Origin of the sequence: Paraburkholderia sp. GAS38, assembly GCF_050434965.1 — a bacterium.
Taxonomy (GTDB): domain Bacteria; phylum Pseudomonadota; class Gammaproteobacteria; order Burkholderiales; family Burkholderiaceae; genus Paraburkholderia; species Paraburkholderia phenazinium_A.
Genome location: NZ_JBNDJO010000021.1, coordinates 57,672 through 108,916, shown reverse-complemented (window position 1 = coordinate 108,916; position 51,245 = coordinate 57,672). Strand labels below are relative to the sequence as shown.

The 51,245-nt window shown below is 63.2% G+C and carries 47 protein-coding genes and 3 pseudogenes (1 of these 50 only partly in view); 18 read left to right on the top strand and 32 right to left on the bottom strand.

Annotated elements, in window-relative coordinates:
• From P3T42_RS34740 to P3T42_RS34730, 3 genes and pseudogenes are all read left to right on the top strand, one after another.
• Positions 1-300 (top strand): annotated as a pseudogene (locus tag P3T42_RS34740) (hopanoid biosynthesis associated radical SAM protein HpnJ); the annotation flags it as partial.
• 43 nt (positions 301-343) lie between these two features.
• Complete coding sequence (gene hpnI, locus P3T42_RS34735) at positions 344-1,579, top strand: bacteriohopanetetrol glucosamine biosynthesis glycosyltransferase HpnI (protein ID WP_171991562.1); 1,236 nt, start codon at positions 344-346, stop codon at positions 1,577-1,579.
• Positions 1,580-1,713: 134 nt separating this feature from the next.
• Positions 1,714-2,742, top strand: coding sequence for a lysylphosphatidylglycerol synthase domain-containing protein (locus tag P3T42_RS34730; protein WP_429308548.1), 1,029 nt, complete (start codon positions 1,714-1,716; stop codon positions 2,740-2,742).
• Positions 2,743-2,764: 22 nt separating this feature from the next.
• On the opposite strand, the gene P3T42_RS34725 is transcribed toward P3T42_RS34730, so the two are convergent.
• From P3T42_RS34725 to P3T42_RS34710, 4 genes are all read right to left on the bottom strand, one after another.
• Positions 2,765-4,099 carry a type II toxin-antitoxin system HipA family toxin gene (locus P3T42_RS34725; protein WP_429308547.1) on the bottom strand — a complete coding sequence of 445 codons (1,335 nt, stop codon included), beginning with the start codon at positions 4,097-4,099 and terminating at the stop codon, positions 2,765-2,767.
• A 2-nt stretch (positions 4,100-4,101) separates the two neighbouring features.
• Positions 4,102-4,608 (bottom strand): helix-turn-helix transcriptional regulator, encoded by a 507-nt coding sequence (locus P3T42_RS34720; RefSeq protein WP_429308546.1) that lies wholly within the window; start codon positions 4,606-4,608, stop codon positions 4,102-4,104.
• 169 nt (positions 4,609-4,777) lie between these two features.
• The gene (locus tag P3T42_RS34715; protein ID WP_429308545.1) at positions 4,778-5,656 is read right to left on the bottom strand and encodes a sterol desaturase family protein; all 879 of its coding nucleotides are present in this window, start codon (positions 5,654-5,656) and stop codon (positions 4,778-4,780) included.
• Between the two features lie 177 nt (positions 5,657-5,833).
• Positions 5,834-6,784, bottom strand: a complete 951-nt coding sequence (locus P3T42_RS34710) for an AEC family transporter (protein ID WP_429308544.1) — start codon at positions 6,782-6,784, stop codon at positions 5,834-5,836.
• A gap of 107 nt (positions 6,785-6,891) precedes the next feature.
• Here P3T42_RS34710 and P3T42_RS34705 point away from each other — a divergent pair, with 107 nt between their 5' ends.
• Both P3T42_RS34705 and P3T42_RS34700 read left to right on the top strand, forming a co-directional pair.
• Complete coding sequence (locus P3T42_RS34705) at positions 6,892-7,758, top strand: LysR family transcriptional regulator (RefSeq protein ID WP_429308543.1); 867 nt, start codon at positions 6,892-6,894, stop codon at positions 7,756-7,758.
• A gap of 137 nt (positions 7,759-7,895) precedes the next feature.
• Entirely contained in the window at positions 7,896-8,390 is a 495-nt protein-coding gene (locus P3T42_RS34700; RefSeq protein ID WP_429308542.1) for a GNAT family N-acetyltransferase, read from the top strand.
• 112 nt (positions 8,391-8,502) lie between these two features.
• Here the strand turns inward: P3T42_RS34700 and P3T42_RS34695 are convergent, their stop codons facing one another.
• The gene (locus P3T42_RS34695; RefSeq protein ID WP_429308549.1) at positions 8,503-9,237 is read right to left on the bottom strand and encodes a GNAT family N-acetyltransferase; all 735 of its coding nucleotides are present in this window, start codon (positions 9,235-9,237) and stop codon (positions 8,503-8,505) included.
• Positions 9,238-9,426: 189 nt separating this feature from the next.
• On the opposite strand from P3T42_RS34695, the gene P3T42_RS34690 reads away from it, so the two are divergent.
• Positions 9,427-10,923 (top strand): PLP-dependent aminotransferase family protein, encoded by a 1,497-nt coding sequence (locus P3T42_RS34690; RefSeq protein WP_429308541.1) that lies wholly within the window; start codon positions 9,427-9,429, stop codon positions 10,921-10,923.
• Between the two features lie 207 nt (positions 10,924-11,130).
• A complete protein-coding gene (locus P3T42_RS34685) occupies positions 11,131-11,451 on the top strand; it encodes a hypothetical protein (RefSeq protein ID WP_171991669.1) in 321 nt (106 codons plus the stop codon).
• Between the two features lie 78 nt (positions 11,452-11,529).
• Here P3T42_RS34685 and P3T42_RS34680 read toward each other — a convergent pair whose 3' ends face one another.
• Positions 11,530-12,246, bottom strand: a complete 717-nt coding sequence (locus P3T42_RS34680; RefSeq protein WP_429308540.1) for an ArsR/SmtB family transcription factor — start codon at positions 12,244-12,246, stop codon at positions 11,530-11,532.
• A 239-nt stretch (positions 12,247-12,485) separates the two neighbouring features.
• Here P3T42_RS34680 and P3T42_RS34675 point away from each other — a divergent pair, with 239 nt between their 5' ends.
• Together P3T42_RS34675 and thrS are read left to right on the top strand one after the other, a co-directional pair.
• Positions 12,486-13,088 (top strand): flavin reductase family protein, encoded by a 603-nt coding sequence (locus P3T42_RS34675; protein ID WP_074297615.1) that lies wholly within the window; start codon positions 12,486-12,488, stop codon positions 13,086-13,088.
• A gap of 221 nt (positions 13,089-13,309) precedes the next feature.
• Positions 13,310-14,566: a threonine--tRNA ligase gene (thrS, locus tag P3T42_RS34670; RefSeq protein WP_429308539.1), complete on the top strand. Its 1,257-nt coding sequence runs from the start codon at positions 13,310-13,312 to the stop codon at positions 14,564-14,566.
• On the opposite strand, the gene P3T42_RS34665 is transcribed toward thrS, so the two are convergent.
• From P3T42_RS34665 to P3T42_RS34620, 10 genes are all read right to left on the bottom strand, one after another.
• A complete protein-coding gene (locus P3T42_RS34665; RefSeq protein ID WP_074296884.1) occupies positions 14,556-15,389 on the bottom strand; it encodes an AraC family transcriptional regulator in 834 nt (277 codons plus the stop codon). The genes thrS and P3T42_RS34665 overlap by 11 nt on opposite strands.
• 119 nt (positions 15,390-15,508) lie before the next feature.
• Positions 15,509-17,020, bottom strand: a complete 1,512-nt coding sequence (locus P3T42_RS34660; RefSeq protein ID WP_074296882.1) for an MFS transporter — start codon at positions 17,018-17,020, stop codon at positions 15,509-15,511.
• A 125-nt stretch (positions 17,021-17,145) separates the two neighbouring features.
• On the bottom strand, positions 17,146-17,817 hold the full coding sequence (locus tag P3T42_RS34655) for a glutathione S-transferase family protein (RefSeq protein ID WP_074296880.1): 672 nt from the start codon (positions 17,815-17,817) through the stop codon (positions 17,146-17,148).
• A 110-nt stretch (positions 17,818-17,927) separates the two neighbouring features.
• Entirely contained in the window at positions 17,928-18,773 is an 846-nt protein-coding gene (locus P3T42_RS34650; RefSeq protein ID WP_429308538.1) for a metal-dependent hydrolase, read from the bottom strand.
• On the bottom strand, positions 18,760-19,884 hold the full coding sequence (locus P3T42_RS34645) for a sterol desaturase family protein (protein ID WP_429308537.1): 1,125 nt from the start codon (positions 19,882-19,884) through the stop codon (positions 18,760-18,762). The genes P3T42_RS34650 and P3T42_RS34645 overlap by 14 nt, the downstream gene beginning before the upstream one ends.
• Positions 19,881-20,543: a phosphatase PAP2 family protein gene (locus tag P3T42_RS34640; RefSeq protein WP_429308536.1), complete on the bottom strand. Its 663-nt coding sequence runs from the start codon at positions 20,541-20,543 to the stop codon at positions 19,881-19,883. The genes P3T42_RS34645 and P3T42_RS34640 overlap by 4 nt, the downstream gene beginning before the upstream one ends.
• Positions 20,543-21,829, bottom strand: coding sequence for a F390 synthetase-related protein (locus P3T42_RS34635; RefSeq protein WP_429308535.1), 1,287 nt, complete (start codon positions 21,827-21,829; stop codon positions 20,543-20,545). Before P3T42_RS34635 ends, P3T42_RS34640 begins: the two co-directional genes overlap by 1 nt.
• A complete protein-coding gene (locus P3T42_RS34630) occupies positions 21,829-22,635 on the bottom strand; it encodes an MBL fold metallo-hydrolase (protein WP_429308534.1) in 807 nt (268 codons plus the stop codon). Before P3T42_RS34630 ends, P3T42_RS34635 begins: the two co-directional genes overlap by 1 nt.
• Positions 22,613-23,626: an NAD-dependent epimerase/dehydratase family protein gene (locus P3T42_RS34625; RefSeq protein ID WP_429308533.1), complete on the bottom strand. Its 1,014-nt coding sequence runs from the start codon at positions 23,624-23,626 to the stop codon at positions 22,613-22,615. The genes P3T42_RS34630 and P3T42_RS34625 overlap by 23 nt, the downstream gene beginning before the upstream one ends.
• Positions 23,623-24,711 carry a fatty acid desaturase family protein gene (locus tag P3T42_RS34620; RefSeq protein ID WP_429308532.1) on the bottom strand — a complete coding sequence of 363 codons (1,089 nt, stop codon included), beginning with the start codon at positions 24,709-24,711 and terminating at the stop codon, positions 23,623-23,625. The genes P3T42_RS34625 and P3T42_RS34620 overlap by 4 nt, the downstream gene beginning before the upstream one ends.
• Positions 24,712-25,159: 448 nt before the next feature.
• On the opposite strand from P3T42_RS34620, the gene P3T42_RS34615 reads away from it, so the two are divergent.
• On the top strand, positions 25,160-25,537 hold the full coding sequence (locus P3T42_RS34615) for a lysozyme inhibitor LprI family protein (protein WP_074296864.1): 378 nt from the start codon (positions 25,160-25,162) through the stop codon (positions 25,535-25,537).
• Positions 25,538-25,587: 50 nt separating this feature from the next.
• Here the strand turns inward: P3T42_RS34615 and P3T42_RS34610 are convergent, their stop codons facing one another.
• The 10 genes and pseudogenes from P3T42_RS34610 to P3T42_RS34565 form a co-directional block, all read right to left on the bottom strand.
• Positions 25,588-27,225 carry an AMP-binding protein gene (locus P3T42_RS34610; protein ID WP_429308531.1) on the bottom strand — a complete coding sequence of 546 codons (1,638 nt, stop codon included), beginning with the start codon at positions 27,223-27,225 and terminating at the stop codon, positions 25,588-25,590.
• A gap of 17 nt (positions 27,226-27,242) precedes the next feature.
• On the bottom strand, positions 27,243-27,647 hold the full coding sequence (locus P3T42_RS34605; protein WP_074296861.1) for a RidA family protein: 405 nt from the start codon (positions 27,645-27,647) through the stop codon (positions 27,243-27,245).
• A complete protein-coding gene (locus tag P3T42_RS34600) occupies positions 27,644-28,087 on the bottom strand; it encodes an acyl-CoA thioesterase (protein WP_074296859.1) in 444 nt (147 codons plus the stop codon). The genes P3T42_RS34605 and P3T42_RS34600 overlap by 4 nt, the downstream gene beginning before the upstream one ends.
• Positions 28,084-29,292, bottom strand: a complete 1,209-nt coding sequence (locus P3T42_RS34595; RefSeq protein WP_429308530.1) for an acyl-CoA dehydrogenase family protein — start codon at positions 29,290-29,292, stop codon at positions 28,084-28,086. Before P3T42_RS34595 ends, P3T42_RS34600 begins: the two co-directional genes overlap by 4 nt.
• Position 29,293: 1 nt before the next feature.
• Complete coding sequence (locus tag P3T42_RS34590; RefSeq protein WP_429308529.1) at positions 29,294-30,145, bottom strand: enoyl-CoA hydratase family protein; 852 nt, start codon at positions 30,143-30,145, stop codon at positions 29,294-29,296.
• A gap of 26 nt (positions 30,146-30,171) precedes the next feature.
• Complete coding sequence (locus P3T42_RS34585) at positions 30,172-30,729, bottom strand: MarR family winged helix-turn-helix transcriptional regulator (RefSeq protein WP_429308528.1); 558 nt, start codon at positions 30,727-30,729, stop codon at positions 30,172-30,174.
• The gene (locus P3T42_RS34580) at positions 30,726-31,517 is read right to left on the bottom strand and encodes an SDR family NAD(P)-dependent oxidoreductase (protein WP_429308527.1); all 792 of its coding nucleotides are present in this window, start codon (positions 31,515-31,517) and stop codon (positions 30,726-30,728) included. The genes P3T42_RS34585 and P3T42_RS34580 overlap by 4 nt, the downstream gene beginning before the upstream one ends.
• Positions 31,514-33,889: a bifunctional salicylyl-CoA 5-hydroxylase/oxidoreductase gene (locus tag P3T42_RS34575; protein WP_429308526.1), complete on the bottom strand. Its 2,376-nt coding sequence runs from the start codon at positions 33,887-33,889 to the stop codon at positions 31,514-31,516. The genes P3T42_RS34580 and P3T42_RS34575 overlap by 4 nt, the downstream gene beginning before the upstream one ends.
• 47 nt (positions 33,890-33,936) lie before the next feature.
• Positions 33,937-34,258 (bottom strand): annotated as a pseudogene (locus tag P3T42_RS34570) (helix-turn-helix domain-containing protein); the annotation flags it as partial.
• 136 nt (positions 34,259-34,394) lie between these two features.
• The gene (locus P3T42_RS34565; protein WP_429308525.1) at positions 34,395-35,573 is read right to left on the bottom strand and encodes a LacI family DNA-binding transcriptional regulator; all 1,179 of its coding nucleotides are present in this window, start codon (positions 35,571-35,573) and stop codon (positions 34,395-34,397) included.
• Between the two features lie 116 nt (positions 35,574-35,689).
• Between P3T42_RS34565 and P3T42_RS34560 the strand changes: the two genes are divergently transcribed.
• The 7 genes from P3T42_RS34560 (at position 35,690) to P3T42_RS34530 (ending at position 43,103) form a co-directional block, all read left to right on the top strand.
• The gene (locus P3T42_RS34560; RefSeq protein ID WP_074296840.1) at positions 35,690-36,682 is read left to right on the top strand and encodes a substrate-binding domain-containing protein; all 993 of its coding nucleotides are present in this window, start codon (positions 35,690-35,692) and stop codon (positions 36,680-36,682) included.
• A 131-nt stretch (positions 36,683-36,813) separates the two neighbouring features.
• On the top strand, positions 36,814-38,385 hold the full coding sequence (locus P3T42_RS34555) for a sugar ABC transporter ATP-binding protein (protein WP_074296838.1): 1,572 nt from the start codon (positions 36,814-36,816) through the stop codon (positions 38,383-38,385).
• Positions 38,378-39,391 carry an ABC transporter permease gene (locus P3T42_RS34550; RefSeq protein WP_429308524.1) on the top strand — a complete coding sequence of 338 codons (1,014 nt, stop codon included), beginning with the start codon at positions 38,378-38,380 and terminating at the stop codon, positions 39,389-39,391. Before P3T42_RS34555 ends, P3T42_RS34550 begins: the two co-directional genes overlap by 8 nt.
• Positions 39,388-40,419, top strand: coding sequence for an ABC transporter permease (locus P3T42_RS34545; RefSeq protein ID WP_074296836.1), 1,032 nt, complete (start codon positions 39,388-39,390; stop codon positions 40,417-40,419). The genes P3T42_RS34550 and P3T42_RS34545 overlap by 4 nt, the downstream gene beginning before the upstream one ends.
• Entirely contained in the window at positions 40,416-41,291 is an 876-nt protein-coding gene (locus tag P3T42_RS34540) for a sugar phosphate isomerase/epimerase family protein (protein WP_429308523.1), read from the top strand. Before P3T42_RS34545 ends, P3T42_RS34540 begins: the two co-directional genes overlap by 4 nt.
• A 161-nt stretch (positions 41,292-41,452) precedes the next feature.
• Positions 41,453-42,073 (top strand): nucleoside/nucleotide kinase family protein, encoded by a 621-nt coding sequence (locus tag P3T42_RS34535; RefSeq protein ID WP_074296833.1) that lies wholly within the window; start codon positions 41,453-41,455, stop codon positions 42,071-42,073.
• A 64-nt stretch (positions 42,074-42,137) separates the two neighbouring features.
• Positions 42,138-43,103: a hypothetical protein gene (locus P3T42_RS34530; RefSeq protein WP_429308522.1), complete on the top strand. Its 966-nt coding sequence runs from the start codon at positions 42,138-42,140 to the stop codon at positions 43,101-43,103.
• 120 nt (positions 43,104-43,223) lie between these two features.
• Here P3T42_RS34530 and P3T42_RS34525 read toward each other — a convergent pair whose 3' ends face one another.
• From P3T42_RS34525 to P3T42_RS34500, 6 genes and pseudogenes are all read right to left on the bottom strand, one after another.
• Positions 43,224-43,577, bottom strand: a complete 354-nt coding sequence (locus tag P3T42_RS34525) for a copper-binding protein (RefSeq protein WP_429308521.1) — start codon at positions 43,575-43,577, stop codon at positions 43,224-43,226.
• The gene (locus tag P3T42_RS34520; protein WP_429308520.1) at positions 43,574-46,792 is read right to left on the bottom strand and encodes an efflux RND transporter permease subunit; all 3,219 of its coding nucleotides are present in this window, start codon (positions 46,790-46,792) and stop codon (positions 43,574-43,576) included. The genes P3T42_RS34525 and P3T42_RS34520 overlap by 4 nt, the downstream gene beginning before the upstream one ends.
• A 5-nt stretch (positions 46,793-46,797) precedes the next feature.
• Positions 46,798-48,072 (bottom strand): annotated as a pseudogene (locus P3T42_RS34515) (efflux RND transporter periplasmic adaptor subunit); the annotation flags it as partial.
• A gap of 10 nt (positions 48,073-48,082) precedes the next feature.
• The gene (locus P3T42_RS34510; protein WP_429308519.1) at positions 48,083-49,384 is read right to left on the bottom strand and encodes a TolC family protein; all 1,302 of its coding nucleotides are present in this window, start codon (positions 49,382-49,384) and stop codon (positions 48,083-48,085) included.
• Between the two features lie 112 nt (positions 49,385-49,496).
• A complete protein-coding gene (locus P3T42_RS34505) occupies positions 49,497-49,862 on the bottom strand; it encodes a hypothetical protein (RefSeq protein ID WP_429308518.1) in 366 nt (121 codons plus the stop codon).
• Positions 49,863-49,881: 19 nt separating this feature from the next.
• Positions 49,882-50,265, bottom strand: a complete 384-nt coding sequence (locus tag P3T42_RS34500; RefSeq protein ID WP_429308517.1) for a MerR family DNA-binding transcriptional regulator — start codon at positions 50,263-50,265, stop codon at positions 49,882-49,884.
• A gap of 125 nt (positions 50,266-50,390) precedes the next feature.
• Between P3T42_RS34500 and P3T42_RS34495 the strand changes: the two genes are divergently transcribed.
• Positions 50,391-51,245 carry the 5' portion of an ABC transporter substrate-binding protein gene (locus P3T42_RS34495; RefSeq protein WP_429308516.1) on the top strand. Its footprint extends 120 nt past the window's final position, so 855 of the gene's 975 nt are visible here — the first part of the coding sequence; its start codon is at positions 50,391-50,393; its stop codon lies beyond the right edge, outside the window.

Here is a 51,245-nt window from a genome sequence, read left to right as displayed (position 1 = left end):
GCGGCGCCGTATCCGGGCACGACGCTCTACAACCAGGCGGTGGAGAACGGCTGGCTGCAGGAGAACAAGGTGATCAACCTGGTGAGCAAGGAAGGCGTGCAGCTAGCGGCGATCGGTTATCCGCATCTGTCGCGCGAAGAGATCTATCACCACGTCGAGAGTTTCTACAAGCGCTTCTATTTCCGGCCTTCGAAGATCTGGGAGATCGTGCGCGAGATGCTGATGAGCTGGGACATGATGAAGCGGCGTCTGCGCGAAGGCGTGGAGTTCTTCCGCTTCCTGCGCGCTCACGAAGCGTAACGGGCATGTGTCCCTTCCGCCGTGTCGCGTGGACGGACCCGTCATGAAGCGCCTCGCCTGGCTCGCGTGCCCGATTGCCGTGCTGCTGGCGATCGGGCTGATCGAACTCGAAGGATCCCTGCGCGCGCTGCATCTGTTGCGCCTCGCGCTGGCGGTGCTGTGCGGCATGGGGGCGATGTTCGGCATTGCATACACGGTACTGGCCGGCGCGCTGATCGGGCGTTTCTTCGCGCGTCCCCCCTCGGAGCCCAGCAGCTATCCGCCGGTCACGATCGTCAAGCCGCTGCACGGCGACGAGTGGACCCTGCTCAGCAACCTGGCGAGCTTTTGCCAGCAGGACTATCCGGGCCCGCTGCAATTCCTGTTCGGCGTGCACGACTCGGAAGATCCGGCATTGCACACGGTTGAACAGTTGCGTCTGCTGCATCCTGATGCGCATATCACGGTGGTGGCCGATGCACGTCTGTATGGACCCAACCGCAAGATGAGCAACATCCTCAACATGTTGCCCGAGGCGCAGCATGACGTGCTGGTGTTCGCGGACAGCGACGTGAGCGTGGGGCCGGATTATCTGCGCAACGTGATCGGCGAGTTGCAGAAGCCCGGCGTGGGTCTCGTCACCTGTGTCTATCGCGGCCAGCCCGATCCGGGGTTCTGGCCGCGGCTGTCGGCCAAGGCGACCAATTACCAGTTTCTGCCGGGCGTCGTGACGGGGCTGGCGCTGGGGATGGCGCGGCCGTGCTTTGGGCAGACCATTGCGATGCGGCGCGAAACGCTCGAGAAGATCGGCGGCTTCGCGCAGTTCGTGCATCACCTGGCGGAGGATCATGCGATCGGCGAAGCGGTGCGCATGATTGGCGAGAAGGTGGTGATACCGCCGTTCACGGTGTCGCATGCCTGCGTCGAGACCAGCGCCACCAAGCTGATTGCGCACGAATTGCGCTGGAGCCGGACTATCCGCACGATCGATCCGGTCGGCCATTTTGGCTCGGCACTGATTCATCCGCTGGCCTTTGCCTTGCTGACGATCGTGTTGTCCGGCGGTGCGGCATGGGCGTGGCCGCTCGTGGCGGTGGCGCTGCTCGCGCGGCTGGCGCTGAAAGTACAATCGGATCGCGCGTTGCGGCAAGTGCGTCGCGACCTGTGGTTGTTGCCGTTCTGGGATATCGTGTCGTTTTTGATCTTCGTGGCGAGCTTCTGTTCGACACGAGTGATCTGGCGAGGCGTGAGCTTCAAGGTGGACGGCAATGGTTTGCTGTCGCCAGTTCAGGACGAGTAAGGGGTTATGCGGATTTTCTTTGCAGGCTGCGCGGGTGGGTTTCAGCGGACCTCCCGGCAACGTGGCGTATTCGTAGTACCAGTCACCGCGGTCAATGCGGTGATGCTGGGGGCGTGCAATAAGGTGGCAGCGTGATGAAGCATGTCGGTCGTCTCGCCGCGTTGCTTGGCTTGATTGCGTCGCTCTGGCTGGTGGTGCACGACAACCCGGGCGCGGTGCTCGGGCTCATGCGTGCCGCAGGCGCGGGGCTGGTGCTGGCGGGGCTCGCCCACGTACTGCCGATGCTCGCCAACGCGCGCGACTGGCAAAGCCTGATACGCGGCGCGAACCGGCCCAGCCTGGCGGGCATGTTGCAACTGGTCTGGATTCGCGAATCGGTCAACAGCATGTTGCCGGTGGCGCGCATCGGCGGCGAGGTGGTGTCGTTTCGCCTCATGCGGCGTCGCGGTCTGCGCGGCTCGACCGCGGCGGCGAGTCTGGTGGTCGATATGCAGCTCACGCTGATCAGCCAGTTGATGTTCACGCTGGTCGGCATCGGCTTTCTGTTTGCTCACGCGGCGTCGGGCACGCTACGTCTCGCTGCCGATCTGGCCTGGGGCATCGTGGCGCTCACGCCGTTGCTGGTGCTGTTCGCGCTGGTGCAGCACGCGAGCCCGTTCGAACGCATCACGCGCATGCTGAACCATGCGACGAGCGGGAAGCTGGCCGCGTTGGTGGGCCAGTCGGCACAGATCGATCAGTCGATCAAACTGATCTGGCGCCGCCGTGGCGTGGTGCTGCGCTATCTGTTCTTCTGGCAGCCGCTGCAGTGCGTGCTAACCGCGCTGGAGATCTGGCTGGCGCTGTACTTTCTCGGTGCACGCGTGAGTTTTACCGAGGCGGTGGTGATCGAGTCGCTGATTCAGGCGGTCAGTAGTGCGGCGTTTTTTGTGCCGGGCGGGCTGGGGGTGCAGGAGGGCGGCTTCATCCTGATCGGCGGCGCGCTGGGGCTCGATCCGGCGACGTGCCTTGCGCTTGCAGGGGCGCGGCGGATTCGCGATCTGCTGATCTTTGTGCCGGGGCTGTTGGCGTGGCAGATCGCGGAGTCGTCGGGGAAGGTGGGGGCGAGGGCGTTGGCGGCGGTGAGCAGCGGTGGCGTGGAGGGTGGGGAGTCGCGGGGTTGAAATCACGGGGCGTGATCCCCGCTTACTTCGACAGGGCCAGTTTGCTGCTCAGCCGCTGCATGCCGTTGAAAATGGCCTCCGCAATATCCATGGGGAAGTCTTTTGGCAGGAGGCCCGCAACCTCGTCGATGACATCTGAGGTCTGCGCAGTCAGTTCGCCGATCATCTCTTCGGTCTCTGCAGCAGAAAATCCGACGCGTTGCCCTTGGGCAATCCAGTGACGGCGCTGGATCTGGTTGATCAGATAGTGGACGTTCTTGCCACGCACCGCCATGGCCAGTTTCGCCTTTTGCACGGCAATGTGATTGGCGCCCCTGCCTATGATCGGATGAGCGGACAATACATCATAGAGCGGCGTGGATTCGTAACGGTTGGCCGGCAGGTGGGCGATGCTGAAGTTTTTTGCATGACCATCCGTGGCCGCCAGCAGCCAGAAGATCATTTGCGTCATGAAGAAGTGACGCCTGTCCGTGGCCTTGCGCTCAGACCGTTCGAGCACGTGCATGATGGCTTCAATGCCTGGGCCGCCGTCAGACTCGTACTTTTGAAGTGCAGGTGTGCCGGTTGCCTGACACATATCCTCTTGCGGCAGCCGCAAAATCCAGCTTGCGTCGCTTGATAACCTGCGGTCGAAGCGTTCGACAATGAGTACCTTCTGATCCTCGAACCTGGCGATTTCGCATTGGGCGATGGGCAGGCCATAGGCTGCGACGATTTTCGAGCAGAGCCACTCGTTTTCCACCGAGGTGCGCATGTCGGCCCGCATGTTGCCTACCAGGCCCAACGGCAACTTGAAGATATGCGTGGTTGGCGTGCTGCCCTCAGGCAGCAGCCATCGGTTACCGCTTCGGAGAAGGGCCGTTTTTTCCTGCGCGCCGGCGATGGACAGGCGCAGATCATCCACAGGTTCATGCTGGCCCAACTGGATTGCCGAGGTTGTGTCCCGCAGCAGGCGGGCGATCTCACCCTGCTTGAGTTCGCGTCCGCGGATGCTCCTGAGATCGACCGGCGCCTCGTCCAGCGGGAGCATCTGGATGGCGCCCACGCAGTCTCGGCCCAGTTTCGCGAGAAGCTGGAAAGGCTCGGTGCTACCGGTTTTGTAGCGTGTGGCAATGCGGCGGCGGATCGCCTCGCTGTCAGGAAGAAGATTGTCGAAATAATCCGCTACGACCTGGCCGCTATAAGGCTGGTTGCCCGGTGTGAAGGGCAGCGATAGGGAGAGGGGGCGCCCTTGGGGATCGTCGATCCAGTCGTCCCGATACACGAGCCGCTCGCCGCTGCGAGTGGTTTCCCAATAGCCGACCGGCAGACCATTCATCCACAGATCAAGCCGATTCATTTGCGTGCGGCGCGGCATGTTTACCAATTCTCCCTTTTCTTGTTGCTCCCTCCCGTCGTTCTGGCGCTTCGTCGGACAGTAGGCTCATTGTTGTTGCTGCTTTCCCGGGTTGTTTCAGCCCGTTTTGGGGCGCTGCTGGCACGCAATGAGGTTTCCTGCGGACTTTTCGTCTTGCCAGGCGTGACGCGTTTTGCGTGAGCGGCCGGCAAGGTCTTTGCCTTAGCACCCTTATTTTTTCGGGCTGCGACGGACATGCTTGCCGGAGGAGGCGGAGCAGTCTTGCGCGGAACGCCGCCTTTCTGTGGACGCGCAGCGGTGTAAGCCAGCGTCAGATCGACATCCAGTGCACGCAAGACCCTAAAGAGCCGCTCTACGCTGACTGCGGCCGGATTGGCCTCAAGCTGGGCGTAAGTCTGCTGCGTCACACCGAGGCGACTGGCCATCATGGCTTGCGTGAGCCCAGCAGCTTTGCGGAATCCCTGCAGAATGGGCCGTAGCTGATTAAGCGTCTTGATCGGATAATCCACCGTAGGTCTCCGGTCCGTATTCAAGCACAATACAGGTTATAGACTGTAAATGCAAATAACAGCCTATAGGCTGTATTTCGCAAATACAGGCTATAAGCTGTACGCCTTGCCGGCAGGCATGCTCGGCAAGGACAATTTCAGTGCAGCGGAACACCCGTGCAAGCACGCCTTAGTGCGTCACCCCCCGCCGCAAATCCTCCGTCGTTTCCCCTGCACCGTCCGGCCTCCAACCCGGCGGACGCAGCACATATCCGATCGCGGTCCACGGACGCTTCGACGATGCGATGTCGCGAGCGAGGCTCACCCAATGTTCGAACTGCACGACAAAGGGATTGTGCGAACGTGTCGGCGTTGTGAGGCCATAGCGGCAGGGCAGATCGTCGCGCTCGGCGACGTAGGTGCCGAACAGGCGATCGAAGATAATCAGCACACCGCCGTAATTCGCATCCAGATACTCTGCGTTCGATGCGTGATGCACGCGATGAGCCGATGGCGTGTTGAACACATATTCCAGCCAGCCTAGTTTCGGCATCCATGTGTTGTGCAGCCAGAACTGATACAGCAGATTGATCATCAACGTCGCCAGCACGACTTCGGGGCGGATGCCGAGCCAGACGAGCGGCGTGAAGAACATCGCGGTACCGGTCAGCTTTCCGGTCCAGCCAAGACGGTATGCCGAGGAGAGCGTCAGTTGATTCGGCGAATGGTGAACCGCATGGGTTGCCCAGAAGAAACGGATGCGGTGAGACGCGCGGTGATACCAGTAATAGAAGAACTCTTGCCCGACGAACAGCAACAACACCATCAACGCGCTGTTGATAGTGGCCGTATAGATGCGATGGTCCCATGCAAACGCGAAGATCGGCGCAGCCAGCGATAAGGGCAGGAGCGCAAGCAGCTTGCGGCCGACCAGGTCGGTCAACGACAGCATCACTTCATGCCAGTCGAAATGCGCGGTTTTTTTGCGGCTGAGGACCCATGCTTCGATCATCGACGCGCTGACGACAATCGCTGTAGCAAAGAGCGAAATTTTTCCTGGGGAGATCATTGTGTGCCTGTTCCGACTCGTGAGGGGACGAATCGTCTGCGGCACCGATCGCCGCCGCGTCCCATGAAACCAGTCTAGGGACGGGCACGGTTAAAAGATATGTGCGAGATATGTCGCGCAGTGTCACGGCGCGAGCGAGCGTGAACGTGCCGCACCACCGCACCGCCACGCCGTCGTTCAGGCGCCGTGCCGCATAAACAATAACAGCAGCGAGAGCGTGACGAGCGAACCCAGGGTGGACAGAAGAATAGTCCGCGATGTGATGTGCGCTTCGCGCCGATAAAACTCCGCAAGCATGAACGGACCGGTGCCGGTGGGCAGGGCAGCCAGCACGACGGCCATTTCGACCAGCATGGGCGACAGCGCAAACACACGTGCGGCGAGCCACCAGGTCAAGGCCGGTTGCAGCAGCAACTTGGTGGCGGTAAGCAGCAGTGAAGCGCCGTTTTTCGTCGCCTTGGCTTGACCCTCGCGCTTTTCTGCGAGGAACAGACCGAGGCTCACCAGCGCGCATGGGCTTGCGGCGCCGCCCAGCAGTTTCAGAAACGTCTCCGCGCTTTGCGGCAACGTGACGTGAACGCTGGCGACCAGCACGCCGACGATGGGCGAAACAATCAGCGGATTGCGCGCCAGCGAACCCACCACCTTCAACGCCAGCCGGTGAGGCGCGCGCTCGGTCTGCAGACCCACCTCGATCAGGACAATCGCGATTGCAAACAGCACGCAGGCGACGAGGATCGTAGCGATCGTGGTCGGCGTCAGGCTGACGGGTCCAAACGCGATCAGGCACAGCGGAAAGCCGATGTAGCCGGTGTTCGGATACGAGCCCGCAATCGCATCGACGCTGGCGTCGGCCAGGGTCCGGCCGCCCAGCAGACGCACGGCGAGAATCAGCAAGAATATCCCGGCGCAGGCCAGCGCGAAGGTCGCGACAAACGCCGGCTGATACAACTGACGCCAGGTGGCGTGGGCCATGATGTCGAACAGCAGCGCGGGCAGCGCGAGCCAGACGACGAAGCGGTTCAGTTCCGACGCGGCCGTAGGCCCCAGCAGGCCGCGCTTGCGGCACACGAAACCCGCGAAAATCAGGCCGAATACGGGGAGCAGAATCTCGAGGGTCGATAACATCAGTGAGGCAGGCCAACAGGCTGAGAAAAGACGATTCGCCAGAGTAGTGGTTCGCGTTGATACAATCAAATACCGTTTCGAGTGCCCAACAATACCTTTTTTGCATCGTGATCGACGTCAAACCGCTACGCTACTTCGTGACGCTGGCCGAGACCCGCCATTTCGGCCGGGCCGCGGCGCGGCTCAACCTGTCGCAACCGCCGTTGAGTCGCCAACTGGTGGCGCTGGAGGCGAGTCTCGGCGTCACGCTGATCGAGCGCAGTCCGCGCAGCGTCACGCTGACGGCGGCCGGCGAGCGGTTCTACGTCGACGCCAAGGCGATTCTCAGCGCAATCGAACAGGCCGCGCGTAATGCCCAGGCGGCCGCGCACGGCGACACGGGGACGCTGGCGATCGGCTTCACGATGTGTGCCGCGTACAGCGTGGTGCCCAGTTACGCGCGGACTTTCGGTTCGGCATATCCGGAAGTGGCGCTCAATCTGCGCGAGGTGGTGTCGAACGATCTTGCTGCGCAGGTGCTGGCCGGCCAGATCGACGCGGCAATCATGTTTCCGGGCGCGCCGAACAGGAGCCTCGCCATGCGCACGATTGTCAGCGAGCCGCTGTGTGTGGCGCTGTCGCGGACTCATCCACGAGCGCGGGCGCGGCAACTGAAGATTGCGCAACTGGCGGGGGAGTCGTTTGTGCTGGCGTCGGAGGAAGCGGCGCCCACCTTGCGCGCCACCATCCTCGAGCATTGCCGCTCGGGGGGCTTCGAGCCGGATATCCGTTTCGAGGTGCAACTGCAGCAGACGGTACTCAGTCTGGTCGACGAGGGTGTCGGTGTTGCGCTCGTGCCGGCTTCGATGCGCAAGGCGCAGCTTGCAGGCGTGGTGTTCCGGCCGCTGGCCGATGCACCGACGATCGAGCAGGTGCTGGTGTGGTCGCCGGTGAATCGCAATCCGTGTTTGGAGCGGTTTTTGGAGCTGGCGTAGAGCGAGTGCGAAGTTCGGTACTTGCATGGCATTGCCTAACGCATTGCCCAAAATCTGCGATCATCCCAACCACCTTCAACCCCATTTCCCGCACCATGGCCCAGTCCAGCACGTTCCTCGAAACTGATCGTCTGACCATGCGTCCTCATGTCATCGAGGATTTCGACGACAGCTTTGCGATGTGGTCCGATCCGGAGGTGATTCGCTTTATCGGCGGCCAGCCGTCTACCCGCGAAGAGGTTTGGGCGCGTCTGTTGCGCTACGTCGGGCATTGGGCGCTGCTGGACTTCGGCTATTGGGTGGTGCGTGAAAAGGAGAGCGGCCGCTTTGTCGGCGAAGTGGGCTTCGCCAATTTCCGGCGTCAGATCGAGCCGCCGCTCGACGACATGCCCGAGATCGGCTGGGCGCTGACGCCCGCGGCCCACGGGCGCGGCTACGCAACCGAGGCGGTGCGCGCGGCGCTACGCTGGGCCGATGCAGAATGGCCCGCCACCCACACTGCTTGCATCATTGCGCCGGAGAACACAGCGTCCCTGCGGGTAGCGCAAAAGTGCGGTTACGTAGAGTGGGTTCGCGGCGTCTACAAGGGCAAGCCGACTATCCAGTTTCGCCGCGCCGCCGCGCCGGCCTGACACGAGTACGAGGCGCGGTAGCCCCGGTCCGGTTGACGGACAGCAGGCCGCACTAAGTAACCAGGCGCCAGATAGCCGGCGTTCGGAAGCAAGCGCAAAGCCAGCGGCGATTTCAGCCGCCAGCCTTCGCCTTCGCTTCGACCTCCGCCGCCAGCGCTTGCCGTTGCGCGATCAGATCGCCCAACCGCTCGCGCTGATTGCCCTGCGCGTCGAAATTGCGCTCGTCGAGCCACTGCGCGAAGCCGTCGCGCACCGCAGGGTATTCGCTGTCGATGACCGAAAACCATGCGGTATCCCGGTTACGTCCACGTGTGACGATCGCCTGGCGAAAGATCCCTTCGAACTTGAAGCCATACCGCAGCGCAGCCGCCCGTGACGGCCCATTGAGGGAGTCGCATTTCCATTCGAAGCGCCGGTAGCCCAGATCCTCGAACACGTATTTCATCAGCAGCCCCATTGCATCAGTCGCGATGCGGGTCCTTTTCAGACGCGGCGAATAGGTCACGTGACCCACTTCGATCACGCCATTAGGCGCATCGATGCGCATCAAGGCCAGCGTGCCGACGGCCTTGCCCGTAGCCAGGTCGATCACCGCGTGGTGCATCGGATCGGTTAGCGTTGCCGCTTTGGTCAGATGTTCCCGATACGCTTCGAGGCTCTCGAACGGCCCTACCGCCAGATAGGTCCAGTCGCGACCGTCCTCGGCGGTGCGATAGGCCTCGTACAGGTCTTCGACATGGCGCTCGACGTCCACCCGCTCGATCCGGCAATAGCGCCCGACGAGCGGCTCGCGCCCCGGCAGTTGTGCGCCTTTCCAGTCCGGCACCGGTAAGCCGATCGGCTGCATGTATTCGTTGAGACGTTGTGCCACGTTCCTCTCCTTGCTTGCTTGCTTGTTTGTTGCCCGATGACCCGCTGAAGGGCCGCGCAACGGCGTTGATCAGCTCTTGCCTGAGTTGCATTCAACAGAGACGATACGGCAAACGTGGTATGTTAAAAAGATCCAGAGAACCACCATTTGATAGGTCCAGCGACGATGATCGAGATCATAGGGCCGTTGTCTCACGGCGCGCTCACGCCGGCCGGCAAGCCGGTGCCGCTGCAGAAGCAACTGATCGAGCGTCTGCAGCAGGCGATTCTGGCCGGCCGTCTGCCGGCGGGCGCGTTGTTGCCGTCGTCGCGGCTGCTCGCGGCGGAGCTCGGCGTGTCGCGCAACACGGTGGTCATCGCCTACGACCATTTGCTTGCCGAAGGCTATGTGCTGGCCGACCGCAGGGGCACCCGGGTGAGCTCGCTCTCGAGCGCCGCGTCCCACGCCGACACGCATCAGGACCCGGCGCCGGCCGAGATCGCGTACGCGGCGCGGCTCATGCGCTTCGCCGCCACTCGCACGCAGTTCGATATGACCTCGGTGATGACACCGGGCAGCCCGGCGCTGGAACGCTTTCCGCTGAGCGCCTGGCGCCGCTCGCTGGAACGGGCCATGGAGCAAGGCTTGCCTCAGTTGCTTGGCTACGGCGAGCCGGCGGGCGAGCCGGCTTTGCGCGACGCCATCGCCGCGCATCTGCGGATGGCGCGCGGGGTACGCTGCGACGGCTCTCAGGTGGTGATTACCGAGGGTGCCCAGGAGGCGCTAAACCTGTGTGTGAGCCTGCTCACCAACCCCGGCGATACCGCGTGGGTCGAAGATCCGGGTTATCGCGGCGCCAAAGCCGCTTTCAACCTGGGCGATCTGAAGACCGTGCCGATGCGGGTCGATCATGAGGGCATGGTCGTGCCGCCGGATGCCTGGCGTGTCAGCCCGCCCAAGCTGATCTATACGTCGCCCGCGCACCAGTATCCCACTGGCGCGGTACTCTCCGTGGCGCGGCGGCTCGATCTCATTGCGCAGGCGCGACGCATCGGCGCCTGGTTGATCGAGGATGACTACGACGGCGAGTTTCGTCACACGGGCGAGCCGATTGCCAGCATGCAGGGGCTCGTGCCCGATGCTCCGGTGCTGTATGTGGGGTCGTTCAGCAAGACGATGTTTCCGGCGCTGCGCATCGGCTTTGTGGTGCTGCCGCGCAGCATGGCGGAGCCTACGCGCATCGCGCTGCAAGAGATGCTGCGCGGCGGCCACCGGCTCGAGCAAACGGCGTTGGCAAACTTTATCGAAGCGGGCGAATTTGGCCGTCACCTTGGGCGCATGCGGCGGCTCTATCGCGAGCGGCAGCAGGCGTTGCGCGAGGCGCTGGCCGGATACTTCGAAGCGGCACAGATTCTCGGCGGCAATTGCGGCATGCATCTGACGCTTCGCTTGCCGCCGCGTATTTCGGACCGCACGGTCGTCGATCTGGCGCAGCAGCAGCGGCTCAATCCGCGTGCGCTCTCCAGCTTCGCGCTGCAACCGTGCGATGAGGACAACGGCCTCGTGATCGGCTACGGCAACACGCCTGCCGAGCAGATTGCGGATGCGGTCGGCGCGCTCGCGCAGTGTGTGAGCAAAGTGGCGGGTGGCGCGCGCCGCATGCTGCATCGACATACCGTGTAAGTCTTACTCTCGCTGCAACAGAGGGTGACGGCTCCTTACCTCGTCACACGCGCATCGCGCGCGTCGATGCAACAGCCGGCCACCGATGCCCTTCGCCCGCGCTGAATACGCGCGGGCCTTCGCGTCATGTTGACGGCGCTCAGCCTCAGCGTCGGGCATGAAGAATGCCTTCTGTTCACTCGTGACGATCTTTCGACCAGAGAGGACATGATGGACATTCGACCGACCGCGTGGTTTCCGCTGGACCGTTACGCCCCTGTCCGTGACGGCTGGTATGAAGTTCAGCTTGTGAGCGGCGAGACCGCGTTTGCGAAGTTCGGTGATAAAGAGTGGAGTGAAAAGCCGCTGCTGGTGTTCACGCATTGGCGAGGGCTCTCTGCCGATCCGGCCCGCTCCGGCGAGAGCGAAACCTTCAGCGCCGAAGCGACCGCGGCCGAAGGCGTTCGTGCGGCGTGGAATGCGTTTTTCCCAGGGCTCGGCGAAGAGCAGCACAAACCGTTGGATGTGGCGCATAGCGAGAAGAGCTAGCGCGGATGCGCGGGCAAGGGCTGCCGCGCGCGACTCGCCAATTTGCGCAGCAAGACCACCGCCGCACGGCGGCGCGTCTCAGGCATCGTGGGTGAGTTCTCCCAACCTGCCTTCGATGCCCAATTGTTCTTTCAACCACACCCAGCCGTGCGGCGTCACCTGCACCGCGCGTGTGGCCTTGACCCGCCGCAGCCAGCCGTTGGTGCACAGCAGGCTCATCCATTGCACACCGAGCGGTCCCGCCAGATGATGCTGCCGCTCCGACCAGTCCAGACACTGGCGCGCAAGGCCGCGCCGGGTGGGCTGCAACGCCGGCACATTCAGGCCCATCCTGCCGAACCATTCGATCCCCTCTGACGTGACCTCGAATTGCTTGTCCGCCGCTGCAACGATCACCCCACGCCGCTCCAGCGCCTGGGTCATCGCCACGCCGAGTTGCCCGGCCAGATGGTCGTAGCAGCAGCGCGCAAAGCGCAGTTTCTGCGCGTCGCCGCTGAGCGGCCTGGTACGAGGGCGGCTCAATGGCGTGATCGAGGCGAGGTTTTCCAGCAGCAATGCTACGTGCGACCCGCCTAACCGGTAATAGCGGTGACGGCCCTGCGCTTCCACTTCGACGAGGCCACCGGCCAGCAGCTTCGCCAGATGTGTACTGGCCGTCTGGGCAGTCACGCCGGCCGCGTAGGCGAGCTCGCCGGCGGGTAGTGCGTGTCCGTCGACCAGCGCCATCAGCATGCTGGCGCGGGCCGGATCGGAGATCAGGAAGGCGGTGGATGCGATATTCGGGTGAGGGCACATGGTCGGTTCTCCTGCGATGCTCCCATCATAGGCGTTCACGCGGTCTGTATGCTTCGATGCGCGTCGAAACGTGGCGGCCGCTCGAAGAGGCAGGTGTTACACGGAATGCGCAGCCGCCCGGCGGCCTGAACGCGGCTCGCACGACCCGGTCGCGGCCTGGCTAGAATGCCATGTGGCGTGGCCGGGATGCCTGGGCAGACCGCACGAATCGATACACCGTCGGCACGATGAAGGAACGTATGAAAGGCACCAGAGAAGCAGTGGAATTGTCGCGGGCGACCCAGTTACTGAATCACGGTCCGGTCACCGTCATCACCAGTGCGCATGCAGGGCGCACGAACGTCATGGCGGCTTCGTGGGCGATGCCGCTGGATTTCAACCCACCCAAGGTCGTGGTGGTGGTCGACAGCCGCACGCTCACGCGGCAACTGATCGAAGCCAGCGGCGTGTTCGGCCTGCAATTGCCGAGCCGCGCATTCGCGAGGCAAACGCTTGCGGTCGGTACGACGCCGGGCGCCGATCTCGACAAGTTCGCTGCCTTCGGCCTGGAGACGTTTGCAGGGCAGCGCATCGATGTGCCGATGCTGGCCGGTTGCATCACGTGGCTCGAATGCAAGGTGATTCCCGACGATAGCCAGCGCCACGATCTGATCATCGGCGAAGTGGTGGCCGCGTATGCGGATAGCCGGGTCTATTCGAAGAACCGCTGGCACTTCGGCGACGACCCGGAATTGCGTACCTGTCATTACGTGGCCGGTGGGACGTTTTTTGCCACCGGTGAAGCGTTTGAGGTTGAGCCGGCGTTGAAGGGTGGCGAGGAAATTCCCGCAGGCATCGATTGACGTAGCGTCATCAAATCGTTTAATGTCGATCCATGGACCTCTATTCGCTTTCCTTCGCGGCTGTCACCACCACGACGACCACCCTCATGGGCGGGTCGTCTGGAGGTTGCGCGCGCTAAAGCAAGAAGCTGCTGCAAACCCCCAAGGGCCCCGCCGGAGACGGACGGGGCCCTTGGCGTTTACGGCCCTCCGTCGTTGGCTCATATCAAACGGAGCGTACTGTGAACGACATCGATCATCGTGTTTTAGGTAACAAGCTGGACCTTTTCCACCAGCAGGAGGAAGGTCCCGGCATGGTTTTCTGGCATCCGCGCGGCTGGGAGCTGTATCGCGTGCTGGAAGACTATATTCGCCAGCGGATGCGGCGCGCGGGCTTCCGCGAAATCCGCACGCCGCAACTGCTCGCCCGCTCCATCTGGGAGCGCAGCGGTCATTGGGAGAAATTTGGCGCCCACATGTATTCGTTGTCCGAAGGACAGGGTTCGGGCGGCGCGAGCGAAGCGCGCGATGCGGATGGTGCGTCCGAGGCCCGCGCGCTGTGTCTCAAGCCCATGAGCTGCCCCTGCCACGTGCAGGTGTTCAATCAGCGCGTGCGTTCGTACCGCGAGTTGCCGGTGCGTTATAGCGAGTTCGGCGCCTGTCATCGCGATGAGCCTTCCGGTTCGCTAGAGGGCCTCAAGCGCACGCGCGCGTTCGTGCAGGACGATGCGCATGTCTTTTGCACGGAGGCGCAGATCGAGCTCGAAGTCGGACGCTTTTGCGATCTGCTGCGTAACGTCTACGCCGACCTCGGCTTTCCCGCTTTCTCCGTCGCCCTGGCGACGCGCCCCGCGTTGCGGGCAGGCGCCGACGAGGTTTGGGATCGTGCCGAAGCGGCGTTGGCCCAAGCCGCGCTGGCGGCCGGACTGCAGTTCGACGTGCGCGAGGGCGAGGGTGCGTTCTACGGTCCCAAGCTGGAATTTCATCTGCTCGATAGCCGGGGACGTAGTTGGCAGTGCGGCACGATTCAGCTCGATTTCGTCTTGCCCGAGCGGCTTGACGCGCTCTACGTCAACGAGCGCAACGAGCGCGAGCGGCCAGTGATGATCCATCACGCTGTGCTGGGCAGCATGGAGCGTTTCATCGCCATGCTGCTCGAGCATCACGAAGGCTGGCTACCGTTGTGGCTCGCGCCGGAGCAGGTTGCCGTGGCGACGATCAACGACGCCAGCGCGGCGTATGCCGCGCAGGTGGTGCAGGCGCTTGAAGACGCAGGCGTCAGGGTCGTGCTCGACGATCGCCCGGAGCGGCTGGAGAAGAAAATCGTCGATGCGCGCGAGAAGCAGGTGCCTGTCTTCGTCGCGGTCGGGCCGCGCGATGAACGCGACCAGACGATCAGCATCCGCGAACGGAACGGGCACCAGGTTGTGCTGGCGCTTGCCGAGGGCGTCGAGCGGTTGCGGATCGCCGCGCTCCGTCAAGGCGCCATCACGTCTTGAGCGGCAGCCAGATCTCGAAGCCGCCCATGCCTGTGACGGGGTCGAACTGCTCGCTGTAGCGCTCGAAGTTCGGCGCGTCGGCGGGCGTATGCCCCGATTCCGGCAGCCATTGATTCCAGATGGTGTTCCAACTGCGCCGAATCACGGCGATATGCTCATGGTGCGCGAAGACGGCATAGCGCTGCTCGGGCACCCGCACATGGCTCAACCCGGCAGGCAGGCTGGAGAAGTCGCTGACTTCGACACCGCATAGATAGTCGAAATTGCCGCTGTCGTCGGCGTTATAGCAGATGCCGTAGGCGACGTTGCCGATCTGTCCGGGCACTTTGCCGAAGTATTCGTTAAAGCGCTGCCACTGGGCGGGAATGGCCGCGCTGGTATCGCAGGTGTAGCGTTCGGCGAGGCCCGCGACGAGCAGCGGCTTGCCGTTCTCGAAGCGAGGCGGCGGAAGGTTGGTAAGAACGGTTTCATCCATTTTGATCGGCTCCACGAGGGGGATGTTGTCGAGATGTCCCTGCGCGCGCAACGCCTCGGGCGTGAGCCCGAACTGCTCGCGAAACGCGCGCGTGAATGCCTCATGAGAGCCGTATCCCGCTTCCATGGCTACTGCCAGAATATCGGGTGCACCGCCTGCCAGACGCCGCGCCGCTTCGGTCAGGCGTCGTGCCCGCACGTAACGCATCACCGAGCGGCCCGTTGCCGCTTCGAAGGCACGCGACAGGTGGTAGCGCGAAACGCAGCCGCCGCTCGCGATGTCGTCGAGTGTCAACTCGCGCGAATAGTGGCTTTCGATAAACCAGAGCGCTTTTTTGACGGGGTTCATACCAGCTCTCGTGTCAGCATGAAGCCAGCATAGCGAGTGGCGCGGTAGCTGATTTGATCGGGCTTGCGCATTTTGGATCGGCGCGGCGACCTACCCTTCGCCGTGGGCCTCTGCAGGAGTTAGCCGTTTTCGGTGGTGGTGTCGCGGCTGGCATGTGGCCTGTGCGTGACACCCGTGTTGTCGGCAGTGGCGTCTGCTTGTGCATCCGCGTCAGCCTCGCCGGCCGCCGTCGTGTGGGTGCGTAGCAGCAACGCCCCGAACAGCGCCGCAACCGCGGCAAAAATCGCACCGGTCAGAAACGCGACGTGATATCCGCCGTTCAGCGCCGCCGCAGGCGCCTCGCTCGCCTGCAGCGCAGTGGTGCGCGCCGCGGCAAGGCTTGCGAGTACCGCGAGACCCACCGCGCCGCCCATCATGAACGAGGTATTGACGATGCCCGAGGCGAGGCCGGACTCGCTCGCTTCGACGTCGCTCATCGCGGCCAGCAGAACCGGGTTGAACGCAATCCCCGCGCCGAGTCCGAGCAGGGTCATGCCGGGCAGCACATCAATGACAAAGCTGCCGTCAGCCGGCGCCCGCGCAAACCATGCGAGCCCCGCGGCAGCCAGCAGCAAGCCGACGCCGAGCGGCAGGCGCAGACCGAAGCGCATCACGAGGCGAGCGGACAACCCAAGCGAGAACAACGCCATGATCAGGTTGGCCGGCAGAAAAGCGAGCCCGACCTGCATGGGCCGATAACCCAGCACGCGCTGCAGATAGAGGGCGGAGATAAAGAACCACGCGAACATCGCCGCCGCCCACAACACGCCGACCACATTCGCGACCGCAACGTTGCGCAGCCTGAAAAGGCCCAGCGGCATCAGCGGGTGCTGCACGCGCGCTTCGATGCGCAGGAACAGCACGAGCAGCGCCAGCGCGGCGACGAGCATGCCGAGGGTGGGCAGCGAGGTCCAGCCCGCCTCGTTGCCGTTCACGATGGCATAGACCGCGAGCATCAGCGAGGCGGTCACCGTCGCGGCACCGGCGACGTCGAGCCGCTCGCCGCGTGTGTGGCCTCGGCCATCGGGCAGCAGCGCGACACACAGCGCGTAAACGGCAATGCCGATAGGCAGGTTGACCAGAAAGATCCAGTGCCAGCTCAACAGGTTGGTGAGCAGACCGCCCATCAACACGCCGATGCTGCCGCCGCCCGCACACACGAAGCCGTACACGCCCATGGCCTTGGCGCGCTCGCCCGGCTCGGTGAACAGGTTCATGATCAGCGACAGCGAGACCGCCGACACCACCGCGCCGCCAAACCCCTGCACGGCGCGCGCGCAGACCAGCAGCACCTGGGAATTCGCCATGCCGCAGGCCAGCGAAGCCAGCGTGAAGAGCGTAATGCCGCCCAGAAACAGCTTGCGATGGCCGTACAGGTCGCCGAGCCTGCCGCCGAGCAGCAGGCAGCCGCCGAAGGTCAGCATATAGGCGTTCACGACCCATACCAGCGAGGTTTCGGAGAAGCCGAGATCTGCGGCGATGGACGGCAGCGCGACGTTTACGATCGTCGAGTCGAGGACGATCATCAGCACGCCCAGGCACAGGACGATCAGGGCGAGCCAGCGTTTGCGCCCGTCGATGTTGTGAGTCATGCGGCAGGTCTCCGGTGTGGATTAGCGTCGGAAACCAAGATGTTACGCCTCTCGAACCTGAGGCGAGCATGGGCGATCCAGGCGGCGTGCGGCGCCCCTCGTGTTGCCCTATGGGTCAGCAATACTCAGCCCAACAGTTCGTACTTGCCGCCGCGTTCCAGCGCGCGCTGATACGCGGGACGCGCATGGATGCGTTCGAGAAAGCCGTTGATGGCAGCGATATGGCTGACGACCCCGCCGCGCGCCGTGGCGGCTTCGAGCGGGAAGCTCATTTGGACGTCCGCGGCGCTGAATTCGTTGCCGACGAACCAGCCGGTGGGCGTCAACGCGTCGTTGATATAGCCCAGGTGCAGCTTGATCTGCGGATCCACGAAGCTCGATTGCAGCGTCGAAGCAATTTTGCGTGCAATTGGCCTGGCGAAGAACGGCATCGGCGCGCTGGCGATTCGCAACGCCACCAGCTTGAGCAGCAACGGCGGCATTACCGACCCTTCCGCGTAGTGCAGCCAGTACGTATAGCGCAGACGCTCGGGTGTCCCGACAGCGGGCGCGAAGCGTCCCTGGCCGTAGCGGTCCACCAGATATTCGATGATGGCGCCCGATTCGGCGATGGTCAGGCCGTCGTCCGTGATTACCGGCGATTTGCCGAGCGGATGGATGGCGCGCAATTCGGGCGGCGCCAGCATGGTTTTGGCGTCGCGCTCATAGCGCTTGATCTCGTACGGCACACCGAGTTCTTCAAGCAGCCACAGGACGCGCTGCGAGCGTGAGTTGTTCAGATGATGGACGGTGAGCATGGGTATGAGATCCGGGCCTGTGGAGTGTCACATCATAGCCGGCTTGGGTAGTGCTAAATATAGAGTGAAGCACCGCCTCACAAACCGGGCGAGGCCTGGCCCGGTCGAATCTACAGCCTCGCGCGGCCTTCGTCCCACGGCACGTCATATTCCCGGTAAGCCTCGCGCACGAGCTCGCGGTTGTCGTGTTGCCATGGGTGAAAACCCGGCGAGAACCAGGCGAGCCAGTGCGGCACGATGCGCACGAGCGCGCCAGGCGAGACGAAGTGATAGCGCAGCAAGCGTCCCCAGCCGCGCCAGTCCGTGAGGCGGCGATCGTGTTTGACGAGGCTGAACGTAAAACCCCAGGCCAGCAGCGTAAAGATGGCTGTGACCCACAGCATGGCCGCGCAACGCAATGCGTAGCGCTTCACCGGATGGCGGATGACGTGCGCGAAGACATCGAACGCGACGCCTTTGTGTTCGGTTTCTTCCACCGCGTGCCACCCCCAGATGCGGCGCATGCGCGGATCCGCGCCCTTCATGCAGGCACGCTGCCGGAGCATCTGGTCGGCGAGCATGGCGGTGAAGTGTTCGAGACACACCGTGATGGCGAGCCGCACGCTATCCGGCAGATAGCGGCGCGCAAACTCCTGTTGTCCGGCAACCTGGCGCTCGAGCGCGGCAACCGGCGCGCCCTGCGCCGCGAGCCTCGCGTTATAGCGTTGATGTTCGCGTCGATGGATCGCTTCCTGGCCGACAAACCCGGCGACGTCCTCGGCGAGCGGCGTCCCAGGCGCGATCTGGTCGCGATACAGGGACACGCTCTCGATGAACGCGCGTTCCCCTTCCGGGAACATGATCGACATGGCGTCGTAATGGCGCGTGATGTGGCACTCGCCGTCCAGCCAGTGAACGGGAATGACGTCCTTCATGTTGAAATCGAGGTCGCGGCGGCGAATATCAGGTTTGGACATAGCTCGACGCTTTTTCCTGCACACGCAGCGTGACGATAGCGGCCACGATGCTGTGCACGAGCAGCGCGCCTAGCAAACTCAGCCCGAGAGGATCGCGCAGGCCGAAATACAGCGGCATGATGGCGAGCGAGAGCGCGGCGATGACAACCCAGCTCGCCACACCCCAGAGGCGGCCATCCGACATGCCACCCAATGCAAGCGTTGCGGCGAAGATCAGGGCGAAGAAGGTGGGCTGCCCAAATTCCGGCCAGGTGCCGTTGCGATGCACGTAGTAGGTGACGACGCCGAACAGGATCACGCCGCCGCTTGCGATCACCGTGTCGGGCACGGTAAGGCGGCGCACGCCGGTGAGCCGCGGCACGCGTAAGCCCGCATAGCGCAGCAGCGGCACCGTGTTCGCCCAGAATGGATTGGTCGAATGTGTGGGCGTAGCGATGCCGTACTGGATCGGCACGCCAGGCAGTTCGCGCTGAAACGTGCCGAACAGCTTGTCCCAGATGAGGAAGGTGCCGCCGAAATTGCGGTCGCGATACTCGGCGTTGTGCCCATGGTGAACCCGGTGATTCGCGGGGGTGACCAGAAACCGGTCCAGCAGTCCGGAGCGGCCGACGATACCGTTGTGGTTATAGAACTGCACGGTGTAGTGAAGCGTCGACACGGCAATGAAGATGTCCAGCGGCACGCCGGCCAAAGCGAGCGGTATCGTCGTAAACGGCAGCGTGGTCAGCGACGAATACCAGGAGTTGCGGATGCCGAGCGAGAGATTGAAGTGCTCGCCCTCGTGGTGGACCACATGAACGCTCCATAGCACCCCGAACGAATGATGCAGGCGATGCATCCAGTAGAACCCGAGATCCCACGCGAGGATCGCGAAGATCCACACGGCGGCGGGATGCCAGCGATCGAGCCAATGCAGGTTGACGTGCGCCAGGATCCACGCAAAGACCGCGACTTCGATGCCCCGGAAGAACCACATCAGGATATGCCCGGAATCCAGATTCAGGATCACGTCCCGCCACGGAATCGCCAGGCCGCGCCGGACACGCGAGTACCCCAGCTCCAGTAGCACGCAAGCGAGCGTGATCAGCAGGGGGAGGGCCATTGCATTCATGATTCGCTTTCCAGTTCTGTTTCGAACGCGGCTTTGGCATTCGAGGACGCAGCCGGGGATGTCGCTCGCCGATCGCGCAGGCGGCTCAGATGGGCGACCAGCCAGCCGCTGGCGCAGCCGAGCAGCATGCCTGCGCCGAGGTCGATCGCCAGATGGCGGCGCGTCTGGATGACCGACCAGCCGATCCCGAAGCCCCACAGCACCGCCAGCACGCTTGCAACCGGCCTGCGCCGGCTGCAGAGGGCGGCGACGCACAGCAAGGTCAGCGCGCCATGCAGCGACGGAAAACAGTTCTGCGCGGAATCCGAGGCGATCAGCCCGTCAAGCAACGATGCCCCTGCGGCGCCGGACGGGATCGGCGGGTAATGGAGCGTAGTGGGCCACAGCACGAAGATCACCGCGGATACCACCGCACACAGTTGCATTGCACGGGCGAGGCGAGGCACGCGGGCCGCATCCGTGGTCAGGAAGGCGAGCGGCACTAGCAGGAAAAACGACAGATAGAGCCACACGCCCGCCGGATTGAATGGAATCAGGCGGTCGAGTGCGGTTTCGGGCAGCAGGATCGGCGTACCGGAGAGCACGCGGCCGGTCGTGTAGGCCACGCCCACCGCCCCCCACCCCAGCAACATGAAGCGCAAGCGCGCGAGTACAGGCATCAGTGTGCCTCCCGAAGCCGGGTGATGCGCCGGCGTTTGGCGCTGAAATCGGTGGGCGGCAAGGCGGCGTGCAGGTCCCATTCCAGGCTTGCAGTCGCCACGCCCAGGCGTTGCAGATAGGCGCTCAGATCGGCCTCATATTGCGTGAGCGGCGCACCTGGCGCGTCGACGTAAAGTGCGAGCGACGCCGGCCCGGTTTGAACCAGCCGATAGTCCGCCGTGCGCGGCAGCGTTTGCGCAATGGCTCGGGACAGGCCGTCGGCGAACACCTCCACCGGCGCGCCGTTTGCGCCGGGCAGGCGCAGCAGGTCGTCGCAGCGTCCTTCGATCCGCTCCAGTGCCATCTCATGGCTATGGCAGGGGCAAGGCGTCGAACGCCGCAAGAGGATGTCGTCTAAACGGTAACGCACAATGGGTTGCGTCACGCGAGTGAAATCCGTGATGACCGGCACAAAGCGTTCGCCGTCGAGCCATTGAGGTTCGACGTGGATATGCGCTTCGTTCAGGTGCAGCGTGCCGTATTCGCAGGTGGCCGCGAGAAAGCCCTCCGTGGCCTGATAGACCTCGCCGACTGTCCCGAGCGAGGCGCCGATCAGTACCTTATCGAGCGGGTCCAGCACTTCGGCGCCGGAGATGACCTTGTGCGGTTTGATCGTCAGGTATCCTGCGGTTCTAGCCAGCGCCAGACTGCGCAGTACCTGTGCCGGACCCACGACGATGGTCGGATCGTAGCGGTTCAGGCGCTCGAAATGCGCGTCGAACGGCTCGAACAGGTCGAAGAACTCAAACGAAAGCCACGGATTGCGCACCGACGAATACAGGTTGTTGTTGGCGCGCAGAAACAGCGCGACCCGCTCGCCGTGAAAGAGTCCGCGCGGCAGGAGTTTGGCGAGCAGGACACCCGCCCACTTCGCCTGCTCGGCCGGACTCACGACGAACACACCGCGCGAACCGGAGGTGCCCGAAGACAGGCCCACGCTATAGCCGTTCACGGTAGCCTCGAAGTCGCGCGAGTGTTCGGCCTGCATCGCACAGGCGAGCACTTCGTCGAGCTTGAGTCCGGCCGTATTGATGCGGTCGAAATGCTCCATCATGACCGCCTTGTTCATTAACGGCCACGTTTGCAGCGGTTGCGACAGATGCGGTGCGAACCACGGACTGCGCGTCAGGTGCCGGCGGATAAACTGCTTTAGCCTGCGCTGCTGATGTTGTTCGAGCGCCTCGCGGGTCGCGAAGCGCAAGCGGCGTGTCTGCCAATACGACCAGAGCGTCTCTGCAAGGCGCATTACAACGCCCCTTCGTGCGTGAGGCAGATCTTCACTTCGCCGCGCGTATGCAGCGCATTCAGGTCGCGCAAGGTTTGATGGTATTCGGCGGGACTGTCCATGATGGCGTGTGCGATGACGGACGGTCCCACCAGTTGCTGATAGCTTTTCGGCGACCAGGCCGCATCGGATGCGAGCAGTACCCAACCGTCAGCGGTACTGACGAAGGCGCCGAGATGACCGGCGGCGTGTCCAGGCAATTCGACCAGAATCACTTCCGTGCACGCGCCTGGCAGCCCGAAGCCCTGGCGGAACGGTTCAAGCTCGGAAGGCAGGGCAACCCGCTCGAAGCTTTCGACAAACACAGTGGACGACTCGAAGTCCGGTGGAATCAGGCCCGGTACGAAACCCTTGCGCAATGCGCCGATGCCGCGCAGACCACGCGTCGCTTCCCAACCGGCGCCCGAGAGGTAAGTGGGTACGCCTTGCAGATCGCGCAAGCCGGCAATATGGTCGCCATGGAAGTGCGACAGGATCACGGCGGTGAGATCGTGCGGCTGCATGCCGCGCGCTTTTAGCTGACTGACCACGGCCTCTTTCGCGTCGAAGTAAACCGGCGTCACGCGCCGGTATAGAGAGAAGAGGCCGCTCTTCGTATGGTCGTGGAAGTGCTGCGCATACCCGGTATCCCACAGCCAGCGTCCGCGGGACGTTTCGATCAGATACGCCCGCGCCGGAAACCGGCAGCTCGCGAAACCCGCGCCCTTTAGCGCCATGCACGCCATGTGCGTGCAGTAGCCGGCTTCAAAGACCGTAATCGTCGCCATGTGCCCTGATCCAGTTGACGGTCTCTTCGATGCTCTGCTGCAGCGTCCAGCGCGGTTGATAGCCGAGCACCTGCTGCGCTTTGCGCGTGCTGAGCGTCATGTCGAAACTCAATGCGCCGACGCTATAGCGCGTCAGCAGCGGTTCGCGTCCGCTGATCGCGGCCCAGCGCTGCATCGCGCGGGCGGCGAGGTCGAGGACGGGATACGGCACGTCCTTGATCCGGTAGGCGATGCCGAGCCGCGTCAGCAGGACGTCGAGTACGTCGCGCAGGCAAGTGGGCTCGTTACCGGTGATGTTGAAGGCTTCGCCGGAGCGCACATCGGGGCTGGTGGTGGCCAGTTGCATCGCATGGATCACGTTGCCCACATAGGTCAGATCGACCTTGGCCGTGCCTGCGCGCGGCAGCGGCAAGCGACCGCCGCGCTCGCGCAACAGCCGCAGGATGCGCGGCAGCAGTACCCGGTCGTGCGGACCGAAAATGGCGCGCGGCCGCAGCATCACGAAGGTGGTATCCGGATGCGTGGCGGCGACCGCGCGGATGACGTCCTCGGCCTGCGCCTTGGTGCTCGCGTAGTGGTTCACATAGCTGGCCGGGCGAAACGTTTCTTCGATATCGAGCCGGTGGTTGAAATCGAAATAGAGCGCGGGAGTCGAGATATGGATGAAGCGGCGCACCCCGTTCGCGACTGCGGCATGCGCGAGGCGCGAGGTGGCGAGCACATTGGCTGCGTGAAAGTCGGACCATGCGCCCCATGGCGACGACAGCGCCGCGCAATGCCACACCGTATCGACACCTTGCAGCAGAGACTCCAGATCGGCGCTGGTGGCGCCGGCGAGGTCGAGCGGCACGAACGCCATGCCGAGCGCCTGCAGCGCCTCGCCGGCCGCGCGATTACGGCCGGTGGTGCGTACGCTGCGGCGCTGCTGCGCAAGAAACGCGGCGGCGTTGCGGCCCAGCCCGCTAGTGGCGCCGGTGACGAGGGTGGTCATGCCGACAGACTCCGGGGCGCCTGCCCCATCTTTCTCAGGAAACGCTGCTGGCTCGAAAGCAGTTCAGCGTAACCGATCGCCCGATAGGGCAGACCGTGTTGCCGCGCCAGGCGCTCGACGATCGACGCAATCGCACGATAGTGCCGGTGCCCATGCCCCGGAAACAGATGATGCGTGAGATGGTGATTGAGACCGCCCAGCCAGGCGCCGATGAAAGTGGGGCGCGTGATCCAGTCGCAGCAGGTCAGGAAGGCGTGCTCGTCGCGCGTGTGCGGCAAGCGGCCGTCGGCGGGCAGCAGATAAAACTCCGTCTCGGCCCAATGCGTGCCGAGGATCAGCATCAACAGGATGGATGAGGCGAGCATTTGACCCGCCAGATACGCGGCGAAGACCGTCCCGTAGCCGACCGTGGGACCGAGCAGCACGAGCGGCAACACCAGGAACACGCCAAAGTGAACCAGCTTCGACGCGATGAACAGCGCCCAGCCGCGCGCGCCGGGCAGCAGTCCGTCCTGCGCCAGCGGTGTGGTGCCGAGGCGGTCCGACCAGTCGTAGATCCAGTTGATATAGGGCAGCGAGAGCGCGGCGATTGCCGGCCAGTACAGATGCTGAAAGCGGAAATGCGGGTGCCATGCCTGAAACGGCGTTTGCCGCAGAAACACGTTGGCCTCGGTATCGAGGTCGTGATGCTCGATGTTCGGATAGACATGGTGATACCGGACATGCCGTGCTTGCCAGTAGGCCGGCTCGATGCCGAGTGGCAGCGTGACCGCGCGCATGACGAACGTGTTCAGCCATTTGGACTTCGACAGGGCGCCGTGCGATGCGTCATGCATGGAATTGACCGACAGCATCACGGCCGCGAGAAACATGCCGACGTAGGACGCGAAGAACGTTGCGGGGCCGTGGGCACGGAAGCACAGCACAAACAGCACACAGGCGATCGCCAGCAGGCTCCCCGCCTTCAGCCAGGTCGCCGCATTGCCGAACCGGTGGTCCTGCCTGCTCGCGAGATACGCGGCGACTTCCCGGCGAAGCTCGGTCGAGAAAGGCGAATGGCTGGACGGTAAATAGTGCGGGCGCATGGAGTCAGGCCTGGTTCGGCAAACGGACGCGAATCAATGGTGTGTCCCGAATGAAAAGGGTAACGCCGGGTTTAAGCATCCCATGTACGGCGCCGGAGGTTGCAGTCGTCACAATCATTGGCGACAGTGGTTCTATCACACGTGCCATGCATCAGTAAATAAGTTGTTTTGAAGTTCGTCTTAAAAACTGTCAGGCGGTGACAAAATCCGATTTTACGGTTTGTGGCGGGTTCACATAAAGCGGAAAAGCGTTTACCTTTCGTGCTCACAAACTGGCCAGCAGGGCTGGGCGTTCTGTCGCGCACCGCCTGATGCATAGACGATTTTTGGCGATTGCGGCCGGGATTGCGTTTGGAATGGATGTCCGCCGAAAGCCGTAAAACCGCCTGTGTCTGCATGACGCTTTTCGATAGTAAAACTTCTCTTCACTTGAAAGGATGCATTTAGCATGAAAAAAATCGCCTTACCTTTACTGCTGGCTGCGTTTTCGATGACGGCTTATGCGGCCGGTTGCGGCAAGCCCCGTAATGCGTTTGACCAGGTTTATTGCGCGAGCACCGAGTTCTCCCAGCTCGATCGCGATCTGAATCAGGAATATGACCGTGTGAAGAAGGCATTGCAACCGGCCGAGCAGGCGACGCTCAAGCACGGGCAACTCGCATGGCTCAGTCAGCGCGATGCGAAATGCAGTTTTGAAAAAGAGGACGGCTATTACGTCAATCTGGAATGCGCGACCGACATGACGCAGCAGCGCGTTGCATTCCTGCGCGAGCGTGAGCGCGAATGCAGCAGCACCGGCTGCGTTGATGCGAAGCTCGGCGACTGAGTTTTGCGCGTCGCGGCGGTGTTCAAATCGCCGCGACGTTTCTCCCGACGCTACAGGCTCCGTAACGCAAACCGCTTGAGCTTGCCGGTTTCGGTGCGCGGCAACGCGTCGACGAAGGTGATCAGACGTGGGTATTTGTACGGCGCCACGTTGTTCTTCACGAACTCCTGCAACTGCGCGACCATGCTGTCGTCAGCCGTGAAGCCCGGATTAAGGACGATAAACGCCTTGACGACCTGGCCACGCGTTTCGTCAGGCGCACCCACTACGCCGCATTCCGCTACCGCATCGTGCTGCAGCAGCACGCTTTCCACTTCCGGGCCGGAGATGTTATAGCCCGCGGAGACGATCATGTCGTCGGCGCGTGCCTGGTAGAACACGTAACCGTCCTCGTCGAGATAGACGGAGTCGCCGGGCAGGTTCCAGCCGTCGCGCACGAACTTCGTCTGGCGGTCGTCAGCCAGATAGCGGCAACCGGTCGGCCCGCGCACGGCGAGCTTGCCGATGGTGCCGGGCGGCACCGGCTGCATGGCGTCGTCGACGGCCTGCACGATATAACCCGGCACCGCGCGGCCGATGGCATGCGGCCGGATATCCGCGCCCGCCGCCGAAATGAAAATATGGATCAGCTCGGTCCCGCCGATACCGTCGATCATCTCGATGCCGCTCGCTTCGCGCCACAGATGCCGCGTCGAATCGGGCAGCGCTTCGCCGGCCGAAACGGTCTTCCGCAGGCTCGAAATATCGAAGCGCGGCACGAGCGGCGCCATCTGCCGGTAGAAGGTGGGCGCGGTGAACATGATGGTGGCGTGAAAGCGCTCCACCGTCTGCAGCAAGCTCTCGGGCGTGAGCCGCTCGATCAGCACGGTGGAGGCGCCCACCCGCAGCGGAAAGCACAAGACGCCGCCGAGGCCGAAAGTGAACGCGAGTGGTGGCGTGCCGCAGAACACATCGCTGGCGCTGGGTTTGAGTACATGCCGCGGGAACAGGTCGCACATCATCAGCACGTCGCGATGAAAATGCATGCAGCCCTTCGGCAAGCCGGTTGTGCCGCTGGTGAAGGCGATCAGGCAGACGTCGTCGGCGGCGGTATCGCAGGCGGTGAAGTGGTCGGGTTTGCTGGTGGCGAGGGTTTCGAGAGCGTCCGCGCCGTCGTCATGGAACAGGCAGGTCTGTTGCAGCCCCGCGCAAAAATATTCGTCCTGCGGATCGCGGCAGCGGGCGAGTTCGTCGGTCAGGCGTGCGTCGCAGAGGGCGGCGCCGATCTGCGCCTTGTCGATGATCTGCTTGAGTTCCTTTGCGCGCAGCAGGGGCATCGTCGGCACCAGCACGAGCCCCGCTTTCAGCGCGGCCAGCGCGGCCACCGCCATCTGCAAGGTATTCGGCCCACGCAGCAACACGCGGTTGCCGGGCTTTAGACCCAACTCATCGACCAGCACATGCGCGCTGCGATTCACCAACGCAAGTAACTCGCCATACGTGGTGGCGCGGGCTTCGCCGTTCACCTCGGACCAGATGGCCGGGCGGTCGCGGTGCCCCGCCTCGATGGTCCGGTCCAGTAACTCGGTCGCGCAGTTAAAGCGCGCCGGATAGGCGATGTCGGGATTGTCGAGCAGAAACACCGGCCATTGATCTTGCGGCGGCAGATGGTCGCGGGCGAAGGTGTCGACGTGCGCAGACGGTTCCATGACGCTCTCCCGAACGGTTAGTGGGCTTCGTGGGGGATCACTGCAGTGGCCTCGATTTCGACCTTGGCCTCGTCTTCGATCAGCGCGACCACTTGAACCGCGCTCATCGCAATGTCGTAGTCGCCGATCAGTTCGCGAAACGCGCGGCCGATGTCCTTGAGCGCGGCGAGGTATTCGCGCTTATCCGTCACATACCAGGTCAAACGCACGAGGTGGGCCGGTTTGCCGCCGGCTTCATGCAGAACCGCGACGATGTTCTGCAAGGCCTGAATCGCCTGGGCGGCGAAGTCGCTCGACTGGAAGCGCGCCTCGGCGTCCCAGCCGATCTGGCCGGCGATGAACACCTGGGTGCCGACGGCCGCAACGCCGTTCGCATAGCCGCGCGGCTTGACCCAGCCGGCAGGGAGGAGAGGTTTTTTCATGAGCGTGGCTCGTCGGTGAGGGCAGGCGGTGGGGCGAAGCGCGCGAGGGCGCTCGCGATGTCGTCGGGAATATCGATGGACTGGCCGGTTTCGAGCGACGTCGTCACCAGCACCTGATGCGCACGGAAGCGCACTTCGTTCTGGCAATGACCGACGATGCCGAGGCGAATCGAACGCCGGCCGATTGCGTTCACGCTCAGCGTGAGCGTGAGGGTTTCGCCCATGCGGCTTGGCCGCGAAAACTCGCAGTCGAGCTTGACGATCGGCAAGCCGATACGGCGTTCGCCGATCATGTGCGCGTAGTCGACGTGCAGGCACTCGGTGAACCAGTCTTCGACCAGCGCGTTGGTCAGCACCAGGTACTGCGGAAAGAACACGATGCCGGCCGGGTCGCAATGCGCGAAGCGGATGCGCACCGGCATGTCGAACGTCGCGCTCATGACGTGCTGTCCTGTTGCGCGGCGGCGTGGGCCTTCAACAGATCACGGCCTACGATCAGTTGCTGCACTTCGGTTGCACCTTCGTAGATGCGCAGCGCGCGAATCTCGCGGTAGAGCATTTCGACGGCCGTGCCGCTTTGCACGCCCATGCCGCCCCAAAGCTGAACGGCTGCATCGATCACTTGCTGCGCGCCTTCGCTGGCATGCCACTTCGCCATCGCGGCTTCGCGCGTGACGTTCTCGCCCTGATCGCGCAACCAGGCTGCGCGATAGACGAGCAGGGCGCTGCTGTCGATGGTGAGCGCCATCTGCGCGAGCTTTGCCTGGGTCAACTGAAAATCGCCCAGCGTCTGGCCGAACATCTTGCGCGATGCGGCACGTTTAAGGCCCTCTGCCATGGCATGCCGCGCAAAACCGAGCGATGCCGCCGCTACCGAGGTGCGAAAAATATCGAGCGTGCGCATGGCCAGTTTGAAGCCTTCGCCGGGGGCACCGAGCATCTGGCTGCGCGGCACGCGTGCGCCGGCAAAATGCAGGCGCGCGAGCGGATGCGGTGCGATGACGTCGATGCGCTCGGCGATTTCAAGGCCCGGCGTATCGGCGTCGACGATGAACGCGCTGATGCCACGCGCGCCGGGTGCTTCGCCGGTTCTGGCGAACACCACGTAGAAGTCGGCGATGCCGCCGTTGGAGATCCACGTCTTGTCGCCGTCGAGGACATAGGCGTCGCCGTCGGCGCGGGCAGAGAGTGCCATGGCCGCAACGTCCGAGCCTGCTTCCGGTTCGGATAGCGCGAAGGCCGCAATGACCGTGCCGTTCGCCACACGCGGCAGGTAGCGGTGCTTCTGTTCGTGCGTGCCGCCCAGCGAGATGGCGCCGGAGCCGAGCCCCTGCATGGCGAGCGCAAAGTCGGCGAGGCCCGAGTGTTTCGCGAGCGTTTCGCGCAGCAGGCAGACGGCGCGCGTATCGATGGTGTCGCCGTGCCCGCCGTACGCGGTGCCGCCGACGCCGTATTTCAGCCAACCCGCTGCGCCGAGTTCGCGCACCAGATGGCGGCAGGTGGCATCGACGTCCTCGCCGTGGCTCGCGTCAGCCAGATGCGTGCCGCACCAGGCTTCGACGCCTGCCGCGAGTTCGCGATGGCGGTCTTCGAAGAACGGCCACGCCAGTGCGCTATGAAGATCGATCTTGCCGGAAGCGCTCACGTCAGTCTCCTTCGAACACCGGACGCGTTTTCGCCGCAAACGCGCGATACGCGCGTTCGAAATCGTGCGTGCTCATGCAGATGGCCTGCGCTTGCGCCTCGGATTCGATGGCTTCGTCGATGCTCATGCTCCATTCCTGGTGCAGCATCTTCTTCGTGATGCCGTGTGCGAAGGTCGGTCCGGCGACGAGTTCGGCGGCCAGCCTGGTGGCTTCGTCGAGCACGGCATCGGGCTCGCACAGACGGTTATAGAAGCCCCAGGCGTAGCCCTCTTCGCCGCTCGCCGAGCGGCCGGTGAAGAGCAGTTCGGACGCGCGTCCCTGGCCGATGATGCGCGGCAGGATCGAGCACGCGCCCATGTCGCAACCGGCCAGGCCGACGCGCGAGAACAGGAACGCGAGCTTGCTGCGCGCGGTGCCCAGGCGCAGGTCGGACGCCATCGCCAGAATGGCGCCTGCGCCTGCGCAGACCCCATCGACGGCGGCAATCACCGGCTGCGGGCAATGCCGCATGGCCTTCACCAGATCGCCGGTCATGCGGGTGAACAGCAGCAATTCGGGCATCGGCAGGTCGATCAGCGGCGCGATGATGTCGTGGACGTCGCCGCCCGAGCAGAAGTTGCCGCCGGCACCGTGGATCACCACGGCTTTCACATCGGTTGCGTACGCAAGCTGTCGAAACAGGTCGCGCAACTCGGCATACGATTCGAAGGTCAGCGGGTTCTTGCGTTCGGGGCGATTCAGCGTGACGGTCGCGACCTTGGCGCTGACCGACCAGCCGAAGTGCTTCGCCTCATAGCCCGCTAGCGTGACGCGATTGCCGGCCAGCAGGGCGTCGACGTGGGATGGTGTCATGGATATCTCCTCCAGTTCGGTGCCGCTCAACCCTTGAGGTTGTCGAGCAGATGTTTCTTGAGCTTGCCCAGACGCTGATGCGTGCGCGACTTCTCGTCGAGGCTCAGGCCGCCGAACATTTCGACGACCCACTGTTCGTGCGCTACCGCCATCCGGTCGAACTGCGCGCGGCCGTCGGTTGTCAGACGCACGCTGATCGAGCGGCGATCGTTCGGATCCGCATCGCGCACGACGAGGCCTTCCTTTTCGAGCTGATCGGTAATGCCGGTTACGTTGCCGCCCGTCACCATCAGACGGCGCGAGAGCTCGGTCATCTTGAGCCCCTCGGGATGGCGTTCGAGCTGAGCCATCAGGTCGAAGCGCGGCAGCGTCGTGTCGAATTCGTTGCGCAACCGCTTGCGCAATTCGGCTTGCACGAGGTTGGTGGTGGTGAGCATGCGCAGCCATAGACGCAGGCCCATATGGCTGTCGGCGCCGGTGCTCATTTCCATGTCGACCACGTTCTCGGCCGGTTTGGCGACGCCTTTGCGCGGCGCTTTCGCTTCTGTTGAGGCGGGTTTTTTAGCGCTGGTTGCACGAGTCATGTGACTTCTCCCCCGGAGACGGAAATGGATTGGCCGGTGATCGCGGCAGAGCCGGGCATGCACAGCCACAGCGCGGCATTGGCGACTTCTTCCGGCGTGACAAAACGCTGTTGCGGGTTGTTGCGCAGCAGGATGCGGCGTGCTTCCTCTTCGCTGCGCGAGGTTTTGCTGGTGATCTGGTCGAGCGAGGCGCGCAGCAGTTCGGTCTCGGTGTAGCCGGGACAGACTGCGTTGACGGTCACGCCTTTGGTCGCGACTTCGAGCGCAAGCGCACGGGTCAGGCCGATCACGCCGTGTTTGGCCGCGCAATATGCTGCGACGTAGGCATAACCTGTCTGCCCCGCGGTGCTCGCGACGTTGACGATGCGACCGTAACCGCGTTCGAGCATGCCAGGCAGCACGGCGCGCGTGCATAGAAACACGCCGGTCAGGTTGACGTCGAGCATGCGTTGCCAGAGGGCGATATCGGTCTGCGCGAACGGGGCCGCTTGCGCCTGGCCGGCGTTATTGATCAGGATGTCTACCGGACCAGCCTGTTCGAAGGCAGCGACCACGGCAGCCTCCTGTGTGACGTCTACAGCGATGCAGGCGATGTCGCCTGCTGTGCCTGAAAGGCTTAGCGCGTTTAACGCATCGCGCTGCGCAGCAAGACGTGCCGCGTCGCGACCCATCAACGTGACGCGTGCGCCGGCACGCACCAGCGCTTCGGCGGTGGCCGCGCCGATCCCACTGCCGCCACCGGTGACGACGGCATGTTTCCCGGCCAGCCCGGAGGTCTCTGTGTTCACACGGTTCCTTCTGCGCGTTGTGCGCGTTCTTGCGGCGAGAGCCCCGCGTTCGCTGCGACCTGCGCGCGTTCGCGTTCGAGGTTGCGTTCCAGTTGCGATTTCGCCGCCGCGTATTGCTTTGGCCACATCACATCGAAGTAGCCGATCTTCGCGGCTTCGTTGAGCGTCCACGACGGATTGGCCAGATGCGGCCGCGCCACCGCGCAGAGATCCGCGCGGCCGGCGGCGATGATGCTGTTCACGTGATCGGCTTCGGAGATCGCGCCGACGGCGATCGTCGCAATACCGGCTTCGTTGCGAATGCGGTCGGCGAACGGCGTCTGGAACATGCGGCCGTAGACCGGCTTTTCGGCCTTGCTGACCTGGCCCGACGAGACGTCGATCATGTCGGCGCCTGCTGCCTTGAAGGCGCGCGCAATTTCTACTGCGTCGTCCGGCGTGGTGCCGCCGTCCACCCAGTCGTGCGCGGAGATGCGCACCGAGATGGGCTTGTCCGCGGGCCAGACCTTGCGGATCGCCGCGAAGATTTGCAGCGGATAGCGCAACCGGTTTTGCAGCGAGCCGCCGTATTCGTCGCTGCGATGATTGGTGAGCGGCGAGAGGAAACTCGAGAGGAAATAACCGTGGGCGCAGTGCAGTTCGAGCCAGTCGAAGCCGGCCTCAACAGCCATCTCCACCGAGCGGACGAATTGCGCTTCGATTTCGCGCAGATCTTCGCGGCTCGCTTCACGCGACCATTGACTGACGCCATGCAGATACTGCTGCGGCGAGGCCGACACTAGCGGCCAGTTGCCTTCCGGCAGCGGTTGATCAATGCCTTCCCAACTCACGCGTGTGGATGCTTTGGCGCCGGCGTGTCCGAGCTGCATGCCGATCTTCGCGTCCGATTGCGCGTGCACGAAATCGACGATGCGCTTCCACGCGGCAAGATGCGCCGGTGCGTACATGCCGGGGCAGCCGGGGGTGATGCGGGCTTCCGGCGATACGCAGGTCATCTCGGTCATCACCAGGGCGGCGCCGCCCATGGCGCGTGCGCCGAGATGCATCAGGTGATAGTCGCCCGCTACGCCGTCGACGGCGGAGTATTGCGCCATCGGCGACACGACCACGCGGTTCTTGAGCGTGACGCCGCGCAGCGTGAAGGGCGTGAACATCGGCGGCACGGAATGTTTGGCCGGCGCGCGTTCGATGCCCGAGCGTGTTGCGAGCCAGTCTTCGAATGCCGACAGGTAGTGGGCATCGCGCTCCCGCAGATTTTCGTGCGAGATGCGTTGCGAACGCGTCAGCAGCGAATAGGCGAACTGTTCCGGCTCGAACGACGTATAGCGGTCGACATGCTCGAACCACTCCGTCGAATTGCGTGCGGCGTTCTGGATGCGCAGCACGCCGACGCTGCGCACTTCGGTGTAATGCTGGAGCGCGGCGGCGAGATCGCCCGGATGTTCGCCGATGCTGTTGGCAAGTTCGATCGAATCTTCAAGCGCGAGCTTGGTGCCCGAGCCGATCGAGAAGTGGGCCGTGTGCGCGGCGTCGCCCATCAGCACGATAGGCGTGGGCTGCGCGCCGTTGGCGTTGCTGCGCCAATGCACCCATTCTTGATTGACCACGCGCGGGAAGCGGATCCATTGCGACGAGCCGCGCAAATGCGCGGCGTTCGAGAGCAAGGGGTGGCCGTCCAGATACTTCGCAAACAGCTTCTCGCAGAAGGCGATGCTGTCTTCCTTGCTCATTTCGTCGAGACCAGCGGCGCGCCAGACGCGCTCCGGCGTTTCGACGATGAAGGTGGAGGTCTGGTCGTCGAACCGGTAGGCGTGGGCCTGGAACCAGCCCCATTCGGTTTCTTCGAAGGCGAAGGTGAACGCGTCGAAGAGCTTTTTCGTACCGAGCCAGACGAAGCGGCAATCGCGCATGTCGATATCCGGCTGGTAGGTCGCCGCATACTTCTGACGAATCGCGCTGTTGGCGCCGTCGCAGGCGACGATCAGGTCGGCTTCGTAAGCGGTGTCGTCCGTCACCTGGGTTTCGAAGACCAGCTTGACGCCGAGTTCCTCGCAACGCGCCTGCAGGATGTTCAGCAGGCGCTTGCGGCCGATGCCGCAGAAGCCGTGACCCGACGAGCGGACCTGCTGGCCGCGGAAGTTGATCTCGATGTCGTCCCAGTGGTTGAAGGCGTCGAGAATCGCGTCGGCGCTTGGGGCGTCGGCCGCGCGCAGGTTGCCGAGCGTCTGGTCGGAGAACACCACACCCCAGCCGAACGTGTCGTAGGGCCGGTTCCGCTCGATCACCGTGACTTCATGCTGCGGGTTGCGGCCCTTCATCAACAGCCCAAAGTACAGGCCGGCCGGGCCTCCTCCGATACAGACGATGCGCATGCTCGTGCTCCGGTTGGATTCTCGAATGTAATTTAGTCCTCGATATTTTAGATGTCAAGTAAATGATGGGGGGAGGTGAGTTCTGGCACCGTATGCGGGCCTCGCAGCCTGTAGGCGTTGGGAGAGTCCCCAAAACGCTTTCCGGAATTCTCGTCCGAAATGCGATGCATCTGAGAATCCACAGGAGGACGCGATATCGGTCACCGTCCTATCCGAACTGGTCAGAAGCCATGCTGCTGTTCGAATACGGAGTTGTCGGCCATACGATAGCGGTGCATCGCCCACTTCGCTGCCGAACAATCGCTCAAGCTGGCGCACCGACATCTCGAGTCGTTGCGCAAGTTCGCTGAGACTGAGAGGTTGGCCGATTACGCTTCAGACCTGCTGAAGACTGATTGCGGTTGCCGGATATGACCGCTATGGGTGACTCGGTCTATGACTATCTCGAACACGTCGGCAAACCCGTGTTGCGCGCGACGCAGCGCTTTAACGCGGTGTCTGTCCCTCAGCCAACGTACCCACTCTTGCTACCCGGCTCATCTTCGTCGAGCATTTCGCCAAACCCCGTCGGCACCACCACAACCGGCCGGGCGCTAGCATCATGGCTGTCCGCGAGCGCGAACGCTTCGAGAATAATCTTCTGCACGTCCTGCCGCATCATGGTCACTTCAAACGGCAGATGCACCGCAAACGGATCCCAGTCAAAACACCCCACTACCGTGGACTGCCAGGCATCCTGCGGCAATCTGGACGCGAACTGAACCAGGCCTTCAAACGCGGTAATCGAATTCATCAGCAGGCCAGCGGGGAGCCTGCCGAGCGTGTCGTAACGGCGAGCCAGGGCGCGCCGCGAAGATGACGCGTCGTATCCAAAGCACTCCACAGCATCCGCCGCGGGACTGATCCCTCGAGCCTCAAAGGCATCGCGGTAGCCGGCAATGCGCATGTCCGTCGCGTATTCATCCGTGACGCCGCCAAGAAACAGCAACTCGCCGGGAGCGTTGCCGCGCGCGACCATCTTGTCCATCAACGCATCGGCCAGCGCGCGCGCGCCGCCGCGATTGTCCGAGACGACCGACGGTGCGCCCGGGCCAGGCAAGTCGACATTGATGCACGGAATACCCGCCGCCGAGCACAGGTCGTCAAGCGGCGTGGGGTTGCGCACGCCGGCAATGAACAGCAACTCCACCTGCTGCGAGATGAGCGTCTCCGTCACGCTCAGCTCCACCGCCGGATCGCGTTGAGTACTGACGACGATCGGGCACAGGCCCCGGCTCCTCGCATGCTCCTCGAAGTTCTCGGCCAGCCCCGCAAAGAACCGGTTGCGATAGTGCGGCAGGATCATGCCGGCCAGCCCCGAGCGCGACAGCCGCAGTCCGCGGGCCTTCATGTTCACGTTGTAGCCAAGCTGCTCCGCGCTTGCGAGGATCCGCTTGGCGGTGTCTTCCTTGATACGGTAGCGAGCCCAGGTGCCGTTCAGCACCATGCTCACCGCCGACGTCGAAGAGCCCGTCGCTTTGGCGATGTCATAAATTGTGGACTTGCGTCCTGAGCTGCTGCGGGCCATCTGCCTTTTACTCCAAAAGCACCATCGTTCACGTTCTGCAGACGGTAGACCTTCTGCCACGGGAAGCCATATTAGGGTATCTACTCGATTGACCCTAAAGCTGAATCCATTCAGCATTTGTCCACCGAGTTGCTGAATGGATTCAGCTAAATAAGTTTAGGTTCGGCAACCGGCTCATTTCCCATTACTCATCTGGGCGTTTGGCGAAGCTGCCGGAGTCCAACGGAGGAGACATGTCAAAGAACTTCGTGCGCACACTGTGCGCAGGCATCGCCGCGTTTGCACTCGCGACAAGCCTGGCTTCGGCGTCGCCCGACAAGCCAGTCATCGGCATCGTCGTGAAGATTGGCGGTATCCCATGGTTCAACGCCATGGAGGCGGGGATCAAGAAACGGGCGGATCAGCTCGGCGTGAAAGCCTTCATGGTCGGCCCGACCAGCGCGGACCCGGCGCTGCAGGTCCGCGCGATCGAGGATCTGATTGCGCAGCACGTGGACGTCATCGGCGTGGTGCCGAACGATGCCAAGGTCCTGGAGCCGGTCCTGCAGCGGGCGCGGGCGGCCGGCATCAAGGTCATCACTCACGAGTCGCCGAACCAGCAGAATGCGGATTGGGACTTCGAACTGGCCTCGGTCAAGGGCTTCGGCGAAGCCTACGGCAAGCGCCTCGCTACCGCGATGGGCGGCAAGGGCGAGTATGCGGTCTTCGTCGGCTCGCTCACCGTGCCTTTGCATAACGCATGGGCCGACGCCGCGATTGCTTATCTGAAGGCCAACGATCCGGACATGAAGCTGGTCGGCGACCGCTACGGCGTGGCTGAAGACGTCGACGCCTCGCGCAAGACTGCGCTCGATCTGATGCGGGCGCATCCGGATCTGAAGGGCATTCTCGCGTTCGGCAGCCAGGGGCCGATTGGCGCGGCGCGCGCCGTCGACGAAACGCATAAGAAAGGCCAGGTGGTGGTGCTCGGACCGTTCTCGCCTGGACAGGGCAAGCGTCTCGTGCACGACGGCATCCTGACCGGCGGCTATATGTGGAATCCCGAGCAGGCCGGCGAAGTGTTCGTCACGCTGGGCACGATGGTCGCGAAGGGTGAGCCGGTCAAGGACGGCACCAACATTCCGGGTCTGGGCGTCGTGCATCCGCAGGGTCACGACCTGATCGTCGACCAGTTGGTGGATCTCAACGCCAATACCGTTGACGATCTAGCGAAGTTAGGTCTCTGAAGCAGCCGCAGTTGCAACCTGAGTTGTAGCCTTAAAAAGCAATGCGTGAGGGGCGGCCGGTCTGCCCTTCACCCGGCTGATGAACCGGACGACGCGTCAGGTCGCCCATCAGCCGCATTGGAGCATGTCCCATGATTTCAGCGGCTTCACAGGATCATCCCGCGCCTGAGCGGAGACACGCGGGCGCAGCAAGCGTTGCCGTGGTCGACACGCAGCGCACTGAGCTGCTCAAGCTCGACAACATCTCCAAGATATTCGGTGGGGTGAAAGCGCTCCAGTCCATCAAGTTCGACGTCATGCCCGGCGAGGTGCTGTGCCTCGCAGGCGAAAACGGCTGCGGCAAGAGCACGCTGATCAAGGTCATCAGCGGTGTTTATCAACCGGAGCCGGATGCGGTCATGCTGATGGACGGTCAGTCGATCGAAGGACTGGATCCGGCAAAGGCGCGGGAGCTCGGCATTCAGGTGATCTGGCAGGATCTCGCGCTGTTTCCCGAGATGACCGTCGCCGAGAACATCGCGTTCGAACAGAACCTCGGACCTCGTCCGCGCCTCGTCAACTACCGTCAGATGAAAGTGGCGGCGCGCCGTATCCTTGAACGGCTGGGCGTGTCGATCGATCTGGGCCGTTCGGTGCGCTCGCTGTCCATCGCACAGCGTCAGATCGTCGCCATCGCGCGCGCACTCGTTGCCGATGCGCGGCTGGTCTTCATGGATGAACCCACCGCGTCGCTCAGTCACGCCGAGACCGAGGCGTTGCTGAAGATCGTGCGCCGCCTCTCGGCTGACGGAATCGCTGTGGTGTTCGTCAGCCACCGGCTAGCCGAAGTGCTGGACGTCTGCACGCGCGTGACCGTGTTGCGCGACGGCCAATACGTCGGCACCTTCCCCACAGCCGGCATGACGCAAACCCGCCTCACGGAATTGATGACCGGTCGTACCTTCGACTACGCCGTACGCACGACTGACCTGTCCGCCGCGCCTGTTGTTCTGCAGGTAGCGGACCTGACACGACGGGGCGAATATGACGCGGTCTCGTTTGCTGTCAGGAAAGGCGAGATTCTCGGCGTCACGGGCCGCCTCGGCGCGGGGCGGACGGAACTCGCGTTGTCGCTGTTCGGAATGACGCGGCCGGGCGCAGGCTCGATCAGCCTCGACGGCAAGAAACTCTCGCTGGGCTCGAACCGCGACGCGATCCGCGCGGGTATCGCCTACGTATCCGAAGACCGGCTTCAGCTTGGCCTCGTGCAGCCGCAATCGATTGGCGACAACACCGTCGCCGCAGTGCTCGACGATCTGCTCGACGCCACGCGTCTGATCAGTCTCAAGAAGCGTGACAGCCTGATCACCGACTGGATCGAGCAACTGGCAGTGAAGATCGGCAAACCGGAAGACGCGGTCTCGACGCTCTCAGGCGGGAATCAACAACGCATCGTGCTGGCCAAGTGGCTGGCCACCAACCCAAAGCTGCTGATTCTGGATTCACCCACGGTAGGAGTGGACGTCGGCGCACGCGCCGGCATCTTCGCCATCATCCACAAGCTGGCTGCACAGGGCATGGCCATCCTGCTGATCTCCGACGAGATCCCGGAAGTCTATTTCAACGCCGACCGTATTCTGCACATGCGCAATGGCCGCGTCGTGAGGGAGTACGTGCCGGGCGCCACATCCATTGACCAAATCGAGCGAGACGTCCATGCCTGATCTGCGCAAACTCGGCATCGGTTCGATCGAGGCCCTGCTGATCCTCGTCATCGCAGTCATGGTGATCGGCCTTAGCTTGACCACATCGACCTTCCTCACGCTGCCCAATCTGTTCGACCTGCTTAACCAGAGCTCGGTCAACATCATCTTTGCCGTCGGCTTGCTCGTTGTGCTGATCGCCGGCGGGATCGACATCTCGTTCGCGGTGGGCGCGTCCGTCGTCCAGTACCTGACCGCGTTGACGGTCATGCGGCTTGGCGGCGGCAACTGGGCGCTGGGCTTCCTGGCGTCGGCCGCGTTCGGCTTTCTGCTGGGCGCCCTCAATGCCACGTTTATCTACCGGTTCCGCATCGTCTCCATCGTGGTGACCATCGCGACCTTCAACGTGTTCTTCGGCGGCCTGATGTTTCTGACGGGCGGCGTCTCCATCTACGACCTGCCGGACTGGTGGATGAACCGCGTGTCGTTGATCACGTTGAAGACGTCGAGCGGCGTTGCCGACCTCGCGCTGCCGGTTGCCGTGATGTTCGCGACGGTCGTGGCCACCTGGTTCCTGCTGCGGCGTACGACCACCGGCAGGCAGCTCTATGCGATGGGCGACAACCCGGAAGCGGCGCGGCGCGTCGGCATCAACATCGGCGCCATGCACTACATCGCCTTTGGCTGGCTCGGGATGATGGCCGGGATCGCCGGGCTGATGCAGGCGCACTACGTACAGGAGGTGGTGCCCAACGCGCTGTATGGCCGCGAACTGGACGTGCTCGCCGCGGTGGTGCTCGGCGGTGCGCGCCTGGGTGGCGGGCGCGGCACGATCCTTGGCGCGATTCTCGGCATTCTGCTGACCGCCATCACCGCGAACGGACTCAACCTGCTGGGCATCTCTCCTTACGCGTTCAAGATGATCATCGGCGCGGTCATTCTGATTGCGATTACCTTGTCGAGCGGCGGCTTCGCCAAGCTCGTCGGATCGCGCTTCGCGTCGCAACGTGTCAAGGCCTTCTCATGAAAACTTCTTCGTCGCAACGGTCCGCTATAGCGTTCGTGCCCGCTGATGTCGTCGGCCTGCTCGGCTTCCTCGCGGTGGTGGTTGTAGCCATGAGCTTCGCGTCCGACCGGTTCTTTTCTGCGGACACGTTTGTCTCGGTGGCGTTTCAGTTGCCCGAACTAGGCCTTTTCACGCTGGCGATGCTGATGCCGCTGATCTCCGGCGGCTTCAACCTGGCCGTGACCTTCACCGCCAATATCTCCGGATTGGCCATGGCCTGGGTGCTGCACGCGCACGGTGGCGCCGATGCCGGCGCGGGCGTGATCATCCTCGGCATCGCCGCGGCCCTGGCGACGGGCGCGGCATCCGGCTGGGTGATGGGCGCCATCATCGCGCGTACCGGCGCTAGTCCCATCCTCGTCTCCTTGTCGATGATGATTTTCCTGCGCGGCCTCGGCGAATTCATGACGCACGGTGGCGATATCTCCGGCTTCCCGCCTGCGGTTCTGGTGATGGGCAACGGTTTGCTGCTAGGCGTGCCCGTGCCGCTGTGGATCTTCGCCGGTTGCGCAGCCGTGTGGCACGTCGTCATGACGCGCTCGCGGCTTGGCTTTGCCACGCGCATGATCGGCTCGAATCTCGAGGCGACCCGCTACTCGGGCATCGCCACCACGCGTGCGGTTACCCGTATCTACATGCTGTCGGGTTTGATGTGCGGCGTCGCGGGCATCGTGATGCTCGCCAGTTTCAACTCGGTGCGCGTCGGTCACGGCGAGGCGTTCCTGCTGATTTCGGTACTCGCATGTTTCCTCGGCCGCGTCGATCCGTTCGGCGGGTTCGGACGCGTCGTGCCCGTGGTGATTGCGCTGGTCATCCTGCAGGTGATTGCCTCCGGCCTCAACCTGCTGGGCGCGAACCAACATCTTGCCACCGCGTTGTGGGGTGTGTTTTTGCTTGCCGTGATGCTCCTGCGTTGGGCGTGGGCAAACGGTTTCTTTCAGTCCTTGGTCCGCAGACGCGTGACCGCATCGGGAGGGGTTACACAATGAATACGCTTGGTGTTCACGCATTGGTATGGGCGGGCGATCTGACGCCGGAGTCGACCCGCAAAGTGATCAGCCAGACCAAGGCTGCAGGCTTCGACCTCGTTGAACTGTCGTTGCATGGGCCGAAGGTGATGGACCTGGCGCTCACGCGCGACCTGCTGCAGGAGCACGGCCTGCAAATTGGCTGTTCGCGCGGCCTGACCTTCGACGCGGACGTGTCCAGCGACGACTCGGCTTCGGTTGCGCGCGGCGTGGCGATGCTGGAAGAAGGCATCAGCGTGACGGCGGAACTCGGCGGCAATTACTTCGGCGGTATCCTCTATGGCGCGATGGGCAAATATTCCGCGCCGATTACGCCACAGGGACGCCGCAACGCGGTCGACTCGCTCAAGCGGATTGCGGATTTCGCGCTGAAGAAAAACGTGACCCTTGGGCTTGAAGTGGTGAATCGCTACGAGAGCAACCTGCTCAACACGGCATCGCAGGCGCTCAAGATGCTGGACGACGTCGATGCGCCCAATGTGGTGGTCCACCTCGATACCTATCACATGAACATCGAGGAAGCCGACTTCATGCAACCGGTGCTGGAGTGCGGCAAGCGGCTCGGCTATGTGCATATCGGCGAAAGCAACCGGGGTTATCTGGGTTCCGGCACCATCGACTTCGCGCAGTTTTTCCATGCGCTCGCGATGATCGACTATAAGGGCGTGGTCACGTTCGAGAGCTTCTCTTCCGCGGTGGTGAACGAGCAGTTGTCCAATGCGCTGGCCATCTGGAGAAATATGTGGGACGACGGCATGGATCTGGCCAGGCATGCACGGAGTTTCATCGCCGACGGCATTCACGCTGCAGCCAAAGCGAAGGCTCACCACTGAGAGCGCGCGCCTCTATGCGGTAAACCGAAGCGGCCTATACAATTAGGATGCCGTATGGATAAGTATCGTCGTACGGTTTCCTGTTGTCATATTGCGCGGCATGCGGTATTTTTTGGAATGGCGACGCTAGCCGTCACTTCAAATAACTCTGGATTGTTTCGATGATCGAAGACCGCTTTCTCGCACGGCTGCAACACCTTATCGCTGACGGTCAGCGCCGCATTCTCGGTCTGGTCGGCGCGCCCGGCGCCGGCAAATCCACGCTGGCGGAGCAGATCCTCGAAGCGCTGCCCGGTCAGGCGGTGGTCGTCCCCATGGACGGCTATCACCTGGCGAATGTCGAACTCGAACGTCTCGGGCGTGCTTCGCGCAAGGGCGCCGAAGATACGTTCGACAGCGCCGGCTACGTCGCTCTGCTGAAGCGCCTGCGCGTTCAGCAGAGCGACGAGACCGTCTACGCACCGGCGTTTCGCCGGGAGATTGAAGAACCCATCGCCGGAGCCATTCCTGTCAGCCCGGACGTGCCGCTCGTCATCACTGAAGGTAACTATCTGCTGCTGGAGCATGGGCACTGGAAGGATGTTCGCCCGCTTCTCGACGAGGCCTGGTATGTCGACGTCGATCCGGTGCTGCGGACGCAGCGGCTTGTCGCGCGCCACATGAGGTTTGGTCGCGATGAAGAGGCCGCCCGCAACTGGGTTCAGCAAACCGACGAACCCAACGCCGTCCTGATTGATTCGACGCGGCATCGTGCCGATCTGGTTTTCAACTGGTCGGAGTAGAAGAGGGCCGCAAGCTCGACGAACGATTGGGTCGCTAACCTGGAACGACGGCACGATGGATGCAATGCAACGGTGGACGCTGAAGTGGGCGCATGGAGAAGCGACGGCGCAGTCGCTGGGCGGAATGCTGGCGCCCGTGCGATTCGAACTCGGCGGCGGCCGGACCGTGTCGCCCTTGTACGTCGCTCCGTGGGGCGACGATGAACGGTGGTCGGGACTGCTTCGCGCCTTGCGCGGCGAATGGCCGTGTCTGCCGTTCGGCATGGTGAGGGCGCCTGATGCGCTACCGTCAGGCTTCGAGACTCGGAACGCCACGGATGTGTGGGATCACGGATACGGTGCGAATCACATGTGGCGACGGGTCGAACAGACCGCCCATCGGCTCTCGCTACGGATCGACTACCCGTCTGAGGGGGAGATTGAAAGTCTCGAGCGGACCATTGAAGCCGACCCCGACGCGCCGGCGCTGATCGTCTCCATCACGGTTCATGCGCGCAGAGATGTGGTCTTACCGTTCGCGCTTCATCCCACGTTTGCAATACCAGACGAAGGCATCGAGGTGCTCGCCTGTCCGCATGAGGCGATTCACAGCTATCCGGTCCCGCAGGAGCCGGGCGTTTCCCGCGTTTTGCCGAATCGCAGTTTCGCCTCACTGAAAGCGATACCCACCGCGACCGGTCTCATGGATGCGACACGCTTGCCGCTCCCCGAAAACACCGAGGAACTGCTGCAAATGGCAGGCTGTCGGCCACCTTTTGTCTTGCGATACACCGCGCAGCAGGCCGACGTCCTGCTCGACTGGAATCCCGCGGATCTGCCGGATGCCTTGCTGTGGATCAGCAACGGTGGACGCGCGTATGAGCCGTGGTCCGGCCGGAACTTCGCTTTAGGCGTTGAGCCGGCCCAAAGTTTCTTTGATCTCGGACGTGTGGCGATGCCGCCCGCCGATCATCCGCTCGCGGCTCGTAAAGGCCTCGCGTTCAGTGCCGGCGTGCCACGCACGATCAGCTATCGATTGTCGGCGCGTTGATTCACGCCTCGCCCAGCAAGCGCGTGACGAGGTGTGCGAGCGTGCGCGCTGTCACAGCAACGCGTTAGCGGCAGGACCAGGCGTCGAGTCGCCAACGCATCGCTGTGTCACCGCCAACCGTTACTGCTTCACAAGCTTCACGACGGTCAGCGCTCCATCCACCTCTTCGACGCGCACCTTGACCTTCTCGCCTTCCTTGGCCTGCTTGAGCATCAGCGCATCCTTCGCCTTATAGGCCATCGTCATCGGCGACATGCCGATGTTCTTCAGTTCGCCGGCCTGAAGCGTCAGCATGCCGGTGGACGAGTCCACCTTCTTGACGATCGCATCGGTGAGCGCTGCGTTGTTGGACGCGCCGGCTTCCATGGCGCCGCCGTTCATTTTCATGCCGGCCATATCGTCCGCCGCCAGCGCCGCGCCGGCGAGCGTCAGACCGGTACAGAGCACAGCCGTCAGGGTAAGCAGTTTCTTCATGAGTTTTCTCCAGAGTGGGTTTGCGGCACGAGCGTGCCAGTGGGTACTACGTGAGGTTGAAGCGTGTCTTGCGTATCTGTTTTCATGCGAGCCATGCGGCGGCGTTGCAGTAACAACCAGGCGGCCGGGATGATCAGCATGGAGAGGAGCGGTGCGGTCACCATGCCGCCAACCATCGGCGCGGCGATGCGCTGCATGACTTCGGAGCCGGAACCATGGCCCAGCATGATCGGGATGAGGCCCGCCAGGATGACCGCGACGGTCATTGCCTTGGGCCGCACGCGCAGCACCGCGCCTTCGCGGATGGCGTCGATCAAGGTGGCTTCGCTAAAGGGTGCGCCTTCGTCGAGGCGGCGCGTGAGCGCGCTCTTCAGATAGAGCAGCATCACGACACCGAATTCGGCCGCCACGCCCGACAACGCGATGAATCCCACCGCCGTGGCGACGGACACTGCGTGCCCGAGCATCCAGATCAGCCAGAACCCTCCCACGAGTGCAAAGGGCACCGTCGACATCAGCAAGAGCGCGTCGGCGGCCGAGTTGAAGGTCAGGAACAGCAGCACAAAAATGACCGCGAGCGTCACCGGAATCACGGTTCGCAACTTCGCAGCCGCGCGCTCCAGATACTCGAACTGACCTGACCACGCGATCGAATAACCCGGTGGTAATACAACCTGTTGCGCAACCGCGATCTGCATGGCCTTTACGGCGGATTGCAGGTCGGTATCGCGAATGTCGACGTAGACATACCCCGACAAGCGAGCGTTTTCGCTGCGGATCATGGGCGGACCATCCGAGATCCTGATCGCAGCGACGTCGCCGAGCGTGATCTGCGCACCACGGTCCGTGACGACCGGCAACTGACGCAGGTTGTCGACCGAGTCGCGGATTTCACGCGGATAGCGAATGTTGATCGGAAAGCGCTCGCGACCCGCGATCACCTCGCCCACGTTGTCGCCCCCCACCGCAGTCGATACGACGGACTGGATGTCGGTTACCGAAAGGCCGTAACGGGCGGCTGCAAGGCGGTCAATGTCGACGTCGATGTAGTGGCCGCCGTTCAGGCGTTCTGCCAATGCCGACGTGACGCCCGGGACGTTCTTCAGGACGGACTCGATTTGCGTAGCAATCCTGTCGATCTGCCCGAGGTCCGCGCCGGAAATCTTGACCCCGACGGGCGTCTTGATGCCGGTCGACAACATGTCCAGACGATTGCGAATCGGCGGCACCCAGACGTTCGACAGGCCCGGTATCTTCACCCGCGCGTCGAGCTCATCCACCAGTTTCTCCGGCGTCATGCCCGGCCGCCATTCGCTGCGCGGCTTGAACTGGATGGTGGTCTCGAACATCTCGAACGGCGCGGGATCGGTCGCGGTGTCGGCACGCCCCGACTTGCCGAACACCGTCTTCACCTCGGGAACCGTCTTGATGAGGCGATCCGTCTGCTGCAGCAGTTCGGCGGCTTTGTCCGCCGAGATGCCGGGTAGCGCGGTCGGCATATAAAGCAGGTCGCCTTCGTCGAGCGGCGGCATGAATTCACCGCCGAGCCGCAAGACAGGAATCGCCGTCATGACGAGCGCCAGCACGGCCAGCGCGATCGCCACCCATGGTCGGCGCAGCGTTGCCTCAAGCAAAGGACGGTATAGCCGGATCAGCACGCGGTTGAGCGGATTGGCGTTCTCGTGCGGAATCCGGCCGCGGATCAGATAGCCCATCAGTACCGGCACGAGCGTGACGGACAGTCCGGCAGCGGCGGCTATCGTGTAGGTCTTGGTGAACGCGAGCGGCGCAAACAGCTTGCCTTCCTGGCCTTCGAGCGAGAACACGGGAATGAACGACAGCGTGATGATCAGCAGCGAAAAGAACAGCGCCGGGCCGACCTCGGCCGCCGACTGTGCGATCAACTCCCACCGCCGGGCGGGGGTGATCGGCGTGTCGGGGTGCTGATGGTCGTACGCCTCCAGATGTTTGTGGGCGTTCTCGATCATCACGATCGCTGCATCGATCATCGCGCCGATCGCGATCGCAATCCCGCCCAGGGACATCAGATTGGCGTTGACGCCTTGATAGCGCATCACGATGAAGGCGGCCAGCACCCCAAGCGGCAGCGACAGGATCGCGACGAACGCGCTGCGCAGATGGAACAGAAACACCGCGCAGACCAGGCCGACGATGATGAACTCTTCGATCAGCTTGTCCTTGAGGTTACCGACCGCCCGTTCGATGAGCTGGGAGCGGTCATAGGTCGTGACGATCTCGACGCCCGGTGGCAGAGACTTTTTCAGCTCGGCGAGTTTCGCCTTGGCCGCTTCGATGGTCGTCAGCGCGTTCTTTCCCGAGCGCATCACGATCACACCGCCTGCCACTTCGCCCTCGCCATTCAGTTCGGCAATGCCCCGGCGCATTTCCGGTCCGATCTGGATGCGGGCGACGTCGCCGAGCAACACGGGGGTGCCCGCGTCGTTCGTGCGCAGCACGATGTGGCGGAAGTCGTCGAGCGAGTGCAGGTACCCCGATGAGCGGACCATGTACTCGGACTCCGCGAGTTCGACCACGGACCCGCCCGATTCCTGGTTCGCCTTGCCGATGGCATCCACGACGCCTGCTTGCGTGATGCCGTAGGCGCGCAGCTTGTCCGGATCCAGCACGACCTGGTATTGCTGCACCATGCCGCCGATGCTGGCTACCTCCGAGACGTCCGGTACGGCTTTCAGTTCGAACTTCAGAAACCAGTCGTTCAGGGCTCGAAGCTGGCCAAGGTCGTGTTTTCCGCTGCGATCGACGAGTGCGTATTCGTAAACCCAGCCCACACCCGTGGCATCGGGCCCGAGTGAGACCGTCGCGCCCGCCGGCAAACGGCTCTGCACCTGATTCAGATATTCGAGCACGCGCGAGCGGGCCCAATACGGATCCGTCTTGTCGTCGAACAGCACGTAGACGAACGCATCCCCGAACGACGAATACGCGCGGATGGTGGTGGCGCCCGGCACGCCCAGAAGCGTTGTGGTGAGCGGATACGTCACCTGGTCTTCGACGACTTGCGGCGCCTTGCCGGGATACGAAGCCTTGATGATGACCTGGGTATCGGAGAGGTCCGGCAGCGCATCGAGCGGGGTTTGCGTCACCGAATACACGCCCCATGCGGTAACCAGCACGGTGGCAAGCAGTACGAGAAAGCGGTTGCCAATCGACCAGCGAATGATGCGTGCGATCATTGCGCGCCTCCTTCGAGTTTCGGCAGCACGGACTTCAGGCTCGCTTCCGAGTCGATCAGGAACTGGCCCGATGCGACCACCTGCTGGCCTTCAGTCAAGCCGCGTGTTACCTCGGTGTTGTCGCCGCTATCGCGACCGACGGAGATCTCGACAGGCTGCAGCCGCCCGTCGTTATTCCGGACGATGACGATCGAGCGCTTGCCGGTCGTGATGACCGCTTCGGACGGCACGAGCAGCCGCGAGACGGGTTTCGCTGCGCTGACGTGGGCGCGCATCAACATCCCGGGTGTCAGCTTCAGGTCGGCGTTATCGATCTCAAGGCGCGCCTGCAACGTGCGGCTGTCCGGACTGATACCCGGCAGGATTTCACGGATGTGGCCGCTAAAGTGTTGCGCGCCGTCGCCGGCGAACGTTGCGTCGACCGTCATGCCGGGCCGCACCTGCAACGCGAGCGCTTCCGGTATCTCAACGATCAGCCACAGCTTGGAAAGACCCGCGATCCTGGCGAGCGTTTGTCCCGGCGACACCATCGCGCCGTCGCGAACATTGAGTTCCGTGAGCACGCCGGCTTGCTGCGCAGATAGCGTGACGTGGGTCTGCGCCTTGCCGGTTCGATCGAGGCTTGCAATGAGGCCGTCCGGAATCGACAGCGCCTGCATGCGTGCGTGCGCGGCGGCAAGCAGCCCGGCATCCATACCGCCGCGCCTGAGCGCCAGGTACTCTTCCTGCGGCGCCAGCCAGTCGGGAACGAAGAGCGAAGCAATCGGCGCTCCCTTGGCGACACGTTGCATTGGCGCGCTGGCGTACAGGTGGTCGATATAGCCCGTCACTCGCGACTGGACGACGTCCGCCATCGACTCGTCGAACTGGGTGGTCCCTATCGCGTCGAAACCTTCAGCGGTGTCCTGGCGGACCACCGTCGCGTAGCGGATACCAAGATTCTGTTGAAGCGTGGCGTCGACCTTGATCCCGCCTGAACCGCCTTCGTCTGCGAAGACGGGCTGAAGCGCCATGTCCATGAAGGGCGATTTGCCGGGCTTGTCGAAGTGCTGGTTCGGCACCATCGGATCGTGCCAATAGAGCACCTTGCGGCCCGTCTTGGGGTCCACCTTGTCGGCGGTTGTGGTTGCAGTTGCGGTTGCGGAGGGCGTCGCGGTCGCGGCTGACGCCATGGCTGTGTCTGTTTCAGCACGATGAGTGCCGGCCACGTAGCCGGCGCCAAGCAGCACGCCCGCAGCGAACATGGCCGCCACGGCGCGTACGATCAGTTTCTGTTTCATGGGGTTCTCGCTACTGGCCGGAGGTCATGTCGGGTGGCAGCACCTGGTATTCCAGTTGCGCCCAGACGAGGGAAACGTCCCGTTCGAGGTTCAACACCTGAAGATCCGCTTCGAGCTGGGTGTGTCGCGCGTCCAACGCATCGGAGAGCGTGCCGGCACCCGACCGGTAAGCGGCATTCGCCAGTTGCACCTTCTGTTCAGCCGCGGGAAGCACGGTTTGCTTCGCATTGGCCAGACGTTCCCGGCCACCGGCGAGCTTCGCCGTAAGACTCTGGATATCGGCGACGACCCGGCGTTCGGTGTCTTCGTAAGTGAGGCGTGCCTGTGTCCCCATCTCGGACTTTTGCTCGACGTCGCGGTCTTCGACGTTGCCGCGATGGATCGGCAAAGGGATGGATACGCCGACCGACACGTAGTCCGGGAAGTGCCCGCCGCTCTTGAAGTAGGTCAGCCCCCAGGTCCAGTTAGGATTTCTGTTGCTTCGGCTGACGTCGGTGTCGGCGTCGGCCAGCGAGATGGCGGCGCGTGCCGCGATCAACGAAGGCTGCACCTGAGCGAGTTGCTCGACGCTCAGGCTGGACACTGGTGAAGCGAGTTCCGGTGGGTTGCCGGCCACGTCCAGCACGTTGCCGGCGGCCGTCCAGCGCGACAATGCAATCAACGCGGTCTTCTCGTCCTGCTGCGCATTGATCAGTTCATCGCGCGCATTCCCGAGCGTCAGGTTGGCCTGCGCCACATCGACGGCGGTCCCTTTTGCGCCACGGTAGGACGCCTGCCTTGCCGCCAGTTCCTGGCCCAGATGGTCCACCAGCGCCTGGCTTAGTGCGACGGCTTTCTTGGCGTAGATCGCGTTGAGCCAGGCCATCGCCGTTTGCTGACGAACCTCGGCCACCTTTTCCAGGTAAGTCGATTGGTCGCGTTGCACGGCACGATCGGCCAGCGTGGTCTGCAGCCGGCGCTTGGCAGGAGAGACCCATTCCTGCTGGATGCCGATGCCGCGCATCGTGAAGTTATCCTGCCCAATCGTGAAGGCATTGGGGCCGTTGATGGGCAGGTCCTGGACGCTCAGATTCAGCGTGGGATTGGGCAGTTGTCCAGCTTTGACGACTACGTCCGAACTGCCTCTAACCGAGGCTTGCGCGGCCTGGATCGAGGGCGAGCGCAGGGTGGCGATCTGCAGCGCCTCGTCGAGTGTCAAGCCCGCGTCCTGAGCGTGCGCCGCGCGTCCCGCCAACAAGCCGAACGCAACAAAAACGGCGCATGTGCGAGTCCAGGCGCGCCGGGAAACCGGCGTGCCGATGATGGAAAGCATGTTCTAACCTCGAATGGTCGAGCCGCGTGAAGCCGCGCGAGCGGACACACGAACTCACGTCCCGAAACGGGACGACATCACCGCGCAAAGGCGGCGAACCAGAACGATGGAGTTAGACGGACTGCGGTGGACGCCAGAGTCCATCCGGCGCGCGGATGGAGAGCGACTGCGTGTAGTGGAAGCTGACGGGGACAAACGACCCGGCGGGCCGCGTCACGGTGGGAGAGGAAACGGGGTGATAGAGACTGCCCATCTGACACTGGGCGCTCACCTTGCACAGCGGTGCCTTCGACTTGCCGGGTTCACTGGACGATGGGCTCATCGATTCGCAACCGGGCATATCCGCCGACATGGCGGCGACGTTGCCGGCCATGACGGAGTCCATTGGACACGCGCCAGTCGCGCCGCTGGCTGCCAGCCCACTGAGGGGCAGCATCACACACAGCAACAAGACGAGAAGTGTCCGCAAGATTTTCATCGCAGCAAGTATAGCGTAGCTATTTCGATCGGATTGGCGGTTTTTTCGCGGCGTGGCGAGACCCATTCGTCGTGTTGGCGCGCACTTCCGGTTCAGGAGATTCCTGGTCTAAAGCTGGAATGGCCCCATCGGTCAGCGTCTTAAGCAGACGTGCGCGACGGCGTTCGAGATCCGCTATCTGACGTTCAATCGAGGCCAGCCGTTTGCGCTGCGTCTCAGAGGTTTCGGAGCAGGCACTTGCGCCTTCGATCATGCGCTGAATCTGCCGGACCTGGGTGACGGCTGCGAGTGGAAACGCGCGGTAGCCATTGCTCGCGCGAATGGAGGTCAGCAGACCGTGCTCATCGTAGTGGCGGATCGAGCGCACGCGCACGCACCCGCCGCCCACCAACAAAAGTGCCATCGAATCTGCTTTTTGTGTAGGGACGCGCGCCCCGACTTTCAATATTCTCACCCCATCGAGACTATCCGTCCGGCGCTGGAGCCTTCATCCAGCCGTCTGCGACGATTAATCCCCTGGAGAGAACGTTGACCAAGAAAGTCCCGCTCAAGATCGCAATTGCTGAGCACCCACACACGTCGGCTATTCGCAATGGCTCCATTCCCATCGAGGGCGTGGACGCCGAGTTCGTCACCGTCCAGCCGCAAATCGGCGCGTTTCGCCGGATGGTGCGCGACGTCGAATTCGACGTTTGCGAACTGGCGCCGACCACGTACATCATCGCCCGCGCCTATGGCGCACCGTTCGTCGGCCTGCCGATCTTCGTCGTGCGGCGCTTTCACCATGGCGGCCTGCTGGTGCGCCCGGACGCCGGCATCAAGACTCCCAAAGACCTGGAAGGCAAGAAAGTGGGCGTGCGCGCCTATTCGGTGACGACCGGCGTGTGGACGCGCCAGGTCCTGATCGACGAGTTCGGTCTCGACTCCTCCAAGGTCACCTGGGTGGTCGATGACGAAGAGCATGTCACGCAACTCAAGTTGCCGTCGAATGTCATCCACGCACCGGCCGGAAGCTCGCTGGCGGAGATGATGGCCTCGGGGGAATTGTCGGCCGGTTTTGCCGCGGCTGCGGGTATCGGCCGCACCGGTGCGCCCACGGGTGGATGGAAGGAAGTCGAAGCCGACTATCCCGATCTGCTGCCCAACGCAACCGAGCTCGAAACCGAGTACTACGCCCGCACAGGGGTGTATCCGATGCACGGCACCATCGTCGTGAAGGACTCGGTGCTCGCAGAGCACCCGTGGATCGCCAGATCGATTCACGACGCCTTCGCGCAAGCGAAAGAAGCATGGCTGGCACGTCTCGATGCCGGCGAGGCCACCAGCGCCAGCGACAAGAAGTACCTCGAACTGCGCAAGATCGTCGGACACGATCCGCTGCCG

Bases quoted from the DNA above. Each gene is read 5' to 3' on its own strand.
- P3T42_RS34500 (WP_429308517.1), bottom strand. From the start codon at position 50,265: ATGGCACTTTTGTTGGTGGGCGGCGGGTGCGTGCGCGTGCGCTCGATC.
- P3T42_RS34550 (WP_429308524.1), top strand. From the start codon at position 38,378: ATGCCTGATCTGCGCAAACTCGGCATCGGTTCGATCGAGGCCCTGCTG.
- P3T42_RS34590 (WP_429308529.1), bottom strand. From the start codon at position 30,145: ATGACACCATCCCACGTCGACGCCCTGCTGGCCGGCAATCGCGTCACG.
- P3T42_RS34535 (WP_074296833.1), top strand. From the start codon at position 41,453: ATGATCGAAGACCGCTTTCTCGCACGGCTGCAACACCTTATCGCTGAC.
- P3T42_RS34565 (WP_429308525.1), bottom strand. From the start codon at position 35,573: ATGCTGAATGGATTCAGCTTTAGGGTCAATCGAGTAGATACCCTAATA.
- P3T42_RS34695 (WP_429308549.1), bottom strand. From the start codon at position 9,237: ATGCAGCCGATCGGCTTACCGGTGCCGGACTGGAAAGGCGCACAACTG.
- P3T42_RS34665 (WP_074296884.1), bottom strand. From the start codon at position 15,389: ATGAACCCCGTCAAAAAAGCGCTCTGGTTTATCGAAAGCCACTATTCG.
- P3T42_RS34545 (WP_074296836.1), top strand. From the start codon at position 39,388: ATGAAAACTTCTTCGTCGCAACGGTCCGCTATAGCGTTCGTGCCCGCT.
- P3T42_RS34625 (WP_429308533.1), bottom strand. From the start codon at position 23,626: ATGACCACCCTCGTCACCGGCGCCACTAGCGGGCTGGGCCGCAACGCC.
- P3T42_RS34600 (WP_074296859.1), bottom strand. From the start codon at position 28,087: ATGAGCGCGACGTTCGACATGCCGGTGCGCATCCGCTTCGCGCATTGC.
- P3T42_RS34620 (WP_429308532.1), bottom strand. From the start codon at position 24,711: ATGCGCCCGCACTATTTACCGTCCAGCCATTCGCCTTTCTCGACCGAG.
- P3T42_RS34700 (WP_429308542.1), top strand. From the start codon at position 7,896: ATGCGTCCTCATGTCATCGAGGATTTCGACGACAGCTTTGCGATGTGG.
- P3T42_RS34540 (WP_429308523.1), top strand. From the start codon at position 40,416: ATGAATACGCTTGGTGTTCACGCATTGGTATGGGCGGGCGATCTGACG.
- P3T42_RS34715 (WP_429308545.1), bottom strand. From the start codon at position 5,656: ATGATCTCCCCAGGAAAAATTTCGCTCTTTGCTACAGCGATTGTCGTC.
- P3T42_RS34690 (WP_429308541.1), top strand. From the start codon at position 9,427: ATGATCGAGATCATAGGGCCGTTGTCTCACGGCGCGCTCACGCCGGCC.
- P3T42_RS34655 (WP_074296880.1), bottom strand. From the start codon at position 17,817: ATGCTCACCGTCCATCATCTGAACAACTCACGCTCGCAGCGCGTCCTG.
- P3T42_RS34685 (WP_171991669.1), top strand. From the start codon at position 11,131: ATGATGGACATTCGACCGACCGCGTGGTTTCCGCTGGACCGTTACGCC.
- P3T42_RS34680 (WP_429308540.1), bottom strand. From the start codon at position 12,246: ATGTGCCCTCACCCGAATATCGCATCCACCGCCTTCCTGATCTCCGAT.
- P3T42_RS34725 (WP_429308547.1), bottom strand. From the start codon at position 4,099: ATGCCGCGCCGCACGCAAATGAATCGGCTTGATCTGTGGATGAATGGT.
- P3T42_RS34640 (WP_429308536.1), bottom strand. From the start codon at position 20,543: ATGCCTGTACTCGCGCGCTTGCGCTTCATGTTGCTGGGGTGGGGGGCG.
- P3T42_RS34505 (WP_429308518.1), bottom strand. From the start codon at position 49,862: ATGAAAATCTTGCGGACACTTCTCGTCTTGTTGCTGTGTGTGATGCTG.
- P3T42_RS34585 (WP_429308528.1), bottom strand. From the start codon at position 30,729: ATGACTCGTGCAACCAGCGCTAAAAAACCCGCCTCAACAGAAGCGAAA.
- P3T42_RS34615 (WP_074296864.1), top strand. From the start codon at position 25,160: ATGAAAAAAATCGCCTTACCTTTACTGCTGGCTGCGTTTTCGATGACG.
- P3T42_RS34510 (WP_429308519.1), bottom strand. From the start codon at position 49,384: ATGCTTTCCATCATCGGCACGCCGGTTTCCCGGCGCGCCTGGACTCGC.
- P3T42_RS34520 (WP_429308520.1), bottom strand. From the start codon at position 46,792: ATGATCGCACGCATCATTCGCTGGTCGATTGGCAACCGCTTTCTCGTA.
- P3T42_RS34635 (WP_429308535.1), bottom strand. From the start codon at position 21,829: ATGCGCCTTGCAGAGACGCTCTGGTCGTATTGGCAGACACGCCGCTTG.
- P3T42_RS34525 (WP_429308521.1), bottom strand. From the start codon at position 43,577: ATGAAGAAACTGCTTACCCTGACGGCTGTGCTCTGTACCGGTCTGACG.
- hpnI (WP_171991562.1), top strand. From the start codon at position 344: ATGAAGCGCCTCGCCTGGCTCGCGTGCCCGATTGCCGTGCTGCTGGCG.
- P3T42_RS34675 (WP_074297615.1), top strand. From the start codon at position 12,486: ATGAAAGGCACCAGAGAAGCAGTGGAATTGTCGCGGGCGACCCAGTTA.
- P3T42_RS34530 (WP_429308522.1), top strand. From the start codon at position 42,138: ATGCAACGGTGGACGCTGAAGTGGGCGCATGGAGAAGCGACGGCGCAG.
- P3T42_RS34660 (WP_074296882.1), bottom strand. From the start codon at position 17,020: ATGACTCACAACATCGACGGGCGCAAACGCTGGCTCGCCCTGATCGTC.
- P3T42_RS34555 (WP_074296838.1), top strand. From the start codon at position 36,814: ATGATTTCAGCGGCTTCACAGGATCATCCCGCGCCTGAGCGGAGACAC.
- P3T42_RS34610 (WP_429308531.1), bottom strand. From the start codon at position 27,225: ATGGAACCGTCTGCGCACGTCGACACCTTCGCCCGCGACCATCTGCCG.
- P3T42_RS34630 (WP_429308534.1), bottom strand. From the start codon at position 22,635: ATGGCGACGATTACGGTCTTTGAAGCCGGCTACTGCACGCACATGGCG.
- P3T42_RS34575 (WP_429308526.1), bottom strand. From the start codon at position 33,889: ATGCGCATCGTCTGTATCGGAGGAGGCCCGGCCGGCCTGTACTTTGGG.
- P3T42_RS34710 (WP_429308544.1), bottom strand. From the start codon at position 6,784: ATGTTATCGACCCTCGAGATTCTGCTCCCCGTATTCGGCCTGATTTTC.
- P3T42_RS34645 (WP_429308537.1), bottom strand. From the start codon at position 19,884: ATGAATGCAATGGCCCTCCCCCTGCTGATCACGCTCGCTTGCGTGCTA.
- P3T42_RS34560 (WP_074296840.1), top strand. From the start codon at position 35,690: ATGTCAAAGAACTTCGTGCGCACACTGTGCGCAGGCATCGCCGCGTTT.
- P3T42_RS34605 (WP_074296861.1), bottom strand. From the start codon at position 27,647: ATGAAAAAACCTCTCCTCCCTGCCGGCTGGGTCAAGCCGCGCGGCTAT.
- P3T42_RS34650 (WP_429308538.1), bottom strand. From the start codon at position 18,773: ATGTCCAAACCTGATATTCGCCGCCGCGACCTCGATTTCAACATGAAG.
- P3T42_RS34730 (WP_429308548.1), top strand. From the start codon at position 1,714: ATGAAGCATGTCGGTCGTCTCGCCGCGTTGCTTGGCTTGATTGCGTCG.